Annotated in this window: 47 protein-coding genes, 2 tRNA genes and 1 pseudogene (1 of these 50 cut by a window edge); 31 read left to right on the top strand and 19 right to left on the bottom strand. The window is 69.3% G+C overall.

Going from position 1 to position 57,671, the window contains the following annotated elements; all coding sequences use genetic code 11:
* Positions 1-136: 136 nt before the first annotated feature.
* A complete protein-coding gene (locus ACFYXM_RS06265) occupies positions 137-2,848 on the bottom strand; it encodes a transglycosylase domain-containing protein (protein WP_389287352.1) in 2,712 nt (903 codons plus the stop codon).
* Positions 2,849-2,855: 7 nt separating this feature from the next.
* Positions 2,856-3,011 (bottom strand): hypothetical protein, encoded by a 156-nt coding sequence (locus tag ACFYXM_RS06270; protein WP_389287354.1) that lies wholly within the window; start codon positions 3,009-3,011, stop codon positions 2,856-2,858.
* A 228-nt stretch (positions 3,012-3,239) separates the two neighbouring features.
* Here ACFYXM_RS06270 and ACFYXM_RS06275 point away from each other — a divergent pair, with 228 nt between their 5' ends.
* The 3 genes from ACFYXM_RS06275 to ACFYXM_RS06285 all read left to right on the top strand — a co-directional run bounded on the left by ACFYXM_RS06275 (position 3,240) and on the right by ACFYXM_RS06285 (position 6,496).
* Entirely contained in the window at positions 3,240-3,947 is a 708-nt protein-coding gene (locus ACFYXM_RS06275; protein ID WP_351525716.1) for a helix-turn-helix transcriptional regulator, read from the top strand.
* Positions 3,948-4,008: 61 nt separating this feature from the next.
* Positions 4,009-5,091 carry an inositol-3-phosphate synthase gene (locus tag ACFYXM_RS06280; protein ID WP_389287356.1) on the top strand — a complete coding sequence of 361 codons (1,083 nt, stop codon included), beginning with the start codon at positions 4,009-4,011 and terminating at the stop codon, positions 5,089-5,091.
* 124 nt (positions 5,092-5,215) lie between these two features.
* Positions 5,216-6,496 carry an MFS transporter gene (locus ACFYXM_RS06285; protein ID WP_389287358.1) on the top strand — a complete coding sequence of 427 codons (1,281 nt, stop codon included), beginning with the start codon at positions 5,216-5,218 and terminating at the stop codon, positions 6,494-6,496.
* A gap of 134 nt (positions 6,497-6,630) precedes the next feature.
* On the opposite strand, the gene ACFYXM_RS06290 is transcribed toward ACFYXM_RS06285, so the two are convergent.
* Positions 6,631-8,073 (bottom strand): CCA tRNA nucleotidyltransferase, encoded by a 1,443-nt coding sequence (locus tag ACFYXM_RS06290; RefSeq protein ID WP_389287360.1) that lies wholly within the window; start codon positions 8,071-8,073, stop codon positions 6,631-6,633.
* A gap of 183 nt (positions 8,074-8,256) precedes the next feature.
* On the opposite strand from ACFYXM_RS06290, the gene ACFYXM_RS06295 reads away from it, so the two are divergent.
* From ACFYXM_RS06295 to trxA, 7 genes are all read left to right on the top strand, one after another.
* Positions 8,257-10,584, top strand: a complete 2,328-nt coding sequence (locus tag ACFYXM_RS06295) for a DUF6049 family protein (RefSeq protein ID WP_389287362.1) — start codon at positions 8,257-8,259, stop codon at positions 10,582-10,584.
* Between the two features lie 49 nt (positions 10,585-10,633).
* Complete coding sequence (gene murJ / locus ACFYXM_RS06300; protein ID WP_389287364.1) at positions 10,634-12,793, top strand: murein biosynthesis integral membrane protein MurJ; 2,160 nt, start codon at positions 10,634-10,636, stop codon at positions 12,791-12,793.
* Between the two features lie 125 nt (positions 12,794-12,918).
* A complete protein-coding gene (locus ACFYXM_RS06305; protein ID WP_389287366.1) occupies positions 12,919-14,631 on the top strand; it encodes a serine/threonine protein kinase in 1,713 nt (570 codons plus the stop codon).
* Between the two features lie 165 nt (positions 14,632-14,796).
* Positions 14,797-15,501, top strand: a complete 705-nt coding sequence (gene sigM, locus ACFYXM_RS06310; RefSeq protein ID WP_389287368.1) for an RNA polymerase sigma factor SigM — start codon at positions 14,797-14,799, stop codon at positions 15,499-15,501.
* Positions 15,498-16,445, top strand: coding sequence for a hypothetical protein (locus ACFYXM_RS06315; RefSeq protein ID WP_389287370.1), 948 nt, complete (start codon positions 15,498-15,500; stop codon positions 16,443-16,445). The genes sigM and ACFYXM_RS06315 overlap by 4 nt, the downstream gene beginning before the upstream one ends.
* Before the next feature lie 133 nt (positions 16,446-16,578).
* Entirely contained in the window at positions 16,579-17,541 is a 963-nt protein-coding gene (trxB, locus tag ACFYXM_RS06320) for a thioredoxin-disulfide reductase (RefSeq protein WP_389287372.1), read from the top strand.
* Between the two features lie 51 nt (positions 17,542-17,592).
* Complete coding sequence (trxA, locus tag ACFYXM_RS06325) at positions 17,593-17,925, top strand: thioredoxin (RefSeq protein WP_389287374.1); 333 nt, start codon at positions 17,593-17,595, stop codon at positions 17,923-17,925.
* A gap of 91 nt (positions 17,926-18,016) precedes the next feature.
* Here trxA and ACFYXM_RS06330 read toward each other — a convergent pair whose 3' ends face one another.
* The 9 genes from ACFYXM_RS06330 to rpmH all read right to left on the bottom strand — a co-directional run bounded on the left by ACFYXM_RS06330 (position 18,017) and on the right by rpmH (position 24,904).
* Entirely contained in the window at positions 18,017-18,634 is a 618-nt protein-coding gene (locus ACFYXM_RS06330) for a GNAT family N-acetyltransferase (RefSeq protein ID WP_389287376.1), read from the bottom strand.
* 313 nt (positions 18,635-18,947) lie between these two features.
* Positions 18,948-20,033: a ParB/RepB/Spo0J family partition protein gene (locus ACFYXM_RS06335; RefSeq protein ID WP_389287378.1), complete on the bottom strand. Its 1,086-nt coding sequence runs from the start codon at positions 20,031-20,033 to the stop codon at positions 18,948-18,950.
* Complete coding sequence (locus tag ACFYXM_RS06340) at positions 20,030-21,106, bottom strand: ParA family protein (protein WP_389287702.1); 1,077 nt, start codon at positions 21,104-21,106, stop codon at positions 20,030-20,032. The genes ACFYXM_RS06335 and ACFYXM_RS06340 overlap by 4 nt, the downstream gene beginning before the upstream one ends.
* Positions 21,107-21,395: 289 nt before the next feature.
* Positions 21,396-22,112: a 16S rRNA (guanine(527)-N(7))-methyltransferase RsmG gene (rsmG, locus tag ACFYXM_RS06345; protein WP_389287380.1), complete on the bottom strand. Its 717-nt coding sequence runs from the start codon at positions 22,110-22,112 to the stop codon at positions 21,396-21,398.
* Between the two features lie 109 nt (positions 22,113-22,221).
* The gene (locus ACFYXM_RS06350; RefSeq protein WP_362030879.1) at positions 22,222-22,731 is read right to left on the bottom strand and encodes a R3H domain-containing nucleic acid-binding protein; all 510 of its coding nucleotides are present in this window, start codon (positions 22,729-22,731) and stop codon (positions 22,222-22,224) included.
* Positions 22,732-22,745: 14 nt separating this feature from the next.
* A complete protein-coding gene (gene yidC, locus ACFYXM_RS06355) occupies positions 22,746-24,017 on the bottom strand; it encodes a membrane protein insertase YidC (RefSeq protein WP_389287383.1) in 1,272 nt (423 codons plus the stop codon).
* Positions 24,018-24,020: 3 nt separating this feature from the next.
* Positions 24,021-24,380, bottom strand: coding sequence for a membrane protein insertion efficiency factor YidD (gene yidD, locus ACFYXM_RS06360; protein WP_389287384.1), 360 nt, complete (start codon positions 24,378-24,380; stop codon positions 24,021-24,023).
* Complete coding sequence (gene rnpA, locus ACFYXM_RS06365) at positions 24,377-24,748, bottom strand: ribonuclease P protein component (protein ID WP_389287386.1); 372 nt, start codon at positions 24,746-24,748, stop codon at positions 24,377-24,379. Before rnpA ends, yidD begins: the two co-directional genes overlap by 4 nt.
* An 18-nt stretch (positions 24,749-24,766) precedes the next feature.
* Positions 24,767-24,904: a 50S ribosomal protein L34 gene (gene rpmH / locus ACFYXM_RS06370; RefSeq protein WP_073790753.1), complete on the bottom strand. Its 138-nt coding sequence runs from the start codon at positions 24,902-24,904 to the stop codon at positions 24,767-24,769.
* 382 nt (positions 24,905-25,286) lie between these two features.
* Between rpmH and dnaA the strand changes: the two genes are divergently transcribed.
* The 9 genes from dnaA to ACFYXM_RS06415 all read left to right on the top strand — a co-directional run bounded on the left by dnaA (position 25,287) and on the right by ACFYXM_RS06415 (position 38,413).
* Positions 25,287-27,074, top strand: a complete 1,788-nt coding sequence (dnaA, locus tag ACFYXM_RS06375) for a chromosomal replication initiator protein DnaA (RefSeq protein WP_389287389.1) — start codon at positions 25,287-25,289, stop codon at positions 27,072-27,074.
* Between the two features lie 1,164 nt (positions 27,075-28,238).
* Complete coding sequence (gene dnaN / locus ACFYXM_RS06380; RefSeq protein ID WP_073790880.1) at positions 28,239-29,369, top strand: DNA polymerase III subunit beta; 1,131 nt, start codon at positions 28,239-28,241, stop codon at positions 29,367-29,369.
* Between the two features lie 156 nt (positions 29,370-29,525).
* Positions 29,526-30,404, top strand: a complete 879-nt coding sequence (gene gnd / locus ACFYXM_RS06385; RefSeq protein ID WP_389287391.1) for a phosphogluconate dehydrogenase (NAD(+)-dependent, decarboxylating) — start codon at positions 29,526-29,528, stop codon at positions 30,402-30,404.
* 91 nt (positions 30,405-30,495) lie between these two features.
* A complete protein-coding gene (gene recF, locus ACFYXM_RS06390) occupies positions 30,496-31,626 on the top strand; it encodes a DNA replication/repair protein RecF (RefSeq protein ID WP_389287393.1) in 1,131 nt (376 codons plus the stop codon).
* Entirely contained in the window at positions 31,623-32,207 is a 585-nt protein-coding gene (locus ACFYXM_RS06395) for a DUF721 domain-containing protein (RefSeq protein WP_389287395.1), read from the top strand. Before recF ends, ACFYXM_RS06395 begins: the two co-directional genes overlap by 4 nt.
* Positions 32,208-32,727: 520 nt before the next feature.
* Positions 32,728-34,869, top strand: a complete 2,142-nt coding sequence (gyrB, locus tag ACFYXM_RS06400; RefSeq protein WP_389287397.1) for a DNA topoisomerase (ATP-hydrolyzing) subunit B — start codon at positions 32,728-32,730, stop codon at positions 34,867-34,869.
* 46 nt (positions 34,870-34,915) lie between these two features.
* Complete coding sequence (gene gyrA, locus ACFYXM_RS06405; RefSeq protein WP_389287399.1) at positions 34,916-37,576, top strand: DNA gyrase subunit A; 2,661 nt, start codon at positions 34,916-34,918, stop codon at positions 37,574-37,576.
* Between the two features lie 93 nt (positions 37,577-37,669).
* The gene (locus ACFYXM_RS06410; RefSeq protein ID WP_389287401.1) at positions 37,670-38,269 is read left to right on the top strand and encodes a DUF3566 domain-containing protein; all 600 of its coding nucleotides are present in this window, start codon (positions 37,670-37,672) and stop codon (positions 38,267-38,269) included.
* 70 nt (positions 38,270-38,339) lie between these two features.
* A tRNA-Ile gene (locus ACFYXM_RS06415) sits at positions 38,340-38,413 on the top strand.
* Between the two features lie 367 nt (positions 38,414-38,780).
* Here the strand turns inward: ACFYXM_RS06415 and ACFYXM_RS06420 are convergent.
* Positions 38,781-39,152 (bottom strand): DUF6344 domain-containing protein, encoded by a 372-nt coding sequence (locus ACFYXM_RS06420; RefSeq protein ID WP_389287403.1) that lies wholly within the window; start codon positions 39,150-39,152, stop codon positions 38,781-38,783.
* Between the two features lie 382 nt (positions 39,153-39,534).
* Here ACFYXM_RS06420 and ACFYXM_RS06425 point away from each other — a divergent pair, with 382 nt between their 5' ends.
* Together ACFYXM_RS06425 and ACFYXM_RS06430 are read left to right on the top strand one after the other, a co-directional pair.
* Positions 39,535-39,669 carry a DLW-39 family protein gene (locus ACFYXM_RS06425; protein WP_003958712.1) on the top strand — a complete coding sequence of 45 codons (135 nt, stop codon included), beginning with the start codon at positions 39,535-39,537 and terminating at the stop codon, positions 39,667-39,669.
* A 399-nt stretch (positions 39,670-40,068) separates the two neighbouring features.
* Positions 40,069-41,460: a hypothetical protein gene (locus tag ACFYXM_RS06430; protein WP_389287405.1), complete on the top strand. Its 1,392-nt coding sequence runs from the start codon at positions 40,069-40,071 to the stop codon at positions 41,458-41,460.
* A gap of 157 nt (positions 41,461-41,617) precedes the next feature.
* Here the strand turns inward: ACFYXM_RS06430 and ACFYXM_RS06435 are convergent, their stop codons facing one another.
* Positions 41,618-43,057: a serine/threonine-protein kinase gene (locus ACFYXM_RS06435; RefSeq protein WP_389287407.1), complete on the bottom strand. Its 1,440-nt coding sequence runs from the start codon at positions 43,055-43,057 to the stop codon at positions 41,618-41,620.
* Between the two features lie 201 nt (positions 43,058-43,258).
* A complete protein-coding gene (locus ACFYXM_RS06440; protein WP_389287409.1) occupies positions 43,259-43,807 on the bottom strand; it encodes a helix-turn-helix domain-containing protein in 549 nt (182 codons plus the stop codon).
* Between the two features lie 172 nt (positions 43,808-43,979).
* Here ACFYXM_RS06440 and ACFYXM_RS06445 point away from each other — a divergent pair.
* Both ACFYXM_RS06445 and ACFYXM_RS06450 read left to right on the top strand, forming a co-directional pair.
* Positions 43,980-44,052 (top strand) — tRNA-Ala (locus ACFYXM_RS06445).
* A gap of 378 nt (positions 44,053-44,430) precedes the next feature.
* Positions 44,431-44,589: pseudogene (locus ACFYXM_RS06450) on the top strand (transposase); the annotation flags it as partial.
* Between the two features lie 159 nt (positions 44,590-44,748).
* On the opposite strand, the gene ACFYXM_RS06455 reads toward ACFYXM_RS06450, so the two are convergent.
* Both ACFYXM_RS06455 and ACFYXM_RS06460 read right to left on the bottom strand, forming a co-directional pair.
* Entirely contained in the window at positions 44,749-47,148 is a 2,400-nt protein-coding gene (locus ACFYXM_RS06455) for a 2OG-Fe(II) oxygenase (RefSeq protein WP_389287411.1), read from the bottom strand.
* Positions 47,149-47,615: 467 nt separating this feature from the next.
* The gene (locus ACFYXM_RS06460) at positions 47,616-48,359 is read right to left on the bottom strand and encodes a DUF5324 family protein (protein WP_389287705.1); all 744 of its coding nucleotides are present in this window, start codon (positions 48,357-48,359) and stop codon (positions 47,616-47,618) included.
* A gap of 582 nt (positions 48,360-48,941) precedes the next feature.
* Here ACFYXM_RS06460 and ACFYXM_RS06465 point away from each other — a divergent pair.
* The gene (locus tag ACFYXM_RS06465) at positions 48,942-49,469 is read left to right on the top strand and encodes a peptidylprolyl isomerase (RefSeq protein WP_389287413.1); all 528 of its coding nucleotides are present in this window, start codon (positions 48,942-48,944) and stop codon (positions 49,467-49,469) included.
* 172 nt (positions 49,470-49,641) lie between these two features.
* The gene (locus ACFYXM_RS06470; RefSeq protein ID WP_389287415.1) at positions 49,642-50,544 is read left to right on the top strand and encodes a rhomboid family intramembrane serine protease; all 903 of its coding nucleotides are present in this window, start codon (positions 49,642-49,644) and stop codon (positions 50,542-50,544) included.
* 359 nt (positions 50,545-50,903) lie between these two features.
* Here ACFYXM_RS06470 and crgA read toward each other — a convergent pair whose 3' ends face one another.
* Entirely contained in the window at positions 50,904-51,158 is a 255-nt protein-coding gene (gene crgA / locus ACFYXM_RS06475) for a cell division protein CrgA (RefSeq protein ID WP_389287417.1), read from the bottom strand.
* 141 nt (positions 51,159-51,299) lie between these two features.
* Here crgA and ACFYXM_RS06480 point away from each other — a divergent pair, with 141 nt between their 5' ends.
* Genes ACFYXM_RS06480 through ACFYXM_RS06505 form a run of 6 tightly spaced genes read left to right on the top strand, consistent with a single transcriptional unit; the run spans position 51,300 to position 56,087 of the window.
* Positions 51,300-52,067, top strand: a complete 768-nt coding sequence (locus ACFYXM_RS06480) for a DUF881 domain-containing protein (protein WP_389287419.1) — start codon at positions 51,300-51,302, stop codon at positions 52,065-52,067.
* Positions 52,068-52,093: 26 nt separating this feature from the next.
* A complete protein-coding gene (locus ACFYXM_RS06485) occupies positions 52,094-52,819 on the top strand; it encodes a class E sortase (protein ID WP_389287421.1) in 726 nt (241 codons plus the stop codon).
* Between the two features lie 57 nt (positions 52,820-52,876).
* The gene (locus tag ACFYXM_RS06490) at positions 52,877-53,059 is read left to right on the top strand and encodes a hypothetical protein (protein ID WP_073790732.1); all 183 of its coding nucleotides are present in this window, start codon (positions 52,877-52,879) and stop codon (positions 53,057-53,059) included.
* On the top strand, positions 53,056-53,694 hold the full coding sequence (locus tag ACFYXM_RS06495; RefSeq protein WP_389287424.1) for an aminodeoxychorismate/anthranilate synthase component II: 639 nt from the start codon (positions 53,056-53,058) through the stop codon (positions 53,692-53,694). The genes ACFYXM_RS06490 and ACFYXM_RS06495 overlap by 4 nt, the downstream gene beginning before the upstream one ends.
* Positions 53,691-55,331, top strand: coding sequence for a class E sortase (locus ACFYXM_RS06500; protein ID WP_389287426.1), 1,641 nt, complete (start codon positions 53,691-53,693; stop codon positions 55,329-55,331). The genes ACFYXM_RS06495 and ACFYXM_RS06500 overlap by 4 nt, the downstream gene beginning before the upstream one ends.
* A 27-nt stretch (positions 55,332-55,358) precedes the next feature.
* Entirely contained in the window at positions 55,359-56,087 is a 729-nt protein-coding gene (locus tag ACFYXM_RS06505; protein ID WP_389287428.1) for a class E sortase, read from the top strand.
* 153 nt (positions 56,088-56,240) lie between these two features.
* On the opposite strand, the gene pknB is transcribed toward ACFYXM_RS06505, so the two are convergent.
* Positions 56,241-57,671: the 3' portion of a Stk1 family PASTA domain-containing Ser/Thr kinase gene (gene pknB, locus ACFYXM_RS06510; RefSeq protein ID WP_389287430.1), read on the bottom strand. 552 nt of this gene lie beyond the right edge of the window; 1,431 of the gene's 1,983 nt are visible here — the last part of the coding sequence; the start codon falls outside the window, past its right edge; its stop codon occupies positions 56,241-56,243.

The raw sequence follows: 57,671 nt of genomic DNA on the forward strand, positions 1-57,671 counted from the left end.
GGCCGCGCGCCCGGCCCGCCGGGGGCCCCCCCCCCCCCCCCCCCCGCGGCGCGCCCCCCCCCCCGCCCGCGCCCCCCCCCCCCCCGGGGCCCCCCCCCCCCCCCCTCGTGGGACGGTCCGGTCGATCAGGCGGGCGTCATCCGGCCGGACCGCCGAGCCAGCCGCCGGGCCCTCCGTTCCCGTTCCCGTTCCCGTTCCCGTTCCCGTTGCCGTTGCCGTTGCCGCCGCTGTCGTCGCCCGGCGGTTCGGTCATCGGCGGGCTGGTGTTGGGACCGCCGCCGTTTCCGCCGTTCGGGCCACCGTTGTTGGCTCCGCCGTTGTTGTTCTGGCAGTTCCGGTCCCATGCGCTGCAGGTCTCGGTGGCACCGGGCAGCGGGGACATGGTCGCCGTGGCCTCCTCGGAGGGCTCTTCCTCCTGCGTGGGCGTCGTCTCGGCCGTGGGCGTCGGGATCGGGCTCTGCGCACCACCGCCGTAGACCTTCTCGCCGATCGGCGTCGGCTCCGGGAAGGGCTTGACAGGCTTGCCGCGCATCGCCTCCGCCATGTAGTCGTGCCAGATCTGGGCCGGGAACGAGGCACCGTGGATCGACTTCTCGCCGCCCGTGCCGTACATCTCCTCGAACTTGCGGTTCTTGTTGTTCTCGTCGTCGTCCAGCCGGTACATGCTGATGGCCGTCGACAGCTGCGGGGTGTAGCCGACGAACCAGGCCGACTTGTTGCCGTCCGTCGTACCCGTCTTGCCCGCCACGTCACGGCCGGGAAGCTTCGCGGGGGTACCGGTCCCGTGCTCGACGACGTTCTTCAGGACGTCGGTGACGTTGTCGGCGATCGCGTTGTCGAATGCGCGCTTGGGCGCGTCCTCGTGCCGGTAGATGGTCTCGCCCCGGTACTTCACCTCGGTCACGGAGAAGGGCTCGCGCTGCTGGCCGCTGGCCGCGAAGGTCGCGTACGCGCCGGCCATGCGGATCGCGCTGGGCGAGGACGTGCCGATGGAGAACGACGGCACGTGCCAGTCGGCCATGTTGCGGTCATCCTTGAGCCCGGCGGCGATGGCGATTTCCTTCACCTTGTCGGTGCCGACGTCCATGCCGAGCTGCACGTACGGGGAGTTGGCGGACCACTGCATCGCCTCGCGGAGGGTGATGTTGCCCCGCGACTCCTCGCCGTCGTTGGCCTGCAGCCACTGCTTGCCGTCCTCGTCGGTCCAGATCTGGCCGTCGTACTTCTTGATCTTCAGGTTGTGATCGGCGTTGTAGATGCTCAGCGGGGAGACCTTCTGGCGATCCGACAGACCTTGGTCCTCACCGAGCGAGGGATCGCGCTTGCCGTACTCCATCGCCGCCGCCAGCACGAACGGCTTGAAGGTCGAACCGACCTGCGCACCCGTGGGGTCGGCGTTGTTGGTGTAGTGCTTGGTCGCGTCCTGACCGCCGTAGATCGCCTTGATGGCACCGGTCCCGGGCTCCACCGACCCGCCGCCGAACTGGACGTGGGTGTCCGTCTTGGGGCGCTGGTCCGGCTTGATCTTGCTCTTGTAGACCTTCTGGACGGCTGCTTCGAGCTGCTCGACCTGCTTTCGGTTGAAGGTGGTGTGGATCTCGTAGCCACCCTGGGCGAGCATCTCCGCCGTGACGCCGTCCTTGTTGTTGTTGAGGAAGTAGTTCTTGGCCAGGTCGACCAGGTAGCCGACCTGACCGCCCAGCTGGGCGTTCTTCCGCGGCGGGTCGGGCATCGGGAATTCTGTGTACTTGGCACGTTCCGCCGCCGACAGGCGCCCGTCCTTCACCTCCTCGTCGAGGATCCACTTCCAGCGCTCGATGGCCCGTCTGGTGTTGTCCTTCTTGGTCGCCCGCTCGTCGATCTCGGTGGCACCGGCCGGGTCGTAGTAGGTCGCGCCCTTGAGCAGCGTGGCGAGGAACGCGCACTCGCTCGGGTCGAGTTCCGTGGCGTCCTTGCCGTAGTACGTCCGGGCCGCCGCCTGGATCCCCGATGCACCCCGCCCGTAGTAGGAGACATTGAGGTAGTCGGTGATGACATCCTTCTTGTTCATCGTGTTGGCGACCTTGAGCGTGATGAAGAGCTCTTCGAACTTCCGGCTCAGGGTCTGTTCCTGGGACAGGCGCGAGTTCTTCACGTACTGCTGGGTGATCGTCGAACCACCCTGGACCTCGCCGCCGGTGGCCATGTTGAACAGGGCCCGGGCAATGCCCTTGGGGTCGATGCCCCAGTCGTCGTCGAACGACTTGTTCTCGGCCGAGATGACCGCGTTCCGCATGGCCTCGGGGATCTGCTCGTAGCTGATCTCCTGACGGTTGACCTCGCCGCCCGTGGCGACCATCTGGGTGCCGTCGTCCCAGAAATAGACGTTGTTCTGCGCCTTCGCGGCATCCTTCACGGTGGGCAGGCCGACCGCCGCGTAGGCGATGCCGCCGACCCCCATGAGCAGGCCGAAGAAGCCGAGACAGAGTCCGGACGCCAGCTTCCACGAGGGCAGCCAGCGGACCACCCCGGACTTCCCGGCGCGCGGGTAGTCGATGAACCGCTTCTTCACCGGACGCCGATCGGCCCGGCCACGCCCCCGGCCCGGCCCCTCATGCCCGCCGTTCCCACCGGTCCCGCGACGACGCCCCCCGCCACCGCCCCCACGGCCTCCGCCGCGCTGGGCGGCTCGTCTGGCCGCGGCACGGCCGCCGTACGGGCTGTCTCCGTCGTGCGCATCGGAAGATGACTCCGACGTCACTCCGCGTGACGGAGCTGCTCGGCGTCCGGAGGACTGCTGGGCGGCTCGTCTGGTCGCTGCACGCCCCCCGCCCTGCGGTTGCGGCGGTTTGCGACGGTGCTCGCTCATGGAACGACTACTCCTCGGGCAGGCGAGAACGCCTGGAAGCGGCAGTTGAGATCCGGTCCCCCGACTTACGGACCAGCCCGGCGACGAGCTCGTCCATCGTGCGTCCGGCTGGGCCGTCATGACGGACGCGCGCGGGCGTCTCGCGGTCACCGGTGGTCTGCATGCCGCACAGACTACGCACGGTCAAAACCCTCCTAGGACCGAACTTCACCTCAAACAACGCAAGTCGGTTCCTACGAATTCGCGATGTGACGCCGTTCACCATGCCCACCCTTGTCGCGACGCAACGGTCGATCTATCGTCGTGATGTATCGAGTCGATACATCAGCTCGGTACATCGACCCGGCACAGGGGCTCCGCAGGAGCACCGGGGAAGCAGAAGGAGGCGAAGATGAGCAGGCGCTCGGGCATCCTCGAATTCGCCGTTCTCGGTCTGCTCCGCGAATCCCCCATGCATGGGTACGAGCTGCGCAAACGTCTCAACACCTCGTTGGGGATCTTCCGCGCCTTCAGCTACGGCACGCTCTATCCCTGCCTCAAGACGCTGGTCGCCAACGGCTGGTTGATCGAGGAGCCGGGGGGCGCCCCGGCCGATCTCCCGCCCTCGGTCGGGCGTCCGGTCGCCCCCGCCTCCTCGTTGGCCGGGCGCCGGGCCAAGATCGTCTACCGACTCACGGCGGAAGGTAAGGAGCACTTCGAGGAACTGCTCTCGCACACCGGCCCCGACTCCTGGGAGGACGAGCACTTCGCGGCCCGCTTCGCCTTCTTCGGGCAGACGGAGCGCGAGGTGCGGATGCGGGTGCTGGAAGGACGGCGCAGCCGGCTGGAGGAGCGTCTGGAGAAGATGCGCGCCTCTCTGGCCCGCACGCGTGAGCGCCTCGACGACTACACGCTTGAGCTGCAGCGACACGGCATGGAGTCCGTGGAGCGCGAAGTGCGCTGGCTGAACGAGCTCATCGAGAGCGAGCGGTCGGGACGGGATCAGCGACGATCCTCGCCCGGGGGCGACGCTCAGCAGGACACCGCAGGAGAGCCGGACGGCCTGCCCCGGCACCGGGGTGACACCCGGCCGGATCCGTCCGACGACACCTCACAGTGAGGTCCCCGCAGATCCGCGGGGCCTCATCGGGAACAACCATTACACACAGGGAGCAACCGGAATGGGTTCGGTTCGCGTAGCCATCGTCGGCGTGGGCAACTGCGCCGCCTCGCTGGTCCAGGGCGTCGAGTACTACAAGGACGCCGACCCGGCCGGCAAGGTGCCCGGCCTGATGCACGTCCAGTTCGGCGACTACCACGTGCGGGACGTCGAGTTCGTCGCCGCCTTCGATGTCGACGCGAAGAAGGTCGGGCTCGACCTCGCGGACGCCATCGGTGCCAGCGAGAACAACACCATCAAGCTGTGCGACGTGCCGAGCACCGGTGTCACCGTCCAGCGCGGCCACACCCTCGACGGCCTGGGCAAGTACTACCGCCAGACCATCGAGGAGTCGTCCGAGGACGCGGTCGACGTGGTCCAGATCCTCAAGGACCGCGAGGTCGACGTTCTCGTCTGCTACCTGCCGGTCGGCTCCGAGGCCGCGGCGAAGTTCTACGCCCAGTGCGCCATCGACGCCAAGGTCGCGTTCGTCAACGCCCTCCCGGTCTTCATCGCCGGCACCAAGGAGTGGGCGGACAAGTTCACCGAGGCCGGTGTCCCGATCGTCGGCGACGACATCAAGTCCCAGGTCGGCGCCACCATCACGCACCGCGTGATGGCGAAGCTCTTCGAGGACCGGGGCGTCATCCTGGACCGCACGATGCAGCTGAACGTCGGCGGCAACATGGACTTCAAGAACATGCTCGAGCGTGAGCGCCTGGAGTCCAAGAAGATCTCCAAGACGCAGGCGGTCACCTCGCAGATCCGTGACCGCGAGCTGGGCGAGAACAACGTCCACATCGGTCCGTCGGACTACGTGGCCTGGCTGGACGACCGCAAGTGGGCGTACGTGCGTCTTGAGGGCCGCGCCTTCGGCGACGTCCCGCTGAACCTTGAGTACAAGCTCGAGGTCTGGGACTCGCCGAACTCCGCGGGGGTCATCATCGACGCGCTCCGCGCCGCAAAGATCGCCAAGGACCGCGGCATCGGCGGCCCGATCCTCTCGGCGTCCTCCTACTTCATGAAGTCCCCGCCGGTCCAGTACTTCGACGACGAGGCCCGCGAGAACGTCGAGAAGTTCATCAGGGGCGAGGCCTCCAACTGACGCGGCCGGACACGGCGCGTCGGCGCGGTCTGCTGAGGAACGGCAACATGCCTCTCGTTCCGCACCGTTGAGGGTCCCCGGGCATTCCGCCCGGGGACCCTCAACGTATGTGACCCTTGATCGCATGCCAGTCGTAGGTGATCTCCGCGTACTCCTGCGCCTTCGGAACTTCCGTCGTCTGCTCGCCGTACGGCTCCTCTCCCAGTCGGCCGACGGCGTCTACCAGGTCGCGCTGGCGTCATACGTCGTCTTCTCCCCCGAGAACCAGGCATCGGCGACCGCCATCGCCTCCGCGATGGCCGTCCTGCTCCTGCCCTACTCGCTCGTCGGCCCCTTTGCCGGGGTCCTGCTGGACCGCTGGCCGCGCCGCCAGGTCCTTCTGTACGGCAACGTACTGCGCGCCACGCTCGCCTGCTGCACCGCGTTCTTGATCCTCGGCTCGGCACCGCAATGGCTCTTCTACACCTCTGCGCTCTGCGTCACCGCGGTCAACCGCTTCGTACTGGCCGGGCTCTCGGCCGCGCTGCCGCGAGTCGTCGACAGCGAGCGGCTGATCCTGGCCAACTCGCTCTCACCGACCGCGGGCACGCTCGCGGCCACGGCGGGCGGTGGCCTCGCCTTCGTCGTGCGACTGGCATTCGCCGACTCCGACGCGGCGGTGGTACTGCTGGCCGCCGCGCTCTATCTCGCCTCGGCCATGGCGTCTCTGAGTCTGGCCACCCGGCTCCTCGGACCGGACCGGGACGGGCACCGGGTCCGACTGGGAACGGCGATGGCCGTCACCGCTCGTGGGCTCGTCGAGGGGCTGCGTCATCTGTCGGAGCGGAGGCATGCCGCCCGGGCACTGGCCGCCATGACCGTGATCCGCTTCTGCTACGGCGCGCTGACCGTGATGGTGCTGATGCTGTGTCGGTACGCCTGGTCCAGCAGCGATTCCGAAGGACTCGCCCTGCTCGGACTGGCGGTGGCCGTGTCGGGCGCGGGGTTCTTCGCCGCGGCGGTGGTGACGCCCTGGGCGGTGGGGCGGCTCGGCCGGTTCCGCTGGATGGCGATGTGCGCGGCGGCCGCCGCAGTTCTCGAACCTGCGCTGGGGTTGTGGTTCCTCCCCGTACCGATGCTCGTTGCCGCGTTCGTCCTCGGGCTCGTGACTCAGGGAGCGAAGATCGCGACGGACACGGTGGTGCAGACCTCGGTGGACGATGCCTTCCGCGGGCGGGTCTTCTCCCTCTACGACGTGCTGTTCAACGTGGCCTTCGTCGGAGCCGCCGCGGTCTCCGCCGCGCTGCTGCCACCCGACGGGCGGTCGGCCCCCGTGGTGATCGGAGCGGCGACACTGTATGCCGTCACCGCCGTACTGCTGTTCCGGTGGAGGCACACCGACAACGCGCCCCGAACCGGCCGGTAAAGGCAAGGGGTGCTGTTTCACGTGAAACAGCACCCCTCTGTCGGTTGTCGTCGCGTTTCACGTGAAACATGACTGCGACCGCACCTTTGTCTCCCGCTGCCCGAAACGCCCCTCCCGAGCAGAAGCCCGGCCGTTCAGCCCTGGGCGGCCCACCACTCCTTGAGTTTGCCGACCGCGGCGTCGCGTCCCAGCGGGCCGTGCTCCAGCCGCAGCTCCAGCAGGAAGGCGTAGGCCCTGCCGACCATCGGCCCGGGGCTGATGCCCAGGATGGCCATGATCTCGTTGCCGTCCAGATCGGGCCGGATGGCGTCCAGCTCCTCCCGCTGCTGCAACTCCGCGATGCGCTCCTCGAGGCCGTCGTAGGTCCGGGACAGGGCAGCGGCCTTGCGCTTGTTCCGGGTGGTGCAGTCCGAACGGGTCAGCTTGTGCAGCCGCTCCAGCAGCGGCCCCGCATCGCGTACGTACCGGCGCACCGCGGAGTCGGTCCACTCTCCGTCGCCGTAGCCGTGAAAGCGCAGATGGAGCTCCACGAGCTTCGAGACGTCCTTGACCATCTCGTTGGAGTACTTGAGCGCGGTCATCCGTTTCCGGGTCATCTTGGCGCCCACCACCTCGTGGTGGTGGAACGAGACGCGCCCGTCCTTCTCGAAGCGCCTCGTCCTCGGCTTGCCGATGTCGTGCAGGAGGGCGGCAAGCCGCAGGACCAGGTCGGGGCCGTCCTGTTCCAGGTCGATCGCCTGCTCCAGGACGGTCAGCGAGTGCTCGTAGACGTCCTTGTGGCGGTGATGCTCGTCACTTTCCAGGCGCAGGGCGGGCAGCTCCGGCAGGACGTGCCGGGCCAGACCCGTGTCGACGAGCAGCGCCAGGCCCTTGCGGGGGTTGGCGGACAGCAGCAGCTTGTTGAGCTCGTCCCTGACGCGTTCGGCGGAGACGATCTCGATGCGTCTGGCCATCCCCGTCATCGCCGTGATCACGTCGGGTGCCACGTCGAAATCCAGCTGCGCGGAGAAACGGGCGGCACGCAGCATCCGCAGCGGGTCGTCGGAGAAGGACTCCTCAGGCGTACCAGGTGTGCGCAGTACCCGCTGAGCCAGGTCCTCCAGCCCACCATGGGGGTCGATGAAGTCCTTCTGCGGAAGCGCGACGGCCATCGCGTTGACCGTGAAGTCGCGACGGACGAGGTCGTCCTCGATGGAGTCGCCGTAGGAAACCTCGGGCTTGCGTGAGGTCCTGTCGTACGCCTCCGACCGGTAGGTGGTGACCTCGATCTGGTAGCCGTCCTTCTGGGCGCCGACCGTGCCGAAGGCGATGCCGACCTCCCACACCGAGTCGGCCCACGGCCGCACGATCTTCAGTACGGCGTCGGGGCGGGCGTCGGTCGTGAAGTCGAGGTCGTTCCCGAGCCTGCCGAGAAGGGCGTCCCGGACCGAACCGCCGACCAGAGCGAGACTGAATCCGGCATCCTGGAAGCGGCGGGCGAGGTCGTCGGCGACCGGTGACACCCGCAGCAGTTCACTGACTGCGCGATGCTGCACCTGGGTCAGGGCGCTGGAGCTGTCTTCGTTGGCGTTCGACACAACAGAAAAGGGTACGTGCCCGGACCGGCCTGGTCGTCCGGGTTCCGGCCCGCTCTGCGAGACTCTTGCGATCTTGTAGCGCACTCCGCAGCACTCGGTATCCGTGCACCTCGTTACCATGCGTGGACGCAGCAACCGAGAACCATCGACATCATCTGACTACGACGAGGGACGGGTAGGCGCGTGGCCGAGGCGGCAGACAATCAGGGGATCGGCCCCTCTCCTGCCCGCCGGTGGCTGCGGCGCACAGTCGCGTCCATCGCCGGGGCCCCTCTTCTCGTGGCTCTGCTGGCCGGACCGGCCGCGTCCGCCGCGCCCACAGCGCCTGCCGACGTGCCGTCCAAGGCTCCCTCCGTGTCCGAGACGGTGAAGGTGTCCTTGAACACCGTGGCTCCCAGTGCCCCGACGAAGGGGGACACTCTGACCGTCGTCGGCACGGTGACGAACAGGGGCAAGGCCACGATCACCGATGCGAGGGTCGATCTGCGGGTGGGACAGAGGATCACCGGCAGGACATCGATCGACGACATCGCGAAGCGCTCCGGATACGTGCCGGGCAACGATCCCGCCCCGCTCGGTGGCAAGTACACGGTGAAGCTCCCGAAGCTCCCCTCCGGGATCAGCCAGGACTTCGAGCTGTCGGTTCCGGTCGGCAAATTGGGTCTCGGCGACGACGGCGTGTATCCGATCGGTGTCTCGTTGTCGGGGCAGACCTCCCGCGCCCAGTACGATCAGGTGCTGGGGATCCAGCGCACCTTCCTGCCGTGGCAGGAGGAGGAACGCGATTCTCGGACGAAGATCACCTACCTCTGGCCGCTCATCGCGCCCGCGCACGTCACCGCCGAGACCGGCACCGACGACGAACAGACCCCGGTGTTCGCCGACGACACGCTGGCCGGCGAGCTCGCCCCCGGCGGGCGCCTCGAGCAGATGGTCTCGCTGGGCAGCCAACTGCCGGTGACCTGGGTCATCGATCCGGATCTGCTCGCCAGTGTCGATGCGATGGCGCGGGGCTACCAGGTCAAGTCCGGCGACACCACCGTTGCCGGGAAGAACGAGGCCGTCGCCAAGCAATGGCTCGCCGCCCTGGAGGCCGCGGTGTCCGACGGCGAGGTCGTCGCGCTTCCGTTCGCCGACCCCGACCTGGCGGCCATCGCCCACCGCGGCAAGAACGTGTCCGGCACCCTCAGCCATCTGCAGACCGCCACGGATGTGGCGGCGTCGAGCGTGCAGACCATCCTCCACGTGAAACCGTCGACGGATTTCGCCTGGCCCGTCGACGGAGCGATCGACCCCGCGATCGTCGATGTCGCTACCTCGGCCGGCGCTCACAACGTGATCGCCCGCAGCGACAGCCTCAAGGAGACGGGCGGGCTGTTGTACACCCCGACCGCGGCCCGTCCGATCGGCGGCGGCACCACCGCGGTGGTCGCCGACGCCCGGCTCTCCACCGCGTTCGAGGGCGACATGTCCAAGGCCGGCAGCTCTACCCTCGCCGTGCAGAAGTTCCTCGCCCAGACCCTCGCCCTGACCGACCAGGACACGGACGCGGAACGCAGCATCGTCGTCGCACCGCAGCGGATGCCGACGGTCGCCCAGGCCCAGTCGATGGCCAGTGCCCTGCACGCGCTCGACGACGACCGCTGGACCCAGCCCCTCGGACTCGTGGACGCGGCCGAGGAGAAGCCGGACGCGGACGCCACGAGCACCGTCCCCAGCTCCTCCCACTACCCGAAAAAGCTCCGCAACCAGGAACTGCCCACCCAGGCGTTCCAGGACATCAAGTCCACCCAGGTCTCGCTCAACAAGTTCCAGGTCATCCTCACCCAGCCCGAGCGGGTGGTCACCCCCTTCGGCAACGCGGTGAACCGGTCCGTTTCGGCGTCGTGGCGCGGCAGGCCCCTGGAGGCCCAGCAGTACCGGGACTCCGTTCGCTCCTATCTCCAGGGCCTCGTCGGCGAGGTTCAGCTCATCCCGAAGTCGGACGTCACCCTGTCCGGCCGCAGCGCCACGATCCCCGTGACCGTGCAGAACCGGCTGGTGCAGGGCGTGGAGAACCTGGTTCTCCGCCTGAAGTCGGACAACGCGACCCGGCTCAGGCTGAACGACGACGGAGCCGTGGCGGAGCAGCCGATCCGGATCTCCGGCGGCCACAGCCAGTCGGTGAAGTTCGACGCCGCGGCCAACGTCAACGGCCAGGTGCAGATGACGGCCCAGCTCTACACCGAGGACGGCACACCGTACGGCGAGGAGATGGCCTTCACCGTGAAGGTCTCGGAGCTCACCCCGACCGTGCTGCTCGTGATCGCCGGCGGGCTGCTGCTGCTCGTCCTCGCCGGCATCAGGATGTACACCCAGCGCAAGCGGGCCAACGCCGCCGACGCGGACGGGAACGGCGACGTACCGGACGGGAACGGCGACGGCGGACCGGAGCACCCGGGTGACCCTGCACCGGACACCGGTCCGGACAGTCGGGAGGCATCGGGCTCGAGTGAGAAAGTGGAACGTTGAGCGATGTCTGTCGTGGCCGGTCGGCCGGGGACGATGAGGTGGGGTTTCGATGAACGCGCCGTACGACGGTGACCGCGGTCGGGGTACGGGCGGAGCCGGATCCTCCGGCGGCCCCCCGGTGCCGCCCGGCCCGGTCGGGGGTCCGCCGGTGCCCGACCCGTACCTGCAGGCCGCCTACGACGACGACCCCTACCGAGCCCAGGATCTGTCCGCCCAGGGCCCGGTGGACGAGGCGTTGTACGACCGTGCCGCGCACCCCCCGCCACCACCCGGCGTCCATCCGCAGCCCCAGCCGCTCTACCAGCAGCCTCCCCCGGCACCGCACGCTCCTGATCCGCGTGTCTGGGCCCAGACGCCTCCGCCCGAGCCCGACGGCCCATCGCGCCATCTGCCGTACGGCGACGCCTCGGCGGCGACCCAGTTCGTCGGGGTGGACGATCTCGTCGGCCAAGCGTCCCAGGACCGGGAGCAGCCGGATGCCTTCGCGCATCTGTACCGCGACCAGGAGGGACCGGCGGGCGCTTCCCCCGTCGTGGCCGAACCCGAGCCGACCCCCGCGCCCGCACCACGCAAGTCCGGCGGCCGGGCCTCCGGGCTGCTGAAGTCGAGTGCCTTGATGGCAGCCGGGACGCTCGTGTCCCGGCTCACCGGTTTCGTCCGCACGCTCGTGATGACCGCCGCACTGGGCGCGGCCCTGCTCGGCGACAGCTACACCATCGCCTACACCCTGCCGACGATGATCTACATCCTCACCGTGGGCGGCGGTCTGAACTCGGTCTTCGTTCCGCAGCTCGTCCGCTCCATGAAGGATGACGAGGACGGCGGCGAGGCCTACGCCAACCGCCTGCTGACCCTGGTGATGGTCGCGCTCGGTGTGATCGTCGCGCTCGTGGTCCTCGCCGCTCCGTGGCTGATCCACATGATGTCGCCGACGATCGCCCGGGACGCGGCGGCCAACAGCGTCGCCGTGACGTTCGCCCGGTACTGCCTGCCCACGATCTTCTTCATGGGCATCCACGTCGTGATGGGCCAGATCCTCAACGCTCGCGGCCGGTTCGGCGCGATGATGTGGACCCCGGTCCTCAACAACATCGTCATGATCTTCACGTTCGGCATGTTCATCTGGGTCTACGGCACCTCCGCCGAATCCCAGATGGGCGTCCAGACGATCCCGCCGGAGGGCGTCCGGCTCCTGGGCATCGGCACGCTGCTCGGCCTGGTCGTCCAGGCCCTGGCCATGGTCCCGTATCTGCGCGAGGCCGGGTTCCGCTTCCGTCCGCGCTTCGACTGGCGGGGGCACGGCCTCGGCAAGACGGTCAGGCTGGCCAAGTGGACCGTCCTGTTCGTCCTGGCCAACCAGGCGGGCGTGATCGTCGTGACCCAGCTCGCGACCTCGGCGGGCAAGCTGTCCGGCAAGGACGGCACCGGCTTCCTCGCGTACTCCAACGCCCAGCTGATCTGGGGCATGCCGCAGGCGATCATCACCGTGTCGGTCATGGCCGCCCTGCTGCCCCGCATCTCCCGCGCCGCCCACGACGACGACCCGGGCGCCGTCCGTGACGACATCTCCCACGGGCTGCGGAACTCGGCGGTCGCCATCGTGCCGGTCGCGTTCCTGTTCCTCGCGCTCGGTCTGCCGATGTGCACCCTGCTGTACTCCTCCGCCGGCACCGAGGCCGCCCGTTCCATGGGCTTCATCCTCATGGCGTTCGGCCTCGGCCTCATCCCGTACTCCGTGCAGTACGTGGTACTGCGTGGCTTCTACGCCTACGAGGACACCCGCACACCCTTCTACAACACGGTCATCGTCGCCGCGGTCAACGCCGCAGCCTCGGCGCTGTGCTACGTGGTCCTGCCCGCCCAGTGGGCCGTGGTCGGCATGGCGGCCTCGTACGGGCTCGCCTACGCCGTCGGTGTGGGCGTCGCCTGGCGGCGGCTGCGCAACCGGCTGGGCGGCGATCTGGACGGTGCGCGCGTCGTGCGCACCTACGCCCGTCTGTGCCTGGCCGCCGTGCCGGCGTCGGTGCTCGGCGGCGGGGTCGGCTTCGCCATTCTCATGGGCCTCGGCGAGGGCGCACTCGGTTCGCTCGTCGCGCTGGTCCTGGGTGGGGCCGTGCTGCTGGGCGTCTTCGTCGCCGCGGGCAAGCGGATGCGGATCGAGGAGATCAACGGCCTGGTCGGCATGGTTCGTGGGCGGCTCGGGCGCTGAGAACCCTGGTGCACAACCATCGCCGCCTCTGGCGTGTCGTGCATAGCGCCGGAGTGTGGGCACAATTGGCATGACTGTGCAGAGCTGGCTGGCATCGCGCAACGGATGGGGAGGCAGGAACGACGGTGGCGGAACGTAGCACGGCTGCCGTCGACGTGGCCGACAACAGCGGTGAGGAACTGCTGGCCGCCAAGGCGGACGAGGCCACGGCCGACGGGACGGCAGAAGCGCAGGACTCGACGGACACGAAGTCGCAGGACACGGACGGCAGGATCAGCCGTTCCGAGTCCTCCCTGCCGACCCCCGATCTGCACAGCGGACACAAACTCGCCAGACGCTACCGGCTCGAGGAGTGCGTCACCCGTCTGGACGGATTCAGCAGCTGGCGCGCTGTCGACGAGAAGTTGCGCCGAGCGGTGGGGGTCCATGTCCTTCCCGCCGACCATCCCCGCGCGCGCTCCGTGCTGGCGGCGGCCCGGTCCGCCGCGCTGCTCGGCGACCCGCGTTTCGTGCAGGTGCTCGACGCCGTGGAGGAGGACGACCTCGTCTACGTCGTCCACGAGTGGCTGCCGGACGCCACCGAGCTGACCTCCCTGCTGGCGGCCGGACCGATGGAGGCGCACGATGCGTACCAGCTCGTCAGCCAGGTCTCCCAGGCCATGGCTGCGGCCCACCGTGAGGGTCTCGCCCATCTGAGGCTGACACCGGGGGCGGTGCTGCGAAGCTCGACCGGCCAGTACCGGATCCGTGGCCTCGCGGTGAACGCGGCCCTGCGGGGCATCACCTCCGACGGGCCTCAGCGGGCGGACACGGAGGCGATCGGAGCCCTGCTCTACGCCGCGCTGACCCATCGCTGGCCGTACGAGACCGATGCCTACGGCCTGTCCGGGCTGCCCAAGGGCGTGGGCCTGATCGCCCCCGACCAGGTGCGGGCCGGGGTGCACCGCGGTCTCTCCGAGCTCGCCATGCGCGCCCTGGTCAATGACGGAGCCACGGCCTCCCGGCAGGAACAGCCGTGCACCACCCCGGACGAGCTGGCCAAGGCCGTGTCCGCGATGCCTCGCATCCGGCCGCCGGAGCCGGTCTTCACCGCGCCCCCGGAGTACCAGCGCACCACCTACCAGCAGGGCACCTACCGACGGCCGCCGACCGGCCCCGGTGTCGCCACCACCACGCCCGTCCCCGTGCCGCCGGCCCCGCTGCAGAGCCGCGCCGGCAAGGCCCTGAAGTGGGCGGTCTCCGCCCTGCTCATCGCCGCACTGGGACTCGGCAGCTGGCAGCTGGCGGAGAAGTTCCTCGACCAGGAAAACAACTCGGGTACCAACACCACGCAGACCACTCCCAGCCCCGACAACAAGGCTCCGGCCCCGTCCAAGCCGCTGCGGATCGACAGCGCCTCGGAGTTCATGCCCAGTGGTTCGGGGATAAGCCAGAACGACGCTCATAAGGCGGCCGACGGCAATACCGGGACTGCCTGGATCACTCCTCGGTACGTGGGCTACGCGAACTTCGGCAACTACACCAACCGCAGGGACGGCAGCGGCATAGTCGTCGACCTCGGCAGCGTGCAGAACATCAGAGGTGTCAAGATCGAGATGTTCCGGGGCGGGCAGAAGGCCGAGGTGCTCGCGGCCGCCCCGGACGCCACCGCCCCGTCGTCCCTTGCGGACTTCCCCCAGCACCTCACGAAGCTCGAAAGCGTGGGGAGCGAGCTGAAGCAGACCCTGGACAAGCCGGTGCGATCCCGCTTCGTCCTGGTCCGCATCGCGGAACTGCCGTCGGACGGCACATCCGACGGCTACCGGGGCGGCATCTCGGAGATCTCGGTCCTCGGCTGACGGAATGGGCCGGTGGGCGGCAAGTCCATCGGCCCGTTCCGTACCACCGTCCTGGTCGGACAGGTCACCACACCTCGACGCCTTCTTCTCGGTCCGCCCTCTGCCCCTGTTCCCTCAAGTCGTGGTAGACAGACGGATCTCGACGCGGAAAAGAGGGAGGTGCAGGTGGCCGCGGAGCCGTCTGAACCACTCGGCGACTCGGACCTCCTCGCTCGCCATGTGGCCGGTGACCCCGACGCCTTCGGTGAGCTGGTACGCCGCCATCGGGACCGGCTGTGGGCCGTGGCGCTGCGCACCCTCGGTGACCGCGAGGAAGCGGCCGACGCCGTCCAGGACGCCCTTGTCTCCGCCTTCCGTGCCGCGCACTCCTTCCGTGGTCAGTCCGCCGTCACCACCTGGCTGCATCGCATCACCGTCAATGCCTGCCTCGACCGGGTACGCAAGGCTGCCACCCGCAAGACCTCGCCGGTCGACGACACGAAGCGGTTCGAGCGGCTCCTCGATCCACACGAGTCCGCAGAGGCACCGGCGGAACGGCAGGACCTGCACCGCGAACTCCTGGCCGCGCTCTCCACGCTCCCGACCGAGCAGCGTGCGGCGCTCGTCCTCGTGGACATGCAGGGATATCCGGTGGCCGAGGCCGCACGCATCCTCGACGTGCCCACCGGCACGGTGAAGAGTCGCTGTGCCCGCGGCAGGGCACGACTCGCTCCCCTGCTCACGCACCTGCGCGATGAAGGCGTGGGAGCGACCGAGCCCGCCCCGGAAAGGAACCGAACGCTACGTGCATCCGTCCCACCCGCATCGGGACCGAGAGACACGGGCACAAGCGATTCTGCCGCGGCGAAGGGCGGAGGTGGACAGGCATGACATCGACCGACACAAGCGGCCACCCGGATGTCGCGGAGATCTCCGACCTCACGGAGGGGCTTCTCCCGTCGGCACGCACGGACGAAGTGCGCGCGCACATGGACGAGTGCGAGCTCTGTGACGACGTCCATGCCTCGCTCATCGAGATCCGTGAACTGCTCGGCACCGTACCTGCTGCACAGCGCATGCCCGACGATGTCGCGGACCGTATCGATGCCGCACTCGCCGCCGCAGCCTTCGACACCACGGTCTCCGATCCCTCGGCACATGTTTCACGTGAAACAGGGCCAGCTGCGGCGACGAGACCCGACAGGGAGAACTCTGCCCAGGACCGCCCCGCAGGGCACCCCGGGACCGCCACCGGCCCCGGACGTCGCTCCACCCGGCACCGGCGCCGCTCGACCGTGCTCGGTGCCGCTCTCGGCGCGGCCGTCATCGGGCTGGGCATCCTCCTGCTGCAGAACGACCAGACGTCCCAGGACGCCACAGCGACCAAGTCGGCGAACCGCAGCTCCGACTCCACACGCAGTGAGACATCGACCTTCTCGGAATCCACCCTCGAAGAACGTGTGCGCATGCTTCTGCGGCACGCCGACAGGAGGCCATCGGCCCCGGACGGCGTCGACGCCGAGAAACAGCCGCCATCCGTCATGGCGGAGTCACCGCCCGGGAACGCCCCATCCGCATCTGAGGCACCTCAAACGCCCCTGCGCACGTCGGCCATCTCCATACCGGCCTGCATCCAGCAGGCCATCGGCCGTGACACCCCGGCCCTCGCCATGGAAGCGGGCACCCACGAAGGCACGGACGCCTTCCTCGTCGTCCTCCCTCACCGCTCCGAACCGACCCGCGTCCAGGCATACGTCGTCGACGCGGCCTGCACCCGGGACAAGGGCGCCACCAAGGGGAAACTGCTGCTCACCCACACCTACACACGCCCTTGAGAACGGCGTCCGACGCGGCCCCGCCACGATGGGAATGCATCCCCCGTAGGATCCGTTGGGTGGGGTGAGAGTCGTTGAACCGACCCCAGTAGGCGTGGACAGTAGGCAGTCTGCAGAGACGAGGAAGAAACCCGTGAGCGACGTCCGTAACGTGATCATCATCGGCTCCGGCCCCGCGGGCTACACGGCCGCCCTTTACACCGCACGTGCCTCGCTGAAGCCGCTGGTCTTCGAGGGCGCCGTCACCGCAGGCGGCGCGCTGATGAACACCACCGATGTGGAGAACTTCCCGGGCTTCCAGGACGGGATCATGGGCCCCGAGCTCATGGACAACATGCGCGCCCAGGCCGAGCGCTTCGGCGCGGAGCTCGTCCCCGACGACATCGTCTCCGTAGACCTCGACGGCGACATCAAGACGGTCACCGACACCGCGGGCACGGTCCACCACGCGAAGGCCGTCATCGTGGCGACCGGGTCGCAGCACCGCAAGCTCGGCCTCCCCAACGAGGACATCCTCTCCGGACGCGGTGTCTCCTGGTGCGCCACCTGTGACGGCTTCTTCTTCAAGGACCAGGACATCGCCGTGGTCGGCGGTGGAGACACCGCGATGGAGGAAGCGACCTTCCTCTCCCGCTTCGCCAAGTCGGTCACCATCGTCCACCGCCGCGACACGCTGCGCGCATCCAAGACCATGCAGGAGCGCGCCTTCGCCGACCCGAAGATCAAGTTCGCCTGGGACAGCGAGGTCGCCGAGATCCACGGCGATCAGAAGCTCTCCGGCCTCACCCTTCGGAACACCAAGACCGGCGAGACCTCGGAGATCGCGGTGACTGGCCTGTTCATCGCCGTGGGCCACGACCCGCGCACCGAACTCTTCAAGGGACAGCTCGACCTCGACGACGAGGGCTACCTCAAGGTCGACGCCCCCTCGACCCGCACCAACCTGACCGGTGTATTCGGCGCCGGTGATGTTGTCGACCACACCTACCGGCAGGCGATCACCGCCGCCGGCACGGGCTGCTCCGCCGCTCTCGACGCCGAGCGCTTCCTCGCCGTGCTCGCCGACGAGCAGAAGGCCGCAGCGGCGACCGCCTGATCCACTGCCCACACCCCACACCCCACACCCCAATGAGTTAAGGAGACCGCCGTGGCCGGCGCCCTGAAGAACGTGACCGACGACACCTTCGACGAGGTCGTCCTGAAGAGCGAGAAGCCCGTCCTGGTGGACTTCTGGGCCGCCTGGTGCGGTCCGTGCCGCCAGATCGCACCGTCTCTGGAGGCCATCGCCGCCGAGCACGGCGACCAGATCGAGATCGTCAAGCTCAACATCGACGAGAACCCCGGCACGGCCGCCAAGTACGGCGTCATGTCCATCCCGACCCTGAACGTCTACCAGGGCGGCGAGGTCGCCAAGACCATCGTCGGCGCCAAGCCGAAGGCCGCGATCCTCCGCGACCTCGAGAGCTTCATCAGCGAATAAGACAGTCGTTCGTTGTTTCACGTGAAACGGTCCGTCCCTGAGGGACGGACCGTTTCGCTTTGCTCCAGGATCCCGGATCACAACAAATGGATCACAGCGGCCGTAGAACCGGCTCCTTCTGAACGACTCCCAGCAACCTGTCCAGTGCCAGCTCGACGTCTTCCTTCCAGGACAGAGTCGCCCGGAGTTCCAGTCTCAGCCGCGGATGAACGGGATGGGGCCGCACGGTCTTGAAACCGACCGCGAGAAGGTGATCTGCGGGAAGCACACAAGCCGATCCCTTCCAACAGGCGTCCCCGAAAGCCTCGACCGCCTTGAATCCCCGACGCAGCAGATCCTTGGCGACGGTCTGCACCATCACCCGGCCCAGCCCCTGCCCCTGGTACCCGGGAGTGATCCACGCGGTCATCAGCTGCACGGCGTCGGGAGAGACCGGACTCGTCGGAAACGCCATCGATCGCGGCACATAGGCCGGCGGCGCGTAGAGGACGAAGCCCACCGGCGCATCGTCGACATAGACAACACGGCCGCACGATCCCCACTCCAACAGAACGGCGGAGATCCATGCCTCCTTCTCCAGCTCTGGCGTTCCCGCCTTCACCGCAGCATCCCCACTGACCGGATCAAGCTCCCAGAAGACGCATGTGCGGCAGCGCTTGGGTAGATCGGAGAGGTTGTCCAGTGTGAGCGGTACGAGCCGTCGCCCCATGAAGGCTGTTCCTCGCTTCCTTCGCCTGCCGCATCGCGTACGACCGTGAGTGCGCCGCGCACGTGGAACGGGAGCAGAAGCAGACCACCGGCGAGTCTTCCGACAGCGCCCGAGTTCAGCCCCCACCGTCACTGATAGGCCGCGACTCGCCAGTCGCGGCCCCGCTCCGCCGAGGCGGCTCAAGCCGGATGGGCCGTACCAGAACGCATCGTATCCACCCCGGCATCAAGCCGACACCGTGAGAAAGCAAAGGGCGAGCCGAGTTCCGGTGCCTTCCGGAGCACAGCCCGCCCTCTTCTTCTCCCCGGTCGAATCAGGCCTCGTCGCCCTCGGCGCTCTCCTCGGCCTCCCGGTCCAGCACCCGACCCTCGCCCGGTGCCAGGCTGCCGAGGATGCGGTCGAGATCCTCCATGGACGCGAACTCGACGACGATCTTCCCCTTCTTTTGCCCGAGATCGACCTTCACCCTGGTCTCGAAGCGATCCGAGAGACGGGAGGCGAGCTCGGACAGCGCCGGCGACACCCGGCCACCGGCCCGCAGCCCCTTGGACTTGGCGGAAGCCGCGGATGTGGAGCCCATCAACGTCACGATCTCTTCGACCGCACGCACCGACAGGCCTTCGGCCACGATGCGATGCGCCAGCTTGTCCTGCTCCTCCGAGTCGTCCACGGAGAGCAGCGCTCGCGCGTGTCCGGCCGACAGCACACCGGCCGCGACCCTCCGTTGAACCTGCGGCGAAAGCCTCAGCAGGCGCAAGGTGTTGGAGACCTGCGGGCGGGAGCGTCCGATCCGGTCGGCCAGCTGGTCATGCGTGCACTTGAAGTCCTTGAGCAGCTGGTCGTACGCCGCCGCCTCCTCCAAGGGGTTCAGCTGAGCCCGGTGGAGGTTCTCCAGGAGAGCGTCCAGCAGAAGCTTCTCGTCCTCCGTGGCCCGGACGATGGCGGGGATCCGCTCCAGTCCCGCCTCCCGGCACGCCCTCCAGCGCCGCTCCCCCATGATGAGCTCATAGCGGTCCGGCCCCGCCTTCCGGACGACGACGGGCTGGAGAAGGCCCACTTCCTTGATGGACGTCACCAGCTCGGCAAGCGCGTCCTCGTCGAACACCTCACGGGGCTGACGCGGATTGGGCGTAATGGCGCCGAGCGGAATCTCGGCAAAGTACGCCCCCGCGACACTCACCGCTTCCACGGCCGTCCCGGATTCCGAAACCGGCGCACTGGGCTCCGGCACAACCGGCGCGGACGTCAGAGAGGCCACCTTCGCGGCGGCCACCCCACGTCCCGGCGCCACAACAGGGCCCGCACCGGCAGAGGCCACTCCCGGCACCTGCTTCTCCTGCGGAGCGGCGGGGATCAGGGCACCCAGCCCACGCCCCAACCCTCTACGACGCTCACTCACTGAATCCCCTCCGAATTGCTCTGCTGGCTGTTCCCGCTGCCCGTGTGGGCATGCCGGGCCTCGTACTGCACCCCAACACCTCGCAGGGCGATCTCACGCGCCGCTTCGAGGTAAGACAGCGACCCACTCGAACCCGGGTCATAGGTCAGCACGGTCTGCCCGTAACTCGGTGCCTCCGAAATGCGCACCGACCGGGGGATGTTGGTGCGCAGCACCTCCTTGCCGAAGTGGGTCCGCACCTCCTCCGCGACCTGCGACGCGAGCCTGGTCCTGCCGTCGTACATGGTGAGCAGGATCGTCGACACATGAAGCTCAGGATTGAGATGTCCACGCACCAGATCCACGTTGCGCAACAGCTGGCCGAGCCCTTCCAGTGCGTAGTACTCGCACTGGATGGGGATCAGCACCTCCGCACCGGCGACCAGGGCGTTGACCGTCAGCAGACCGAGCGAGGGCGGGCAGTCGATCAGGATGTAGTCCAACGGCTGTTCGTATGCCTGGATCGCTCGCTGGAGCCGACTCTCCCGCGCCACCAGCGACACCAGTTCGATCTCCGCACCGGCAAGATCGATGGTGGCGGGAGCGCAGAAGAGGCCCTCGACGTCCCGAACGGGCTGAACCACCTCTGAAAGGGGCCTGCTCTCCACCAAGACGTCATAGATGGAGGGAACTTCGGCGTGGTGATCAATCCCCAGGGCCGTAGAGGCGTTCCCTTGTGGATCGAGGTCGATCACCAGAACGCGTGCGCCGTGAAGCGCGAGGGAAGCAGCGAGGTTGACCGTCGTGGTCGTCTTACCCACGCCGCCCTTCTGGTTGGCCACCACCATGATGCGTGTCCGGTCGGGGCGGGGCAGGCCCTCGCCGGCGCGGCCGATGGCCTCGACCGCCAGCTGTGCCGCACGACCGATGGGTGTGTCGTCCATCGGCGGCGGTGTTTCACGTGAAACACCCTCCCCCGCCGATTCGGTTCTGGGACCGGGGACCGGGTCGGTCATCGGTCCCGCGATGTTGGCGTCGGACCGCAAGGATTCACTCTCCTCGACTTCAGGCTCGCAATGAACAGAGCCTGCCATGCTTTCCGGGTCGTGAACCAGCGAGGCCCGCTCTTCTGTGGACGAATCCGCTTCTGTGGACAACTCCGTAGCCCTAACGGGCCTGCGATGCCGCGGTGCGGCAGCGGCGCGACCGCGACTGATGATCCCCTGCAGCAGAGAGCGACGTTTCACGTGAAACACGATGCCCCTGCAGCGTAGCTACAGGGGCACGACACTCCGCATCACGTGCGTACGGCAACATGCCGGGCCGCCCCTCCAAGCTGCCCCACTCCGAGCAGCCGGCGCTTCCGCAGCACGTCCGAAGGTGTCAGCGACGACGCCTCGTACGGCTCGTCCTCGCGGCCTTGGCCCTTTTCGCAGCGAACCTCACACCGCCCGGGCTCTCCCCGACCACCACCCGCACGACCGTGGACATGGGATCGACGATGCCCTCACCAACGTGCAGCACCTCGGTCTCCACCACACCCAGCTTGCTCAGCGCGGCACGCGCTCCACTGAGCTCCTCCTCGGCGGTGTCGCCCTTGAGCGCCAGCATCTCTCCGTACGGGCGCAGGAGCGGAACGCCCCAGCTGGCCAGTCGATCGAGCGGTGCCACGGCGCGAGCCGTCACCACGTGGACCGGCTGGACCTTTCCCAGAACTTCCTCGGCCCGGCCGCGCACCACCGTCACATGACCCAGTCCCAGCAGTTCGACGACTTCCTGGAGGAAGTTGGTGCGTCGCAGCAGGGGCTCCAGCAGAGTGATCTTCAGGTCGGGGCGTACCAGTGCCAGCGGAATCCCCGGGAGGCCCGCACCGGAGCCCACATCGCAGACCGTGACGCCTTCGGGCACGACCTCGGAGAGCACCGCGCAGTTCAGCAGATGCCGCTCCCACAGCCGGGGAACCTCGCGCGGGCCGATCAGTCCCCGCGTCACCCCGGCGTCCGCCAGCAGTTCCGCGTACCGGACAGCCTCCGGGAAGAAGTCACCGAATACCGCCTGCGCGCCCTCGGGCGCTTGGGGAAGCTCTACTTCCGCCGTCACGGAAACCGTCCTTCCATACCACTCGACCGCGCTGCGGCCGGCTGACTATCAGGCTGACAAAGATCGGCCCCGTCTGCGAACAGACGGGGCCGACAGAACAAGGGTCCGGTCAGGCCGGGAGAACGACGACGAAGCGCTGCGGCTCCTCGCCCTCGGACTCGCTGCGCAGACCGGCGGCCGCGACCGCGTCGTGCACGACCTTGCGCTCGAACGGCGTCATCGGGTCCAGCTTCACCGGCTGACCGGTGCTCTTGACCTCGTCCGCGGCCTTGGCGCCCAGTTCGGCGAGCTGGGCGCGCTTCTTGGCCCGGAAGCCGGCGATGTCCAGCATCAGACGGCTCCGGTCACCGGTTTCCCGGTGCACGGCGAGCCGCGTCAGCTCCTGGAGCGCCTCCAGCACCTCACCGTCGCGGCCCACGAGCTTCTGCAGATCACGTGCCGAGTCGCTGATGATCGAGACCGCGGCCCGGTCCGCCTCGACGTCCATGTCGATGTCGCCGTCGAGATCGGCGATGTCGAGCAGGCCCTCGAGGTAGTCCGCCGCGATCTCGCCCTCCTGCTCGAGGCGGGTCAAGGTGTCGCTGCCCTCAGCGGCCGTGGAGGTGGTGCCTTCCGTCACGGATGGACTCCTTCTTACTTCTTGGACGGGTGCTTGGGCCGCTGCGGGCCCTTGCGCTGTCCGGACTTGGCTTGGCGTGAGGAGCCGGACGCGGCCTCGCCCGCCGGCTTGGACGTGTCGTCCTGCGAGGTGTCCGACTTCTGCTGGGAAGCCTTGGCCCGCGCGGGAGTGCTGCCAGCAGCCTTGGCTCCCGCCTGGGGGGCCGTACCGGCACCGGTCTGGCGCTGGGCCTTGGTCTGGCGCTTGGGCTGCTGGCGCCGCTGCGCGGCGCCGCCCTCGGCCTCGGCGAGAGCCGTGTCGCTCTTGATCACCGTGCCGTCCTCCTGGGCGGCGTAGCCCTGCTTCGCCAGGCCGGTGATGAACTTCCGCTCGATGTCATTGCGGTCCGGGCCCTTGGCCACGATGCGCTTGATCATGTTCCGCCGGGTCCTGCCACGGACCTGGCCGTGGGTGCTGATGCTCTTCAGCAGCCGTCCCAGGTACTGTTCCTGCGCCTTGCTGCCCGGCGTCGGGTTCTGGTTGATCACGTACATCTGCTGGCCCATGGTCCAGACGTTGGTGGTCAGCCAGTACACGAGGACACCGACGGGGAAGTTGACGCCCATGACGGCGAACATCACCGGGAAGATGTACATCAGCATCTTCTGCTGCTGCATGAACGGCGTCTTGACCGTCAGGTCGACGTTCTTCGTCATCAGCTGGCGCTGGGTGAAGAACTGGGACGCCGACATCAGCACGATCATGACCGCGGTGACGACCCGGACGTCGGTCAGGGAGGCGCCGAGGGCCTGGGCCTTCTCCTCGCTGTCCATGAACTTGACGGCGAGTGGTGCCCCGAAGATGTGCGCCTGACGGGCGCTGTCGAGCAGCGGCTGGTCGATGACACCGATCGTCGTGCCCGAGGCGATGGACGAGAGCACGTGGTACAGGGCGAAGAAGAACGGCGACTGCGCAAGGATGGGAAGGCACGAGGAGAGCGGGTTGGTGCCCGTCTCCTTGTACAGCTTCATCATCTCTTCGGACTGACGCTGTTTGTCGTTCTTGTAGCGCTCCTGGATCGCCTTCATCTTCGGCTGGAGCACCTGCATGTTCCGGGTCGACTTGATCTGCTTCACGAAGAGCGGGATCAGACAGATCCGGATCAGTACCACCAGGGACACGATGGACAGGCCCCAGGCCCAGCCGGTGTTGTCGCCGAAGATCGCTCCGTACAACTTGTGGAACTGAACGATGACCCATGAGACGGGCCAGGTGATAAAGCTGAACAGACTGGCAATCGTGTCCACTAATCAGGCTCCTTGAGCATTGGGCGAAGTCTCTGCGGCCGGGCGCGAAGGTTCGGAAACCGACCCTCCGGGAGGCACATCAGCGGCGGAGTCCCCGCCCTTGTCACCGCGCATGGCGTTGCGCAGCAGTTCGTGCCAACGCGGACGTTTGCGTGGCGGCACATGGTCCACGCCACCGGGCGACCACGGATTGCACCGCAGGATGCGCCAAGCCGTCAGCGCGGTTCCCTTGATCGCTCCGTGCCGGTCGATCGCCGTATATCCATAGTGGGAACACGACGGGTAGTAACGGCAGACAGGCCCGAGAAGCGGGCTGATCGTCCACTGATAGAGCTTGATGAGAGCCAGCAGCGGGTACTTCATCGCGCGCCCCTTCCCAGCAGCCGCTGGAGTGCGGCGTCCAGGTCTCGGGCCAGTTGTTCGTGCTCGGCGTCGCCCGCTCCGGGCAGCGCTCGTACGACAACCAGGCTACCGGGGGGCAGCAGGGCCAGCCGTTCGCGGACCAGATGGCGAAGCCTGCGCTTCACTGCCGTGCGCACGACCGCTCCGCCCACGGCTTTGCTGACAACGAAACCCGCACGTGGCGGGGGAGCATCTCCCCCAGTCACGTGCGGGTCCGTGGCACCGCTGCGTAGATGAACGACGAGGAGCGGGCGGCCGGCCCGGCGTCCTCGGCGTACTGCGGTCGCGAAGTCCTCGCGCCGCCTCAGCCGATTCTCGGTAGGCAGCACGTCATGACCTGTAAGCGATCAGGCGGACAGGTTGGCGCGACCCTTGGCACGGCGGGACGCGAGAATCGCGCGGCCGGCACGGGTGCGCATCCGCAGCCGGAAGCCGTGGGTCTTCGCGCGACGACGATTGTTCGGCTGGAAGGTGCGCTTGCTCACTCGGGGGCTCCAGAAATGACTCGGGTTTTGGCGGGACGTCGTCTGGCTGTCACCGTGCGCCCACGAGAGACTCGCGTAAACGCTCAAGTGCACCGCTTCACGATCACAGATCGTGATCTTTGCCCATCGGAGGCAGGCGGCAGCAGCCATCGACAACTCGACCTGGTCACGGTACGCGCGGCTACGCCATCTGGTCAAACCAGCTCCGCGACACCCCCCCACTGTGCACAGGCTGTGGACAACAACTTGAACGACCCGGGTCGCCCTGACTACCGTGGCCGAACCCCGGTTCTTTTTCTTCCTGCCTGCCGGTCCTCACCTATACCGACCCACCCCGTCCCGAGAACCACACATTCGTGGGACCAGCGAGAGAGCGTGCTTTGTGGCTGACGTACCTGCCGATCTTGCCGCAGTGTGGCCACGCGTGCTGGAACAGCTCCTCGGGGAGGGCCAGCAGGGCATCGAGCCGAAGGACAAGCAGTGGATCGAACGCTGCCAGCCGCTCGCGCTGGTCGCCGACACTGCGCTGCTCGCCGTCCCCAACGAATGGGGCAAGCGCGTGCTGGAGGGCCGGCTGGCGCCGCTGATCAGCGAGACGCTGAGCCGCGAGTGCGGCCGCCCGATCCGTATCGCGATCACCGTCGACGACTCCGCGGGGGAACCCGCGAGCCCGCCCGCGCCTCCGATGCACCAGCCGCCGCGCTATCCGGGCCCCCCGCACGACGACCGTCAGCACGGTGACGCGTACGACGGGTACGGGCACCGGCCCTCGGGCGACGACATGCCGACCGCCCGGCCCGCCTATCCCGACTACCAGCAGCAGCGCCGCGACCCCGGTGCGTGGCCGCGCACCCAGGAGGACCTCTCCTGGCAGCAGCCCCGGCTCGGTGCCTTCCAGGAGCGCGACACCACCGCGGACCAGTGGCGCGAGCCGTACCCCGGCGGGCACCGGCAGCACGACTATCGGCCCCAGCCGCCCGAGCGCCAGGGCTACGAGCAGCAGCGGCCCGAGCGCCACGAGCTGCCCGATGCCCAGGCCCCGCACCGACCCTCCGTCCCCGGTACCGGACGGCCCGGCGGCGGCGTGCCCGGGCCGATGGGAACCCAGCCCGCCGCCGCCTCCGGCCCCGGGGAACCGGCGGCGCGGCTGAATCCGAAGTACCTCTTCGACACCTTCGTGATCGGCGCGTCCAACCGGTTCGCACACGCCGCGGCGGTCGCGGTCGCCGAGGCCCCCGCCAAGGCGTACAACCCGCTCTTCATCTACGGGGAGTCCGGGCTCGGGAAGACGCACCTGCTGCACGCCATCGGGCACTACGCCCGCAGCCTCTACCCGGGCACCCGGGTGCGGTACGTGAGCTCCGAGGAGTTCACCAACGAGTTCATCAACTCGATCCGCGACGGCAAGGGCGACACTTTCCGCAAGCGGTACCGCGACGTGGACATCCTGCTGGTCGACGACATCCAGTTCCTGGCGAGCAAGGAGTCGACGCAGGAGGAGTTCTTCCACACCTTCAACACGCTCCACAACGCCAACAAGCAGATCGTGCTGTCCTCGGACCGGCCGCCCAAGCAGCTGGTGACCCTGGAGGACCGGTTGCGCAACCGCTTCGAGTGGGGGCTGACCACCGATGTGCAGCCGCCGGAGCTGGAGACGCGGATCGCCATCCTCCGCAAGAAGGCGGTCCAGGAGCAGCTCAACGCCCCGCCGGAGGTCCTGGAATTCATCGCCTCCCGCATCTCCCGGAACATCAGGGAGCTGGAGGGCGCGCTGATCCGGGTCACGGCGTTCGCCAGCCTCAACCGCCAGCCGGTGGACCTGGGGCTGACCGAGCACGTGCTGAAGGATCTGATCCCGGGTGGCGAGGACACGGCACCGGAGATCACGGCGACGGCCATCATGGCCTCGACCGCGGACTACTTCGGCCTGACGGTGGACGATCTCTGCGGAACCTCGCGCAGCCGTGTGCTGGTGACGGCCCGCCAGATCGCCATGTACCTGTGCCGTGAGCTGACCGATCTCTCGTTGCCCAAGATCGGGGCGCAGTTCGGTGGCCGCGACCACACGACGGTGATGCACGCGGACCGGAAGATCCGCGCGCTGATGGCGGAGCGACGGTCCATCTACAACCAGGTCACCGAGCTCACGAACCGCATCAAGAACGGCTGACCGGCCGGCCGGCCACGTCACTGGGCCCGGTACCCGTGCCTCTGCTGCCCTGCGCCCACTGCCCGTGCCGCCGCCCGGCCGGGCACCGCCGGGGCCCTGCTTGCCGGGGCCGGACCGTGCCACCTGGAACACGCCGTACGCACCGCAGGGGCGCCTGCGGCGGACCCCGGCGAGGGTTCCGCCGTGGGCGCCCCTGTACGTCGGCACTTGTGCGCGGTCGCGGTGCGCTCACGGCCTCCGCACGTCGCTCCGGGCCTCTCCGCCGCCCCGCGCCGACGCCCGAACGCCCGCCCCGAAGCCCGGCCGAGGCATCGTCGGCTCCCTGCGAAGCCTCTTCAAGGCCGGTTCGCGGCCCTTCCGGGCCCCCTCCCCCGGCCCCGACGCGTTCGCAGTGTTCGAATACCTGCCGCCCCGGGCCTGTTCTCCACAGATCTGGGGAGATTTTCCCCTCCACAGCCTGGGGATCCAGAAGTTGTCCATACTGCTTCCACAGCAGTGGCTTCCGATGCCCCATCAGCCCAGGTCACAGGCCTGGGGATTTGTGGCAAACAGTGATCCACAGCCTGTGGAAAAAATCTGTGCCCACAGGACGCAGCTGCTGTTGTCCACTGAGACCCCACAGCTACGAACCTGTTGTCCCCAGCCAACCCTGGCTTCTCCACACCCCTGTCCACTGTTCGGCAACGCGACACCGCTTCTCACTGCGCCGAGTGAAAGGCGTCACACCAAGAGGGGCGGTTGGGCTGTGGGGAACGCGGGTAAAACTGGGGACGGCTCTGGGGAGAAACCCCCCTGCCCTGTGTATCCGTTGTGCAGAACTTTCGCGTGTCCACAGAAGTGCCGGGTTCTCCACCGCGGTGCCCACAGGGGCAGTGGACAAAAAATCGGCCTTGACCTGCGGCAACGACGTTATCCACGGTTTCCACAAGCCCTACTACTACTCCCACATAGAGTTAGCTCGGAATCCGTTTCGAAGCAGGGGCTGTGCACAACTCGGGGCCGACGCTCGCCGGACGCCTCGCCCCGACTTGACCCCGAGCAGCACCGAGTGTCGGTGCCGTACGTCAGACTGGTCTCCGGCGTCATCCCGTCGTCATGGACGGGGGGCCCGATCAGATGTCGAAGGCCGGCAGGGCGAGCGAGCAACAGCAGGAGGCGGTTCCGGTGAAGATCCGGGTGGAGCGCGATGTACTCGCGGAGGCGGTGGCCTGGGTGGCCCGCAGCCTCCCGGCCCGTCCGCCGGCGCCCGTTCTCGCGGGCCTTCTGCTGAAGGCGGAGGACGGCGCCCTCAGCTTCTCCAGCTTCGACTACGAGGTCTCGGCCCGGGTCTCGGTGGACGCCGAGGTGGAGGAGGACGGCACGGTCCTGGTCTCCGGCCGCCTGCTCGCCGACATCTGCCGTGCCCTTCCCAACCGCCCGGTGGAGATCTCCACAGACGGTGTACGGGCGACTGTGGTCTGCGGCTCCTCGCGGTTCACACTGCACACCCTTCCTGTGGAGGAGTACCCGGCGCTTCCGGAGATGCCGACGGCGACCGGGACCGTTCCCGGTGAGGTCTTCGCCTCGGCCGTCGCCCAGGTGGCCATCGCCGCGGGCCGTGACGACACGCTGCCGGTCCTGACCGGTGTGCGCATCGAGATCGAGGGCGAGACGGTCACCCTGGCCTCCACCGACCGGTACCGCTTCGCGGTCCGTGAGTTCCTGTGGAAGCCGGAGAACCCGGACGCCTCGGCCGTCGCGCTGGTGCCCGCCAAGACGCTGCTGGACACCGCCAAGGCGCTGACCAGTGGCGACACGGTGACGCTGGCGCTGTCGGGCTCGGGTGCCGGTGAGGGGCTGATCGGTTTCGAGGGCGCGGGCCGGCGCACCACCACACGGCTGCTCGAAGGCGACCTGCCGAAGTACCGCACGCTGTTCCCGACCGAGTTCAACTCGGTCGCGGTGATCGAGACCGCCCCGTTCGTCGAGGCCGTCAAGCGCGTCGCCCTCGTCGCAGAGCGGAACACCCCGGTGCGGCTCAGCTTCGAGCAGGGCGTGCTGATCCTGGAGGCCGGTTCGAGCGACGACGCACAGGCTGTGGAGCGGGTGGACGCGGTGCTGGAGGGCGACGACATCTCGATCGCCTTCAACCCGACCTTCCTGCTGGACGGTCTGAGCGCGATCGACTCCCCCGTCGCCCAGCTGTCCTTCACGACGTCGACCAAGCCCGCGCTGCTGAGCGGCCGTCCGGCTGTCGACGCCGAGGCCGACGAAGCGTACAAGTACCTGATCATGCCGGTGCGTCTCTCCGGCTGACCGGCCTCTTCGTGGCCCGCTCTCCCGACGGTCCTGCCGGGGGCCGGGGCACCGACCACGGCGTGCGTGCCCCCGCGGCACGCACGCCGGTCCGTCCCCTCACGGGCGTAGGCTCGGTCCCGGGTACGAATCGGCACAACGCTTAAGGAATCTCTGATGGAGCTCGGTCTCGTCGGCCTCGGCAAGATGGGCGGCAACATGCGCGAGCGCATCCGCCGCGCAGGCCACACCGTCATCGGCTACGACCGCAATCCGGACCTCTCGGACGTCGCCGGCCTGGAAGAGCTCGTGGGCAAGTTGAAGGGCCCGCGGGTCGTCTGGGTGATGGTGCCGGCCGGCGCCCCGACCCAGGCCACGATCGACGAGCTGGCCGGGCTCCTGTCCCCCGGCGACGTCGTCGTGGACGGCGGGAACTCCCGCTGGACGGACGACGAGAAGCACGCGGTCGAGCTGGGCATCAAGGGCATCGGCTTCGTGGACTGCGGGGTCTCCGGAGGTGTCTGGGGCCTGGAGAACGGCTACGCGCTGATGTACGGCGGCGACGCCGAGAACGTGGCGAAGGTCCAGCCGGTCTTCGACGCGCTGAAGCCCGCGGGGGACTTCGGTTCCGTCCACGCCGGCAAGGTCGGCGCGGGCCACTTCGCGAAGATGGTCCACAACGGCATCGAGTACGCCATGATGCAGGCGTACGCCGAGGGCTGGGAGCTGCTGGAGAAGGTCGACTCCGTCACCGACGTGCGCGAGGTCTTCCGTTCCTGGCAGGAGGGCACGGTCATCCGTTCCTGGCTGCTGGACCTGGCGGTGAACGCGCTGAACGAGGACGAGCACCTCGACGGGCTCCGCGGTTACGCCGCCGACTCCGGCGAGGGACGCTGGACGGTGGAGGCCGCGATCGACAACGCGGTCCCGCTGCCCGCGATCACCGCGTCGCTCTTCGCGCGGTTCGCCTCGCGGCAGGAGGACTCCCCGCAGATGAAGATGATCGCCGCGCTGCGCAACCAGTTCGGTGGCCACGCGGTCGAGACCAAGAAGTAGCCGCGACGGGGTACGGAAAAGGGGTCGCCCCCGGCCCGTACCCCTGAGCACGGAGTACGGAGCAGTAAGCCGGGAAGGTCGGCGCACACCCATGCATGTCACGCATCTCTCGCTGGCCGACTTCCGCTCGTACGCCCGGGTCGAGGTACCTCTCGATCCGGGCGTCACCGCGTTCGTGGGGGCCAATGGCCAGGGCAAGACGAACCTGGTGGAGGCCGTCGGCTATCTGGCGACGCTCGGCAGCCACCGGGTCTCCTCGGACGCGCCGCTGGTGCGGATGGGCGCGGACCGGGCGGTGGTCCGGGCCGCCGTCACCCAGGGCGAGCGTTCCCAGCTGATCGAGCTGGAGCTCAACCCGGGCAAGGCCAACCGGGCCAGGATCAACCGATCCTCGCAGGTCAGGCCGAGGGACGTGCTGGGGATCGTGCGTACGGTGCTGTTCGCGCCGGAGGACCTGGCGCTGGTCAAGGGCGACCCCGGTGAGCGCCGGCGTTTCCTCGACGAGCTGATCACGGCGCGTTCGCCGAGGATGGCGGGGGTGCGGGCCGACTACGAGCGGGTGCTCAAGCAGCGCAACACCCTGTTGAAGTCGGCGGCGATGGCGCGCCGGCACGGCGGCCGGTCGATGGACCTGTCCACCCTCGACGTGTGGGACCAGCATCTGGGCCGGGTGGGCGCGGAGCTGCTGGCGCGGCGGCTGGACCTGATCGCCACGCTGCAGCCGCTGGCCGACAAGGCGTACGGGGACGTGGCGCCGGGCGGTGGTCCGGTGACGCTGGAGTACCGGAGCTCGGTCGGTACGGACGTGGGGTCGGCGGGGACGCGCGAGGAGCTGTACGAGCGGTTGATCGCGGCCCTGGAGCAGGCCCGCAAGCAGGAGATCGAGCGGGGTGTGACGCTGGTCGGCCCGCACCGCGACGATCTGCTGCTGGGGCTGCGCGGGATGCCGGCCAAGGGGTACGCGAGTCACGGCGAGTCCTGGTCGTACGCGCTGGCGTTGCGGCTGGCCTCGTACGAGCTGCTGCGCGGCGAGGGCAACGAGCCGGTGCTGGTGCTGGACGACGTCTTCGCCGAGCTGGACGCCCGCCGGCGGGAGCGGCTGGCGGAGCTGGTCGCGCCGGGCGAGCAGGTGCTGGTGACGGCCGCGGTGGACGACGACGTCCCCGGTGTGCTGTCGGGGGCGCGGTACGCGGTGTCCGCGGGCGAGGTGGAGCGGCTGTGACCGGCCGGGGCGAGGCTGCCGGGGCCTCCGGGACGACCGGGGAGGGGCTGCGTCCGGCGGGGCCGGAGCTGCCGGAGCCGTCGGGCGTCGACCTGGCCCGGGTGGCGCTGCGCGCGGCGAAGGAGCAGGCGCGGGCGCGCGGTGCCGCCGTGCAGCAGCGCAAGCAGGCGCGGCGGGGCGGAGGGCTGCGTTCCGGGGCGCGGGCCGACGGGCGTGATCCACTGCCGCTGGGCGCCGCGATCAACCGTCTGATCACCGAGCGGGGCTGGGAGACGCCCGCCGCGGTGGGCGGGGTGATGGGGCGCTGGCCGCAGATCGTGGGCGAGGACCTGGCCAAGCACTGCGTGCCGCTGCGGTACGACGAGGACCCGGACGAGCGGGTGCTGACGGTTCAGTGCGACTCGACGGCGTGGGCGACGCAGCTGCGGCTGCTGGCGCCCCAGCTGGTGGCCCGGCTGAACGCGGACCTGGGGCAGGGCACGGTGCGGATGATCAAGGTGCTGGGGCCGGGGGGCCCGCAGCGCCGGTTCGGCCCGCTGCGGGCCCCGGGGAGCAGGGGCCCCGGCGACACCTACGGCTGACATGTATGTCCACGGTCGATGTGCCCGGCCCGGGCCCCGGTCGTTCCGAGGGCTCCGGCCCGTTCCGAGGCGGCCCCGGGCGGGGCGAGCGCCGGAGCGGGCCGTGGAGCTGCGGGATCCGGTTCGTGGCCGTGCCGGATCCGGGCCGCTGACCTGCGGGTTTCCGGTCCGGCACGGTGAGGGAATCCATTCCGTGGCCGCTCGGCGCGCCGTCCGTCGCGCCCGTGCCGTGCGGCTGTGCGGCGGTCGAAACCACGAGGTGGAAGTGGGGCGTCCCTCACGGTAGCGGGTGGTTGACAGCCCGAAGCGCACAATGCCCGTGTGAGCCCCCTGGGGGCCCTTCCCGAATATGGGGAGTCGTCAGCCGCTCGTTGAGGGCGGCACATGCGTACTCAGGTACCGGCAAACCCCCATGAGTGTCAGCGCTACCGGTAGACTGATGGACAATCCCGCATTTCGCGGGAGTCGTCGATTACAAGCCGAACGACGCAGCCGCTCCGGACTGTCCGGAGGATGGCCTGTGCTGTGCCAGAAAGGGCGCTTCGTGGCCGATTCCGGCAACCCCAACGAGAACATTCCGTCCGCATCCGGTGAGAACGGCGGGGGCGGCGCTCCCACCGGGGCCGCTGCCCTCGCCGAGGCCGTGGCCACCGTCGGGGCGCCCGCCTCCGGCGAGGCCGCGGCCTCGTACGACGCCAGCGCGATCACCGTCCTGGAGGGCCTGGACGCGGTCCGCAAGCGACCTGGCATGTACATCGGCTCGACCGGTGAACGCGGCCTCCACCACCTCGTGCAGGAGGTCGTCGACAACTCGGTCGACGAGGCGATGGCCGGACACGCGGACACGATCGACGTCACGATCCTGGCCGACGGCGGCGTCCGCGTGGTCGACAACGGCCGCGGCATCCCGGTCGGCATCGTGCCGTCGGAGAACAAACCGGCGGTCGAGGTCGTGCTGACGGTCCTGCACGCGGGCGGCAAGTTCGGCGGCGGCGGCTACGCGGTCTCCGGTGGTTTGCACGGTGTCGGCGTCTCCGTGGTGAACGCGCTGTCGACGCGCCTGTCCGTGGATGTCAGGACGGACGGTTACCGCTGGACCCAGGACTACAAGTTCGGCGCGCCCACGGCCCCGCTGGCCCGCAACGAGGCCACCGACGAGACTGGTACATCGGTCACCTTCTGGGCCGACGGGGACATCTTCGAGACCACCGAGTACTCCTTCGAGACGCTGTCGCGCCGCTTCCAGGAGATGGCGTTCCTCAACAAGGGCCTGACGATCCGGCTCACCGACGAGCGCGAGTCGGCGAAGGCGACGGCGGGCGCGGACGTCGCGGAGGTGGCCGATGTCGCCGAGGAGGAGCAGGCCCGTACGGTCACGTACCACTACGAGGGCGGCATCGTCGACTTCGTGAAGTACCTCAACTCCCGCAAGGGCGACGTCATCCACCAGTCGGTGATCGACATCGAGGCCGAGGACAAGGAGCGCATGCTCTCGGCCGAGATCGCGATGCAGTGGAACACGCAGTACACCGAGGGCGTGTACTCCTTCGCGAACACGATCCACACGCACGAGGGCGGTACGCACGAGGAGGGCTTCCGCGCGGCGCTGACCACGCTGGTCAACAAGTACGCGCGCGACAAGAAGCTGCTCCGCGACAAGGACGACAACCTCACGGGCGACGACATCCGCGAGGGTCTGACGGCGATCATCTCGGTGAAGCTCGGCGAGCCGCAGTTCGAGGGCCAGACGAAGACCAAGCTGGGCAACACGGAGGCGAAGACCTTCGTCCAGAAGGTCGTCCACGAGCACCTCACCGACTGGTTCGACCGCAACCCGAACGAGGCCGCCGACATCGTCCGCAAGGGCATCGCGGCCGCCACCGCCCGGGTCGCCGCCCGCAAGGCGCGCGACCTGACCCGGCGCAAGGGGCTGCTGGAGAGCGCCTCCCTGCCGGGCAAGCTGAGCGACTGCCAGTCCAACGACCCGACGAAGTGCGAGATCTTCATCGTCGAGGGTGACTCCGCCGGTGGTTCGGCGAAGTCCGGCCGCAACCCGATGTACCAGGCGATCCTGCCGATCCGCGGCAAGATCCTGAACGTCGAGAAGGCCCGCGTCGACAAGATCCTGCAGAACACCGAGGTCCAGGCGCTGATCTCGGCCTTCGGCACCGGGGTGCACGAGGACTTCGACATCGAGAAGCTCCGCTATCACAAGATCATTCTGATGGCGGACGCCGACGTCGACGGCCAGCACATCAACACCTTGCTGCTGACGTTCCTCTTCCGGTTCATGCGTCCGCTGGTCGAGGCCGGGCACGTGTTCCTCTCCCGCCCGCCGCTCTACAAGATCAAGTGGGGCCGGGACGACTTCGAGTACGCGTACTCGGACCGGGAGCGCGACGCCCTGGTGGAGCTGGGCAAGCAGAACGGGAAGCGGATCAAGGAGGACTCGATCCAGCGCTTCAAGGGTCTCGGCGAGATGAACGCCGAGGAACTGCGCGTCACCACGATGGACATCGACCACCGGGTCCTCGGCCAGGTCACGCTGGACGACGCGGCGCAGGCCGACGACCTCTTCTCGGTTCTCATGGGCGAGGACGTCGAGGCGCGGCGCTCGTTCATCCAGCGCAACGCCAAGGACGTCCGCTTCCTCGACATCTGAGTCGGCCGCACCAGCCAGCCGCCGCTCGAAAGGACTTTGACCAGCAATGGCCGACGAGAACACCCCTGTGACACCCGAAGAGGAGCCCGCCGTCGCCGGTGTGGGCATGCGTGTCGAGCCCGTGGGGCTCGAGACGGAGATGCAGCGCTCCTACCTCGACTACGCGATGTCCGTGATCGTCTCGCGTGCGCTGCCGGACGTGCGGGACGGTCTCAAGCCCGTCCACCGCCGGGTGCTGTACGCGATGTACGACGGCGGCTACCGGCCCGAGAAGGGCTTCTACAAGTGCGCCCGTGTCGTCGGTGACGTCATGGGTACGTACCACCCGCACGGCGACTCGTCGATCTACGACGCGCTGGTGCGCCTGGCGCAGCCGTGGTCGATGCGGATGCCGCTGGTGGACTCCAACGGCAACTTCGGTTCCCCGGGCAACGACCCGGCCGCCGCCATGCGGTACACCGAGTGCAAGATGATGCCGCTGTCCATGGAGATGGTCCGGGACATCGACGAGGAGACCGTCGATTTCCAGGACAACTACGACGGCCGCAACCAGGAGCCGACGGTCCTGCCGGCCCGTTTCCCGAACCTGCTGGTGAACGGCTCCGCGGGTATCGCGGTCGGCATGGCGACCAACATCCCGCCGCACAACCTGCGCGAGGTCGCGGACGGCGCGCAGTGGTACCTGGAGCACCCGGAGGCCTCGCAGGAGGAACTCCTGGACGCCCTGATCGAGCGGATCAAGGGCCCGGACTTCCCGACCGGTGCGCTCGTGGTGGGACGCAAGGGCATCGAAGAGGCGTACCGCACCGGCCGCGGCTCGATCACGATGCGCGCGGTCGTCGAGGTCGAGGAGATCCAGAACCGCCAGTGCCTGGTGGTCACGGAACTCCCGTACCAGACCAACCCCGACAACCTGGCGCAGAAGATCGCCGACCTGGTGAAGGACGGAAAGATCGGCGGGATCGCGGACGTCCGCGACGAGACCTCCTCGCGCACCGGTCAGCGGCTCGTCGTCGTGCTGAAGCGGGACGCGGTCGCCAAGGTCGTGCTGAACAACCTGTACAAGCACACCGATCTGCAGACCAACTTCGGTGCCAACATGCTGGCGCTGGTCGACGGCGTGCCGCGCACGCTCTCGGTCGACGCGTTCATCCGCCACTGGGTGACGCACCAGATCGAGGTCATCGTCCGGCGCACGCGGTTCCGGTTGCGCAAGGCGGAGGAGCGGGCGCACATTTTGCGCGGTCTGCTCAAGGCCCTGGACGCGATCGACGAGGTCATCGCGCTCATCCGCAGCAGCCAGACGGTCGAGGTGGCGCGCGACGGCCTGATGGGCCTGCTGGAGATCGACGAGATCCAGGCGAACGCGATCCTGGAGATGCAACTGCGCCGGCTGGCCGCCCTGGAGCACCAGAAGATCACCGCCGAGCACGACGAACTCCAGGCGAAGATCAACGAGTACAACGCGATCCTGGTGTCGCCCGAGCGGCAGCGGAAGATCGTCAGCGAGGAACTGGCGGCGATCGTCGAGAAGTTCGGCGACGACCGGCGTTCCAAGCTGGTGCCCTTCGAGGGCGACATGTCCATCGAGGACCTGATCGCCGAGGAGGACATCGTCGTCACGATCACGCGCGGCGGCTATGTGAAGCGCACGAAGACGGACGACTACCGCTCGCAGAAGCGCGGCGGCAAGGGCGTGCGCGGCACGAAGCTCAAGGAGGACGACATCGTCGACCACTTCTTCGTGTCGACGACGCACCACTGGCTGCTGTTCTTCACCAACAAGGGCCGGGTGTACCGCGCGAAGGCGTACGAACTCCCGGACGCCGGGCGGGACGCGCGCGGTCAGCACGTCGCCAACCTGCTGGCCTTCCAGCCGGACGAGCGGATTGCCCAGATCCTGGCGATCCGTGACTACGAGGCCGCGCCGTACCTGATCCTGGCCACGAAGGGCGGTCTGGTGAAGAAGACCGCGCTGAAGGACTACGACTCCCCGCGTTCCGGTGGTGTCATCGCGATCAATCTCCGCGAGACGGGCGAGGGTGCCGAAGGCGCCGCCGACGAGCTGATCGGCGCGGAGCTGGTGTCGGCCGAGGACGATCTGCTGCTCATCAGCAAGAAGGCGCAGTCGATCCGGTTCACGGCGACGGACGAGGCGCTGCGCCCGATGGGCCGTGCCACCTCGGGTGTCAAGGGCATGAGCTTCCGCGAGGGCGATGAACTTCTCTCGATGAATGTTGTCCGTCCGGGCACGTTCGTGTTCACTGCCACCGACGGCGGTTACGCGAAGCGGACCGCCGTCGACGAGTACCGGGTTCAGGGTCGTGGCGGCCTCGGCATCAAGGCTGCGAAGATCGTGGAGGACCGTGGTTCGCTGGTCGGCGCGCTGGTGGTGGAGGAATCGGACGAGATCCTCGCCATCACCCTGGGCGGCGGCGTGATTCGTACACGAGTCAATGAAGTCAGGGAGACGGGCCGTGACACCATGGGCGTCCAACTGATCAATCTGGGCAAGCGCGATGCCGTCGTCGGTATCGCACGCAACGCCGAAGCCGGCCAGGAGGCCGAAGAGGTCGAGGGGTCCGAGGAGGGCACCGGGGCCGCGACGGCGGAGTCTGCCGAGAGCACGGTTGAGAGCACGGCCGTGACCACGGCCGAGGGCAACGCCGAGGACACGTCGTCCCCGGCAGGGGAGCACGAGGAGTAGAGCGTGAGTGGAGCCACGGGCGCCGGTTCGGCCGCTTCCGGAGCTGGAGCGAACGGTGCCCGTGGCCCCGCCACGGACTCCCAAGGGGGCACTGTGACGGACACCCTGGGGCCTCAGCCCCAGTACGAGGGCTACGCGAACGGGCCGTTGCCCGGCGAGCGCGAGCCCGCACCGGGGCAGGCGAGCGGGCCGTACCACCCGCCGCAGGCGTACTCCTCGCCCGCGGGCGGGACCCGGGGCGGCGACCGGCCGGACGGAACGCAGGGCGGCGGCGCCGCGCAGGCGGCCCGGATGCCGCGGACGGGGGCGCGGACGACTCCGCGTACCCGCAAGGCCCGTCTGCGGGTGGCGAAGGCCGACCCGTGGTCGGTGATGAAGGTGAGCTTCCTGCTCTCGATCGCGCTCGGCATCTGCACGGTGGTGGCGGCCGCGGTGCTGTGGATGGTGATGGACGCGATGGGCGTCTTCTCCGCCGTGGGCGACACGATCAGCGAGGCCACCGGCTCGAACGAGAACAACGGCTTCGACCTCCAGTCGTTCCTGTCGCTGCCGCGGGTCCTCCTCTTCACCTCGGTCATCGCGTTGATCGATGTGGTGCTGGCGACCGCGCTTGCCACGCTCGGCTCGTTCATCTACAACCTGTCGGCGGGCTTCGTGGGCGGTATCGAGCTCACGTTGGCCGAGGACGAGTAGTGAGCGGGGTATCGATTTTGGGACTGGCCCCGACGTGCGCTAATCTTCAGAAGTCAGCGCGCAGCGCGGAGGGGCTATAGCTCAGTTGGTTAGAGCGCATCCCTGATAAGGATGAGGCCACAGGTTCAAATCCTGTTAGCCCCACAGTGAAAGTCGAAGGCCCGGTTCCTCTTCGGAGGGAGCGGGCCTTCGGCGTGTGGTCGGACCGGTGTGTGAGTGGCGGGACGTGCGCCGGCGCCGGACGGATCGACACCGCTCGGCGCGGGGCGGACGGACGCGGGGCGGATGACAAGAGGAGGATCGGCGCGGGAAGAACCGACGAGGAGCGGATCGGCGCGGTGGTCGACTCCGTCGGCCGGGTCGGCATCGGGCGGTGGGCCGTGCTCGACGGGTGCGCGGCGGCGGTCGACGGGTGGGGCGGCAAGCCGGGGGCGGGGGCCGGAGTGCGTGAAGAAGCCCCCGCCCGGTGCGAACCGGTCTCGGGGGCTCGTGCGATCGGCCGGTGCCGCTCTCAGGGCGGCAGGAGGGACGCGTCCCCCGCCGGGGCCCGGAGGGCGGTGCGGGCGGGGCTCATGGTCGCCGCGGTGTACGCGGTGTCCGGGGACAGACGTCTCGCGGCGGGCGAGGAGCCGTGTGCCTCTGCCTGGATGCGCTGCTTCATCGTCGGTGGCAGCGACCTGTCCCGCGGAAGAGTCCATCGGACGGACGGGGCGGTCGCGGTTGCCGCGGTCGCACCCGCGTGCTCCTGGTTCGTGGCGGTCGGCTCCGCGGCGCTCTGCTGCGTGGCCGCCGCAGGGGTGTTCATGAGTCCCAGGGCGGCGAGGAGCGCGAAGAAGGCGGTGACGAAGGCGGTCCAGATACTCTTGGGCGTGAAGGTGCTCATGGCCCCTCGCTTTCGGGATGTCTGTTCTGCTTACCTTTCCGATGATGTGGACGTGGGTCGTGATTTTGTGGACCGACGCTGCGAATCCGTCGATCTTCAGATGAACACCACTCGTCTGGTGCAACCGGCCTCGACGGGCTTCTGCGGGGCGTTCGGCGCGGCCCCGGCTCCCGGGTCGCACCGGTCCCCGGGATGCGCCGAGGGGTGGCCTCCGGGGCTTCGCCGGAGCGATTCGCCGGGTGGTCGCCGGCCCCGGGGGGCCCGAGTGATCGCTTTACCCGCGGCGCCAGTTGGGTCGCGGGCAGGTCACCGATCGATATCGGCCGGTGTGTATAGTCGGGCGGCAGAAGTCCCCTACGTCAAGGAAAGACGAGGTCGCGCGGTGAAGAAGCTTCTCCTGGTCGCACTGGCCGCCATCGGCGGGCTCCTCGTGTACCGCCAGATCCAGGCGGATCGCGCCGAGCAGGATCTGTGGACGGAGGCGACTGACTCCGTGCCCGCAGGTTCGGGTGTGTGAGACAGACAGTCTGATTGCGGGCCCCGGTCGCTGAGCGGCCGGGGCTTCGTGCTGTTGCGGCGCCGGAACATCCGTGCCTCCGGGGGCGTCCGCGCGAATCCGTCGGCGTGAAAGCCGGGGGAGTGAGGGCGGCCGGGATCTGGATGACAGGGGCGCGTACGGCGCCGACGCGGTCGGTGGGCGTACGGATGGCGACAACGCAGACAAGGCTGACAACGCATACAACGCTGACAAGGCGGGCAATCGGATCGACGTCGGAGACAGCGGCGGTGCGGGCGGGGCAGGATGGACCGGGATCGCGACCGCTGCCGGGGCGGGTGCCGTGGCGGTGATCGCGTGGCCCGTGTCCGTACGCCCCGGCGCCGCGGGCGGGCCGCACGGACGACGAGGGGGAAGCGCGTGATGAGGCAGCGCAGCAGGGGCCGGGCGGCGCTTGCCGCAGTCGCGGCGATGTGCGCGGCGGCGGCGCTGCCGGCGCAGGCGTACGCGGCCGGGGCGGACACCGCGTACACCTTCGACTCCGGGGCGAAGAAGATCAGCGGCGCGGAGGTCAGTATCGAGGCGTCCCCGCTCGCGGCCGGGTCGGTCTACCGGAGCTCGATCAAGGACGGCGAGAAGCTCTACTACCGCCTCGACCTCGACGCGAGGACGAACGCGTACGTCTCCGTCGTGGCCGTGCCCAAGGGCGGTGGCCAGGTCGCCTACGGGGACGGTTTCACGGTCAGCGTCCGCGACAGCACGGACCGGCAGTGCAGCTACGAGACCGCCCGGTTCAAGTCGGCGGAGTTCCCGCGCCCGATCGCCGCATACGCCTACCGGACCGTCGACAAGGACAGCAGCGCCTGCCAGGAGGCCGGGACGTACAGCGTCCTGATCGAGCGGGAGAGCAAGGACACCTCGTCACCCGACACCTGGGACCTGGAGCTGCGCTACGCGTCGGAGCCGCAGGTGAAGACGGGCGGTTCGATGCCGACCGAGGCGCCGGAGAGCTGGCCGTCGGAGACGCCCGCGCCGCCCACCACCACCCCGCAGAAGCGCTCCGGCGGTACCAGCTACTCCGACGCGACCGGTCTGGAGACCGGCGAGTGGCACGACGACCTCGCGCCGGGACAGACCCGCTTCTACCGGGTACCGGTCGACTGGGGGCAGCGGCTCTTCGCCACCGTCGACCTGGGCAACAACAACGCCTCCACCGAGTTCGTCGGCAGCGCGCTCACGCTGTCCCTGGACAACCCGGCCCACGGCCACGTCGACGACGCGACGCCGCTGTCGTACTCCGGGAAGTCCACGTCGGTGTCCCTGGACCCGCTGCCTCCGGTGGCGTACGAGAACCGCTACTCCTCCACCGGCAGAGTCGGCGCCATGCGGTTCGCCGGGTGGTACTACCTGTCGGTCGCGCTCAGCCCCAAGGTGGCGGAGGCGTACGGCGACAAGGCGATTCCGCTCAGCCTCAAGGTCATGGTGAAGGGGAACGCGGGCAAGTCGCCTTACGCGGGGGACGCCGGGATCTTCTCGGTCACCGGCAGCGACAAGGACATGGCGAGGAGCGGGAAGAAGGCCTCCGAGGCGGCCCGGAGCAGCACCATGAGGACCATCGGCGTGGCCGGGATCGGCGCGGGTGTCGTGCTGGTGCTCGGGCTGGGGGTGTGGACGCTGCTGGCCCGGCGCCGTGCCGCCACGGCCCCGGCCCCCGCCGGACCGGTGCCGGGCGGAGCCGTGCCCGGGGCGCCGGGCGGACCGGCGGGCGACGGCCGGTCGCCGTACGGAGGGCCGCCGCCGCGGGGCTGGTAGTCGCCGCGCGCGGCGACGCCGGGCAACCGTCGCGTACGGGAGGGGCTCCTGGGCAGGGGACGGGGCCCGGCGTACCGGACGGCTGCCGGTGTACGGGGGACGGGTCCCGGCACACGGGAGGTTCCGGGAGGTTCCGGGAGGTTCCGGGGCCTCGTGCTCAGCTCTGGGCCAGTGCCCAGATGCCCACGGCGAAACAGAGCAGCGCCACCACCAGGATCGGGACGGCCACCTTCGGGGGCGGCCCCGGACGCCTCGTCGGCGACGGAACAGTGGTGTGGGCGGACGGTGCCCCCGTCGGCCCCGGTCCGGGGAACGGCGGCTGTCCGGTGGTGTACGCGCGGGTGAGGGCCGGGTCGCTGTGCACCCCGGCCGTGGGGAGCTGCGAGACAGCCGGTGCCGGTGCCGGGAAGGGGGCTGCGGCCGCGTGCGGCGGGTGCGGTGCGGGAGGCGTGGCCGCGGGTTCCGGGGCCGGCGGCGCCGGCTGCCGGGGAGGCGGCGGGAGATGGAAGCTGCCCGTCTCCGACATCGATACGGGCGGCTGCGCCTGTGCCTGGGGCGCCGCCGCGGACGGCTGTCCCCGGTCGGTCGGCCATGCCTGGTCGGCCGGTCGTCCCGGCGCGGTGGGGGTCGGCGCGGCGTGGCCCGTCGGCGCGGGCCCGGGGACCGAAGGGGACGACGGCGCGGGCGGATCGTCCTGGACGTCCGTCCGGGGTTCCGCGACCGGCCCCTCGGGGCCGAACCCGGCGGGCAGCGGCCCGATCTGGTCGAAGACCTCCACCGGTTCGTCGTCGGGGCCGGACTCCGGCAGCATCTCGACCGCCGCAGACAGTGCCTTGCGCGCCCCCGTCGCCGTACGGAACCGGGCCTGGGGATCGGGTTGCAGCAGCCCGGCGAGGACCTGCCACAGAGGTTCGGGAATGCCTTCCGGGGCGCCGGGGGTGCCGTACGCGGCGAAGTGCTCGACGATGGCCCGCGCGTCCGGCTTCTTCCCCTGGAGCAGATACAGCGCGACCAGGCCGACGGCGAACAGGTCCGCGGGGAAGTCGGGTTCCGCGCCCATCATCTGCTCGGGTGCGAAGTAACCGGGCGTCCCCACCACGTAGTTGGTCTCGGTGAGGCGCGGCTCGCCCTTCCGCATGGAGATGCCGAAGTCGGACAGCCGCAGATGCGGCCGGCCGGTGCCGGTGGCCTCCAGAAGGACGTTGGCGGGCTTGATGTCCCGGTGCACCACGCCCTCCGCGTGCACCGTGGAGAGACCGGACAGCAACTGGTCCAGCAGCACGCATACGAAGCGCGGCGGCAAGGGCCCGTAGTCACCGATCAGATGGGCGAGCGAACCCCCGCTCACCAGGTCCATGGTGAAGAGCACCTTGTCGTCGTCCGCGGCCCAGCTGGCCGGGGCGAGCACATGCGGGTGCTCGATCCGCAGCGCCTGCTCGCGGACGAAGCGCAGCAGCGTGTGGGCGTCGCTCTGCTGGAGGACCTTGGCCGCCACGTAGCGGCGGCGACGGTGGTCCCAGGCGCGCCAGACGGCCCCGACTCCACCCCGTCCGATCGGATCGATCAGTTCGTACCGACCGGCGAAGACCTCACCCATTGCGCTGCGTCCGCTCCCCGTCCCTGACTCCATGCCGGGCTCACGCCCGGCTCATGCCCCGCTCACGCCCGTTCTCCGCACTTCTGCGTTCCGTGCGTCTTCGCGTTCCGTGCGCTCCGTGCGTCTTCGTGTTCCGCGCGCCTTCGCGTCCGGTGTTCGGCGTCCCGTGTTCTGTGTCCCGTGTGCCGTGGACGCGCCGCGTCAGCCCTGGTGTCCTTCGTAGTGCGCCACCGCGTCCGCGGTGCGTCCCGCGCCGTACACCTTCAGGAACTCTGCCAGTTCCGGGTGGGTCGGGGCGAGGCAGTCCGCGGCGTCGATGATGTCGCCGGCCGCCGCGACGGACCGCAGCAGCGACTGGATCTCGCGCACCACGCGCCGGACGGTCGGAGCGCCGCCGGTGTGGGAGGTCTGGCTGGTGGCGGTGAGGACGGAGCCGCCCTGGGACTTCTTGATCTCTTCCATGCGGTCGGTGGCCTCGCCCGCGCTGACGCTGCCGTCAGCCACCTGACCTGCCAGTTCCTGGAGGGCCTGGACGCGCTGGACGACCGCGGGGTTGCCGATCTTCGCGCGCTGGCCGCTCATCAGCTGGGAGAGCATGGGGGCGGACAGCCCGAGGACTGCGGCGAGCCGGGCCTGGTTCAGGCCGAGGTCGTCGATCAGGCGGCGGAACAGGGCCCCGAGAGGTTCTCCGTACCAACTGCGCTGAAGCTCCCTGGCTCTTGCCGTCGCCTCTTGCTGAGCTGCATCCATGGCGTCTCCCCTTCGCTGCCGCTTCGCTGCTGCGAACCTCGTCGTGCATCTTACGGAGAGTGGTTGCCGACCGGGAGTCCCCATCTTTTTTGCGAGATTCCCGGGAGTACCCGGTACTCTGGTCTGCGGCGGTGGCCGAGACGCAGAAACGTCCGGTGTTGTCCGCCTATTCGGGGCCTTAGCTCAGTTGGTAGAGCGCTGCCTTTGCAAGGCAGATGTCAGGAGTTCGAATCTCCTAGGCTCCACCCAGTAAATGCCCTCTGACCTGCGGAAACGCAGTGTCGGAGGGCGTTTTTTGTGCCCATTGGCGGGTGCCGACGGACCGCTGGAGGCGGGGGAGCCCTTGCCTCCCAAGAAGTTTGCAGGTGGGCCCCTCTCCTGTGGATCTCCTGGAACCTCGCGGGCCGAGAAGGCCGTCCTGGTGGTGCCGCCACAGGCCTTCGGCTCGTCCGGCTACCGTCGGGAGCCCTCCGCGAGGCTGAGGTCCGGAGGCGAGAGAAGTGCCGCCATGGACGGTCCTTGCTGGGTGCTGTTGTACGCGGCCTGGTGTGAGGGTGAGGCTCCCCGAGATACGGGGGGAGGTGACAGCGGGTCAGATGGTGCTCACGAGAGGAGCTCTGACGATGCCTGCCCCGAGGGAATATCCCTTGGAGTTGCGTGAGCGTGCGGTGCGGATGTACCGGACCGCCGAGCCGAAGCCCGTGATCCGTCGCATGGCCGAGGATCTCGGCGTCCATCACGAGGCCCTGCGGGGCTGGATCCGGCAGGCCGAGGGGGATGCCGGGCCGGCCGGGAGGCCGCCCCCGGCCGGCTCATCCACCACGCCGGCCACGGCTGCCAACCCGGACCCAACCGGTCGTCGCAATACCTCCGCGATCAGATGTTGCGACGACCACTGGAATCCACCCAATACACGTCGATCAAACTCACAGCACGCCTGGTCAGGGTCGGAATCCAGGCCAGTTCTTCCGCAGCCATGCCAAGTCGGTCTCGGCGCGGACACGGGTCGCCTGCTCGCGGGTGAACACCGCGTTCGTCTTGGTCAGGACCAGGGTGTAGGGGCGTCCCTGCCGCCGGGTGGTGTGGGACACGGGCAGGCCGGCCAGATCGATACGGCTGTGGATGTGCCGGCGCCCGGCCTCGGCGAGCGGCCACTCCATGACCCGTCGGGAGCGGGAGACGAGGAAGGCGTCGAGGTCGGGGCAGAGGTCGCAGCCGGACCGGCAGGCCCCGGCCGGAGGGAGCGACCAGTCGTCCGCCGCGCGCACGGGGCGGGTGACGGCCGTGGTGAGCAGGGCCTCGCAGTGGTCTGCGAGCGCGGGGAAGGGGCCGGTCGCGGGTGCGCCGTGGCGTACGGTCGTCGGCTGGCGTCCCGCGGCGCGCAGGGCGGGGAGCAGGCACTCCAGGACGGTGTCCGGCAGGCCTCGCAGTGCGGTGACGATCGTATCGGCGGCCCCGGTGTCGGCGGCCTGCAGGATGTGGGCCAATGGGGCGCCGAGCTGCTCCATGCCCGCGCGGCGCTCCGCCTCCCGGCCCACGTCGAGCCAGCCGGTGAGCTGCCGCTCGGTTGCCTGCCAGGCGCCCTCGGTCAGCGGTGTCGCCACCGCGTCCCCGTCACCGTCGGCGGTCCGCAGCGCGGTGCAGAGGCCGGGCAGTGATGCGAGCCACGCCGCGCGATCGGCCCCGGTGCAGGCGCCGACCGTCCCGAACCAACTGCCGACGGCCTCGCGCGCCCACGTCCGGCCGTACCGGGCGGCGGCTTCCGCGAGATCGGGGGCGTGCCGCTCGCTGAGGGTCTCCACTCCGAAGGGCGCCAGGAGCATAGCGGCGGTGTCCGCATCCCGCAGTCCCACCGCGACGCGCAGGGCGGCGGCGAAGAGCGGCGCGGCCGCTTCGCCCGACCCGTGGTGATCCCAGAAGGGGGCGAGTGATCGGGCGAGCGTGCGCGCCTGGTCGAGTTCTCCGGCGTCGAGGTGGCCCTGGAGTTCGTGCAGGGCTCCCTCGGAGCCGGCCTCGGCGCGTGCCGCGAACGAGCGCTGCCTGGGCCAGAGCACCACCGCGGCCCGCCGGTACCAGCGGTCCAGGGTGTTGCCGTAGTTGCCCATGTAGCCCTCGTACTCGGACTGGTAAGGCGTGAGGTCCTTGTTCTCGGTGGTGGCGCACACCTCGGCGTACGGGACGGGCAGGAAGATCTCCTCGCCGCCGGTGCCGTCCGGGCGGGTCCACCAGCCGAGGGTGATGTCGTCGTCGATCAGGTCATTGAGCTCGTAGTCGGAGAAGTCACCGCTGCGGCGGCGTTCGGCCCCGGGCTCCCCGTCGGGATCGAGGAGGCACTCACCCTCGCATTCCTCGTCCTCGCACTCGTCGAAGTGCTCGACATCGCCGTAGTAGTCGTAGCGGTCGTAGGGCGGAACGGCGTCCCAGGTCTCCTTCACCTCGGCCAGCGCCAGCACCGCTTCGCAACCGGCTTGCCCGGCGGCCTGGCGGAGCCGGGATGCTCGGGTGGCGTCGGCGCCCTTGAGACGATCCCAGTCCAGGCCGCGCTGGGTGTACTCGTGGTCGAGGAGGTAGACGAGCCGGTTGGGGGGCGTGGTTTCCGGGCGGCCGTAGGGGTAGCGCTGCTCGGCCGGGTCGGTGAAGTGCTCGGTCAGGCAGTGCGCCAGGTCGGCGACGGGGCCGTCGGTGTTCTCGCCGGTCGGCCGGACGCGCTCGGCGAGCAGGTTCATGGTGAGAGTGACGCGGTACCCGGAGGTGACGGGTTTGACCTCGTGATGGCAGTCCGCGTAGAAGGCGACGAACGTGAGCTGCTCCCGGGACGCCCGGTGGGTGACGCTGCGGCCCGCGTGTTCGACGACGAGTTCGCCGCCGGTGTGGTGGGAGGGCAGCGAGACGACCAGGGTTCCCACCATGGAGTCGTCCTTCTCGGAGTCCTGGTGCGGGAGGAAGAACTGACCCTTGCCGTACACCAGGAGAGCATGCGGTTCGGCCCGCAAGGCAGTGGTGGGCGGCAGGCCCAGGGCGTGGCGGACGCCGTCGAGGACTCCGCTCAGGGTGCGGTCCCAGTCGGGGCCGCCGAGCGTGATCCGGTCCGGGGTGATCTCCCAGGTGTCGCGCACGCTGGTGTCGGACAGCGTCTGCTCACCGCGGCCGAAACGGGCCTGCCTGGCTTGCGCGATCAGCTTCTTGGTGACGGGGGCGCGCAACGGCAGGGGCAACTCCCCGACACCGTCGACCGCGATGCGCAGCGCGTGGGCGGACATTTCGACGCGGGTACTGAAGTCTCCTCTTCGCTCTGCAGCTTCCAGCAGCTTCGCCAAACGCTTGCGTGCTTCGTGTCCCATGGAGTTTCGTTCCCCCGGTCGGCAGCGTGTCATCCCGTCCCGCGAACCTTAGAGGTCGCGCGGATAGGTGGGTCGGCGTCGCGTGGCGATGGGCGGCGCCCGGCGGCGTTGTCGTCGGTCGACGACTCCCCCATGGCCCGAAAGGCATGGGAGGGGCCCTTCGCGTCACCTCCCTCCTCCGCCTTGCCGGGCTTGCCCCTCGCCCCGCTCCTTCCTCCGCCCCACCTATGCGCGCGACCTCTTAGTGCTGCGGGAAGTCCCTGCTCCCGGATGGCGGAACACCAGATGCCGCGCCCCTCCCTTCGGGCGGACGACGCTGCTTTCGAAACACGCCCTGGGCTCCGCAGAACACGACGAAGCGGCTGCCGGAAGATCCTGGGATCCTCCGGCAGCCGCTTCGTCGTACGAGGGCCGCCCGGCATCGGCCGGGGCGGCGGCACGGCGGCGGCCGAGTGGTGCCGAGCGGTTCAGCCGCGGTCGTCGGGGCCGGTGCCGTTCACGCCCTCCGGGCCGTCCGTGCCCCTGTTCTCCCTCGCCTCGCCGGTCTCTCCGGCTTCCCCGGACTCCGGGTCGAGCGGTGCCGGACCGGAGCCGTCGACCGAGGACAGCGGGCCGCGCTCGGAGACCTCCGTGGGCGCGGACGGTTCGACCAGCCAGTCGGGGTTGGCCTGCTTGTCCCACCACCTCCAGGCGGCGTAGGCGGCGCCCGCCACGATGCCCGCCACGAAGAATCCCCTGCACACCCGGCCGGCCTTCGCCCGCCGTTCGTGCTTCCTGGCCAGTTGCCTGATCTCCTTCGCGGTGACATTGCCGCGCAGTGCGGCCAGCGCCGCCGCGCTGCGGGCCGACGCCTCCTCGGCCATGGGCTGGGCCACGGCCATCGCGTGCTCCATGCGCGGCACGGCGTAGTCCGCGGCGGTGCGGGCGGCCCGGCGGGTGCGGCACGCGGCGCGCTGCGCGACCTCGTCGACCTTGGGCGGCACGTGGGCGCGGGCCTGTTCGATACGTGGTGCGAGATGCGCGCCGTACTGGACACGGGCCTGCTGGGCCGCCTTCGTCACCTTCGGTACGAGCCGTGCGCGGGCCTCGTACGCGAGATGCGCGGCCTGGTCCTTGGCCGTGTCGGCGTAGGGCGCCACCACTTCCGCGGCGTGCTGCACGCTGCCCTTGGCCGAGTCGGTTGCGGCGCGCACGCTGTCGATGCGGGTCACGGGATCCTCCTCCTTGGTGGCGGGTGGTTGGTACGCCTTTCCACCCATTCAGAGATCATGCCTGCCGAAGGCGGGTCCGGCATGCGGGGCGGGCATCCGGGGCAGGCGCCCTGACCGGTCCGGGGCGTCCGGGAAGCCGTTGCGTCCGGCTGGTCGTGTTCACGTGGTGCGACGTGGTGCAAGGGGAGCTTGCCGACGAAGGTGCCGGGCTTCGGTTCAGCCCGCGCCGGTTCGTCACGCGCTTGGCCGCACGTGTTCCTGCGGGGAGCGGCACGCGGCCGAGCGGCACGCGGCTGAGCGGCACGCGGCCGAGCGGCACGCGGCTGAGCGGCACGCGGCCGAGCGGCACGCGGCTGCGGCGCGGGCCGCCGGGCGGGGACCGGTGTGTGCGGACGGGCGGGAACGGCGTGTGCCGTCGCGCGGGGACCGGGCATGGGGGTGAGGGGCGTGCGGGGGATCGGGCAACGAGGTGAGCGGGGCGCGCGCGGGGTGGCGGCCGGGCGCCGGAACGGGCGGTCCGTGCGAGGATCGGTGGGCGTCACCGAACATCTGACGTCACCGAGGACTTACGGAAGGCAGATCGTGGCCGAGCAGCTTTACGCCACCTTGAAGACCAACCAGGGCGACATCGAGATCCGGCTCCTGCCGAACCACGCCCCCAAGACGGTCAAGAACTTCGTGGAGCTCGCCAAGGGCGAGCGCGAGTGGACGCACCCCGAGACCGGCAAGAAGTCCACGGACAGGCTGTACGACGGCACCGTCTTCCACCGTGTCATCAGCGGCTTCATGATCCAGGGCGGCGACCCGCTGGGCAACGGCACCGGCGGCCCGGGGTACGAGTTCGGTGACGAGTTCCACCCCGACCTGGCCTTCACCAAGCCGTACCTGCTGGCCATGGCCAACGCGGGCCCGGGCACCAACGGCTCGCAGTTCTTCGTGACCGTCGCGCCGACCGCCTGGCTCACCGGCAAGCACACCATCTTCGGCGAGGTCGTCGACCCGGCCAGCCAGAAGGTCGTCGATGCCATCGCGGCCACCCGGACCAACCCCCGCACCGACCGTCCGGTGGAGGACGTCGTCATCGAGTCGGTCGTCATCGAGACCCGCTGATCACCTGCATCACCTGCATCACCTGCGGTCATCGGATGATCACGTTCTGGTCGTCCGATCGGGAACCAATCGCCCTGCTCGTCCGTACTTGTTACATGGTGGACGGGCAGGGCCGTGTCGTGCGTGCCGCCGCCACGACCAGGACCGAGGTGACCGGGAAGTGAGAGGACCGATGGACGAGCAGTCGCCGGAGGGCCGAGAGCGTCCGGGCGCCGCGGACGGTCCGCTCGGCTGTCACCGCCATCCCGGCCGCGAGGCGCATATCCGCTGCACCCGGTGCGACCGTCCGATCTGCACCGACTGCATGGTCGACGCCTCGGTCGGCTTCCAGTGCCCGGACTGCGTCCGTCGGGGTACCGGTACGGGGCACGACCCGGCCGCCGCCCGTCCGCGTACCCTCGCGGGCGGCACCGTCGCGGCCGATCCCCGGCTCTTCACCAAGATCCTTCTGGGGATCAACGTCGCCGTGTTCGTCGCCGTCCTGGCGAAGGGCGACGCGCTGGTCAACGAGCTGCTGTTGTTCGGCCGCGCTCCCACCTACGACGGCGGCCCGCTGGAGGGCGTCGCCGAGGGGCAGTGGTACCGCCTGGTGACGTCGATGTTCCTGCACCAGGAGACCTGGCACATCCTCTTCAACATGCTGGGCCTGTGGTGGCTCGGCGGTCCGCTGGAGGCGGTGCTCGGCCGTGCCCGCTATCTCGCCCTCTACATGCTCTCCGGTCTGGCGGGCGGGGCACTCACCTACTGGCTCTCCGCCCCGGGGCAGGGATCGCTCGGCGCCTCCGGCGCGATCTTCGGCCTGCTCGGCGCCACCGCCGTGCTGATGCGCCGGCTCAACTACGACATGCGCCCGGTCTTCGCGCTGCTCGCCGTGAACCTGGTCATCACCTTCAACCCCTGGGGCGGAATCGCCTGGCAGGCGCATGTGGGCGGTCTGATCGCGGGCACGCTGATCGCGATCGGCATGGTGCATGCGCCCCGGGAGCGTCGTGCGCTGGTGCAGTACGGCACCTGTGCCCTGGTCCTGGTCGCGGTGATCGGCATCGTTCTCGCCCGGACGGCCGCGCTGGCCTGAGCCGCCTCGCGCTGACCTGAGCCGCCCCGCGTGCGGCGGTCTGAGGGGACGGCTGTCGTGCGGTGGCCGCGGACGGCCCAGTTGTCCACAGCATGTGCCGGATCTTGTGCGTTCTGTGGGAACAAGTGAGCCCCTTGTCGCTGAGCTGGGTTTTCCAGCGGGGACAAGGGGCCTGCCGACCCTGGAGGGGGGCGGCTGCAGTCACATCGGTGTCAACAGTCGGTGAGTTATCCACAGATCGTCTGACCTTTTCCCCTGCCTGTGGATAACGCTGTGGGTAACTTGGGGCAAGGCTTGCGCGAGCAGGGCCCGCTGTGCATCGGCGCTCGTGGCCGGGGCGGGCCGACCCCGCCGCGGCCCTACTTCCACTGAGTGGAGACGCCGAATCCACCGGCGATGAAGCCGAAGCCGACGACGATGTTCCAGTTGCCCAGCGACGTGACCGGAAGCTCGCCGTCGGTCACGTAGAAGACGACGATCCAGGCCAGACCGATCAGGAAGAGCGTCAGCATGACCGGGGCCACCCAGCTGCGGTTGGTCAGCTTTATATTGCTCGCCTGCTTCGCCGGAGGGGGCGTGAAGTCGGCCTTCTTGCGGATACGTGACTTCGGCACGAGGAACTCTCCTGTCGATGCGCTGCGTGACCGCGCAGGTAACTGTGGCTGGCGCCGGGGCGGGGTGCGAGGGGGAATGCTGCCTCCCCCGGGCGTCCGTTAGCGTAGTCCTTCCGTGGCTCTGAAGGAGATAAGGGTACGTTGAGCAATCCCGCCGACTCCCCCCGAGGGCCGGAGCGCCGCGCCTTCCGGCACCCGGCCCGGGTGCTCACCGCTGCGGTTTTCGCCCTCGCCGGACTGATCTTCGTCACCAGTGCCAACACGGCCAAGGGCACCAACATCCGCACCGACGCCTCCCTGCTGAAGCTCTCCGACCTCATCCAGCAGCGCAGCGGCAAGAACGCCCAGCTGGACGAGACCAACGCGTCCGTGCGCGAGGACATCGACGCCCTCGTCCGGCGCGACGACGGCGCCACCGAGGAGGAGAACGCGCGACTCAAGGAGCTGGAGCGGGCCGCGGGCACGACGAAGCTCTCCGGCCACGCGGTGTCCGTCACCCTCGACGACGCCCCGCCCGACGCCACAGCGAACCCCGGCTACCCCGATCCCCAGCCCAACGACCTGGTCATCCACCAGCAGGACCTCCAGGCGGTCGTCAACGCGCTCTGGCAGGGCGGCGCCCAGGGCATCCAGGTCATGGACCAGCGGCTCATCTCCACCAGCGCGGTGCGCTGCGTCGGCAACACCCTGATCCTCCAGGGCCGCGTCTACTCCCCGCCGTACAAGATCACCGCGGTGGGCGACCCGGCCGCCCTCAAGCAGGCGCTCGACGACTCCCCGGCGATCAACAACTACCTGCTGTACGTGAAGGCGTACGGGCTCGGCTGGAAAGTCGACGAGCACCAGGCGGTGACTCTTCCCGGCTACTCGGGCACAGTGGACCTCCACCAGGCGGAGCCGGCGAAGTAGCGAGCTGCTGTGAGGAGGCCGACGCGGTGTCGGTGCGACTGATCGTGCGGACGTTCAGCGAACTCTGCATCACCGTCGGTGCTTTGATCGTGCTCTTCGTGGTGTACGTGCTGTTCTGGACCGGGGTACGGGCCGCGGGCGCGGCCGAGGACCAGATCGGCACCCTGCGCGACCAGTGGGCCCACGGGGCGGCACCCGCCTCGGCGTCCCCGGTGCCTTCCGCGTCACCCGCGCCCTCCTCGTCCCCGACGGCGGTGCCGGAGCCCGCCCCCGCGGCGTACCGGGACGGCAAGCCGTTCGCGATGCTCTACATACCCCGCTTCGGCAAGGGGTGGGAGTGGCCCGTACTGGAGAACACCGGGACCCGAACCCTGCAGAAGGGGATCGGCCACTACTCCGGGACCGCCCGCCTCGGCGAACGGGGCAATTTCGCGCTGGCCGGGCACCGCCGCACCTACGGGGACCCGTTCAAGGACTTCCCGAAGCTCCGCCCCGGGGACGCGGTGCTGCTGACGGACGGGACGACGTGGTTCACGTACCGCGTCGACAGGAAGCCCTACCGGACGGTGCCGGGCGACATCGGGGTCATCGACCCGGTACCCCGCAAGTCCGGCTTCGACGGGCCGGGCCGCTATCTGACGCTGACCACCTGCGACCCCGAGTGGGGGAGCAGCCACCGGCTGATCGCCTGGGCGCACCTCGACGCGACCCGGCCCGTGACCGACGGCAGACCGGCGGCTTTCCACAGCTGACCCACACGCGAGCCCCGGCCCTTTAGTCTGGTTCCCGTACCGAATGGAGGGGACTGCATGTACGGCTGGATCTGGCGGCACCTGCCGGGCAACGTGTGGGTGCGTGCGCTCATCTCGCTCGTGCTGGTGCTGGCCGTCGTCTACGCGCTTTTCCAGTACGTCTTTCCGTGGGCGGAGCCACTGCTGCCGTTCGGCGACGTGACGGTCGACGGCGAGGGCGGATCGGGGGCCGGACGATGAGTGCCCGCATTCTCGTCGTGGACAACTACGACAGCTTCGTCTTCAACCTCGTCCAGTACCTCTACCAGCTCGGCGCCGACTGCGAAGTGCTCCGGAACGACGAGGTGACCACGGCGCACGCCCAGGACGGCTTCGACGGGGTCCTGCTCTCCCCCGGACCCGGCACCCCCGAGCAGGCGGGTGTCTGCGTGGAGATGGTCCACCACTGCGCGGCGACGGGCGTCCCGGTCTTCGGGGTCTGCCTGGGGATGCAGTCGATGGCGGTGGCGTACGGCGGTGTGGTGGATCGCGCCCCGGAGCTGCTGCACGGCAAGACCTCGCCGGTCGTCCACGACGGCACGGGGGTCTTCGCGGGCCTTCCCTCCCCCTTCACCGCGACCCGCTACCACTCGCTCGCCGCCGAACCGGACACGATTCCGCCGGAGCTGGAGGTGACGGCCCGCACGGCCGACGGCATCATCATGGGGCTGCGCCACCGTGAACTGCCGGTGGAGGGCGTGCAGTTCCATCCGGAGTCGGTGCTCACCGAGCACGGACACCTGATGCTCGCCAACTGGCTGGTGCAGTGCGGCGACACGGGAGCCGTCGCGAGATCGGCGGGGCTCGCGCCGGTGGTGGGCAAGGCCGTAGCGTGACCGAGCTCCGCCCCGAACCCGACGCCGGACGGGACGGCCCGTACGAGCGGGGAGCGTACGAGGCGGGTGCCTCCGAGACGGCGAGCGCGTTCGAGGCGGCGGGCTTCGAGGAGACGGGTGCCTTCGAAGCGGCGGTCGGCCGGCTGGCCGATCCGCTGAACGACCCGCTGCCGGGGCCGGTTCCGGGACAGCACCCGTCGCCATGGTTCCGCGCGGAGGCCGGGGCGCCCGCAGAGGCCGTGTCGCCGGACGGACCGGGCCCGGGGCACGAGCAGGGGCGTGGACGAGGGCAGCACCGGGCTCCGGACGCCCAGGCACGGGCGCGGACGTACGTCCCGGCCCCGGAGCAGGCACAGACGTCACTGCCATCACAGTTGCCGGAGTCATCAACGCCGTCACAGTCATCACCGTCGGCAGAGTCACCGCGGCCGCCACGGATGACACGTGTTTCTCAGGAGACCCCGCCGGAGTGGTACGACCCCGAGGGCTTCGAACGGGACTGGTGCGGGCCGCGGAACCCCGCACCGGCGCCCGAGGCGCGGCCGGTCCCCCTGCGGTCCTCCTCCCCCTCGTCCGTGGCCTCCGCCGTCGCGGACGACGAGGCGGCCGGGGCACGGGCCGCGAAGCCCGGGGACGCCGACGATCCACTGGCATCGACCCGGCAGATGCCTCCGCTTTCCTTCCCCGTTCCCGACCCTGTTCCCGTTCCCGTTCCGGGTCCGGGTCCGGGTCCGGACTCGGCATCGGAGACGACATCGGTGTTGGCACCGGTGTCGGACCTGGAGCCGGAGGAACCGCGTACCGGGGGCCGTGCCGAGCGCCGACGAGCCGCGAAGGGACGGGGCCGCAGACGTGCCGAACCGCGGCAGGGGCCCGCGCATCCCGCCCCGCCGACGCCCGACAGGCCGGCGCCCGACAGGCCGATGTCGCGGGTCGAGGCGCGGCGTGCGGCGCGTGCGGCCAAGGAGAGCCCGGCCGTCGTCGCCAGCCGGGTCGTCGGTGAACTGTTCATCACGCTCGGCGTTCTGATGCTGCTGTTCGTCACGTACCAGCTGTGGTGGACGAACGTGCGCGCCGATCAGTACGCCGGCAAGGAAACGCACAAGATCCAGGACAACTGGGCGAAGAGCGACCGCGCTCCCGGCGCCTTCGAGGCGGGACAGGGCTTCGCCATCCTCCACATCCCCAAGCTGGACGTGGTCGCTCCGATCGCCGAGGGCATCAGCAAGGAGGAGGTCCTCGACCGGGGCATGGTCGGCCACTACGCCGAGGGCACGCTGCGCACCGCTATGCCGTCGGACAAGCAGGGCAACTTCTCGATCGCGGGCCACCGCAATACGCACGGCGAGCCCTTCCGCTACATCAATCAGCTGGGCCCCGGCGACCCGATCGTGGTCGAGACGCAGGACACGTACTACACGTACGAGATGACGAAGCTGCTGCCGCAGACCTCGCCGTCCAACATCTCGGTCATCGGCCCGGTGCCGCCGGAGTCGGGATTCACCAAACCCGGCCGATACATCACGATGACGACATGTACGCCGGAATTCACGAGTACGTACCGTTTGATCGTCTGGGGCAAGATGGTCGACGAACGACCGCGCAGCAAGGGGAAGCCCGACGCGCTTCTCGACTGACACATCATCACCACAGGGACGGGTGCGGTGACAACGAGGACCGAGCACGAAGAGCTGACCGGCGAGTCCGCGCCACCGCCGCGGCGTGCGGGCCGCCATCCCGTCGCGACCGCGATCAGCGTCTTCGGTGAACTCCTGATCACGGCGGGCCTGGTCCTGGGCCTCTTCGTGGCGTACTCCCTCTGGTGGACCAATGTGCTCGCCGACCGTGAGGCGACGCAGCAGGGCGACACCGTCCGCGACCGCTGGGCGGACGGGCCGGGCGCGCTGGACACCAAGGACGGCATCGGCTTCCTGCACGTTCCGTCGATGAGGAACGGCGAGGTGCTCGTCAAGAAGGGCACCGACACCGAGAACCTCAACGACGGCATCGCGGGCTACTACACGGACCCGGTGAAGTCGGCCCTGCCCTGGGACAAGAAGGGCAACTTCACCCTGGCGGCGCACCGCGACGGGCACGGTGCCAAGTTCCACAACATCGACAAGGTGCGGACGGGCGACGCGGTCGTCTTCGAGACCAGGGACACCTGGTACGTCTACAAGGTGTTCAAGGAGCTTCCCGAGACGTCGAAGTACGACGTCGACGTGCTGCTGCCGGTGCCGAAGGGATCGGGCGCGAAGAAGCCCGGCCGCTACATCACGCTGACGACCTGCACACCGGTCTACACGTCCAATTACCGCTACATCGTGTGGGGCGAGCTGGTGCGCACGGAGAAGGTCGACAAGGACCGCACGAAACCGGCGGAGCTGCGCTGACGCCCGCCGGGCACGGTGCCGCCCCGTTGCACGCCCCCATGAACGGCGCGGGCACGTTCGTGACGGCGCGAACGCGGTCCTGACGGCGATGGCAAAGGGCCCCGGTCACCCGTTGTCGGGTGACCGGGGCCCTTTTGAGGCCGGGGCCGGCGGTCAGTGTTTCCGATGACCGTTCGGGCCGCCGAAGGAGTTGCCGTCCCCTCCGCCGGGAATGGTCATCACGCCGACCTCGCTGTCCTTGTCGACCTGCTGTCCCTGGCCGGGCTGGGAGGTGACGACCCGGGCGTTGTCGTCGTTCGGGCCCTGTACCTGACCGAGCCGGAGTCCCGCCCCGGCGAGCAGGTTCTTCACCTCTCCGAGGGTCTTGCCCTGGATGTCGGGAACCGTGGTCTGTTCCGGCTGCTTCGGGCCCTTCGAGACCGTCAGGACGATCTGGGCGTCCAGCGGCTGCGCCGAGTTCCCCGGCGGGTTCTGGCTGATGACCGTGCCCGCGGGCTTCTCCGAATCGACGTCGGTCCTGGACACGTTCTTGAAGCCCAGGACAGTGAGCTGTGCCACCGCGTCGTCGTAGCTCCGGTCGGTCACCGGCGGAAGCTGCTGAGTGGCCTGCTTGGCGACCGTGATCGTGACCTCGGAGTTCTTCTCGGCCTTCGTTCCGCCCTTGGGGTCCTGCTTGATGACCGTGCCCGGGTCGCTCTCGGACTCGACCGCGGTGACGTTGACCGTGAAGCCCTTCTCCTCAAGGTACTTACGGGCGCTGGCCTCGGACTTCTCCGTGACGTCCGGGACCTCGACCTTCGGCGGACCGGCGGAGACGACGACCGTGACGGTGTCCTTCTCGGCCATCTTGTCGCCGGCGGCCGGGGTCTGGCTGCAGATCTTGTCCTTGGGCTGGTCCTCGCAGGGCTCGTGCGAACCGACCTTGAGGACGAGGTCGGATCTCTCCGCGCGTGTCTGGGCCTCGTCCACGGTCAGGCCGACCAGGTTCGGCACACTGATCTGGTTGCTGTCGTTGCCGCCGGAGAGCGACTTGCCGATCAGGATCGCGCCGATCAGGACCAGGACACCGGCGACGACGAGCAGGATCGTCGAGGTGTTGCTCTTCTTCTGGCGGCGGCGGTCCGGGCGGTCGTCGTAGCCGTACCCGCCGTCGTCCGGGTTGACCGGGGGCAGCATGGAGGTGGCGCCCGCGCCGTTCTGGTCGGCGGAGTGCAGCGCCGTGGTGGGCTGGTCGCCGTACCCGCCGTCGTAGCCGCCGTAGCCGGGCGCGCCCATCGCCGCCGCGGCGGCGACCGGCTGGCCGTCGAGGCACGCCTCGATGTCGGCGCGCATCTCGTCGGCCGACTGGTAGCGGTAGTCGGGGTCCTTGACCAGGGCCTTCAGCACGATCGCGTCCATGGCGGGCGTGATCTCGGGGTCGAAGTTGCTGGGTGGCTGAGGCTCTTCCCGTACGTGCTGGTAGGCGACCGCTACGGGGGAGTCCCCGATGAACGGCGGCCGGACGGTCAGCAGCTCATAGAGCAGGCAGCCGGTCGAGTACAGGTCGGAACGCGCGTCGACCTGCTCGCCCTTGGCCTGCTCCGG

This window comes from Streptomyces sp. NPDC002476 (genome assembly GCF_042889785.1).
Lineage (GTDB): Bacteria > Actinomycetota > Actinomycetes > Streptomycetales > Streptomycetaceae > Streptomyces.

Excerpts from the sequence above, each read along its gene's own strand:
- ACFYXM_RS06265 (WP_389287352.1), bottom strand. The coding sequence starts at position 2,848 with ATGAGCGAGCACCGTCGCAAACCGCCGCAACCGCAGGGCGGGGGGCGT.
- ACFYXM_RS06270 (WP_389287354.1), bottom strand. The coding sequence starts at position 3,011 with ATGCAGACCACCGGTGACCGCGAGACGCCCGCGCGCGTCCGTCATGAC.
- ACFYXM_RS06275 (WP_351525716.1), top strand. The coding sequence starts at position 3,240 with ATGAGCAGGCGCTCGGGCATCCTCGAATTCGCCGTTCTCGGTCTGCTC.
- ACFYXM_RS06280 (WP_389287356.1), top strand. The coding sequence starts at position 4,009 with ATGGGTTCGGTTCGCGTAGCCATCGTCGGCGTGGGCAACTGCGCCGCC.
- ACFYXM_RS06285 (WP_389287358.1), top strand. The coding sequence starts at position 5,216 with ATGCCAGTCGTAGGTGATCTCCGCGTACTCCTGCGCCTTCGGAACTTC.
- murJ (WP_389287364.1), top strand. The coding sequence starts at position 10,634 with ATGAACGCGCCGTACGACGGTGACCGCGGTCGGGGTACGGGCGGAGCC.
- ACFYXM_RS06315 (WP_389287370.1), top strand. The coding sequence starts at position 15,498 with ATGACATCGACCGACACAAGCGGCCACCCGGATGTCGCGGAGATCTCC.
- ACFYXM_RS06330 (WP_389287376.1), bottom strand. The coding sequence starts at position 18,634 with ATGGGGCGACGGCTCGTACCGCTCACACTGGACAACCTCTCCGATCTA.
- ACFYXM_RS06340 (WP_389287702.1), bottom strand. The coding sequence starts at position 21,106 with ATGGCAGGCTCTGTTCATTGCGAGCCTGAAGTCGAGGAGAGTGAATCC.
- yidD (WP_389287384.1), bottom strand. The coding sequence starts at position 24,380 with ATGAAGTACCCGCTGCTGGCTCTCATCAAGCTCTATCAGTGGACGATC.
- gnd (WP_389287391.1), top strand. The coding sequence starts at position 29,526 with ATGGAGCTCGGTCTCGTCGGCCTCGGCAAGATGGGCGGCAACATGCGC.
- recF (WP_389287393.1), top strand. The coding sequence starts at position 30,496 with ATGCATGTCACGCATCTCTCGCTGGCCGACTTCCGCTCGTACGCCCGG.
- gyrA (WP_389287399.1), top strand. The coding sequence starts at position 34,916 with ATGGCCGACGAGAACACCCCTGTGACACCCGAAGAGGAGCCCGCCGTC.
- ACFYXM_RS06420 (WP_389287403.1), bottom strand. The coding sequence starts at position 39,152 with ATGAGCACCTTCACGCCCAAGAGTATCTGGACCGCCTTCGTCACCGCC.
- ACFYXM_RS06435 (WP_389287407.1), bottom strand. The coding sequence starts at position 43,057 with ATGGGTGAGGTCTTCGCCGGTCGGTACGAACTGATCGATCCGATCGGA.
- ACFYXM_RS06440 (WP_389287409.1), bottom strand. The coding sequence starts at position 43,807 with ATGGATGCAGCTCAGCAAGAGGCGACGGCAAGAGCCAGGGAGCTTCAG.
- ACFYXM_RS06455 (WP_389287411.1), bottom strand. The coding sequence starts at position 47,148 with ATGGGACACGAAGCACGCAAGCGTTTGGCGAAGCTGCTGGAAGCTGCA.
- ACFYXM_RS06470 (WP_389287415.1), top strand. The coding sequence starts at position 49,642 with ATGGACGAGCAGTCGCCGGAGGGCCGAGAGCGTCCGGGCGCCGCGGAC.
- ACFYXM_RS06490 (WP_073790732.1), top strand. The coding sequence starts at position 52,877 with ATGTACGGCTGGATCTGGCGGCACCTGCCGGGCAACGTGTGGGTGCGT.
- ACFYXM_RS06495 (WP_389287424.1), top strand. The coding sequence starts at position 53,056 with ATGAGTGCCCGCATTCTCGTCGTGGACAACTACGACAGCTTCGTCTTC.